This window comes from Candidatus Zixiibacteriota bacterium, assembly GCA_020853795.1.
In the GTDB taxonomy this organism is placed as follows: Bacteria; Zixibacteria; MSB-5A5; order CAIYYT01; family CAIYYT01; genus JADJGC01.
On record JADYYF010000109.1, the window covers coordinates 57672 to 115342 of the forward strand.

At 58.3% G+C, this 57671-nt stretch carries 46 protein-coding genes (2 of these 46 cut by a window edge); 3 read left to right on the forward strand and 43 right to left on the reverse strand.

Annotated elements, in window-relative coordinates:
* A protein-coding gene (locus IT585_08695) for an aminotransferase class I/II-fold pyridoxal phosphate-dependent enzyme (GenBank protein MCC6963315.1) crosses the window boundary here: on the reverse strand, positions 1–916 show its 5' portion. The gene continues 302 nt to the left of window position 1, outside the view; 916 of the gene's 1218 nt are visible here — the first part of the coding sequence; the start codon lies at positions 914–916; its stop codon lies beyond the left edge, outside the window.
* A 358-nt stretch (positions 917–1274) separates the two neighbouring features.
* Between IT585_08695 and IT585_08700 the strand changes: the two genes are divergently transcribed.
* From IT585_08700 to IT585_08710, 3 genes are all read left to right on the forward strand, one after another.
* Positions 1275–1724, forward strand: coding sequence for a hypothetical protein (locus tag IT585_08700; protein MCC6963316.1), 450 nt, complete (start codon positions 1275–1277; stop codon positions 1722–1724).
* Between the two features lie 361 nt (positions 1725–2085).
* Complete coding sequence (locus tag IT585_08705) at positions 2086–2721, forward strand: hypothetical protein (GenBank protein MCC6963317.1); 636 nt, start codon at positions 2086–2088, stop codon at positions 2719–2721.
* A gap of 72 nt (positions 2722–2793) precedes the next feature.
* Positions 2794–3423, forward strand: a complete 630-nt coding sequence (locus IT585_08710) for a hypothetical protein (protein MCC6963318.1) — start codon at positions 2794–2796, stop codon at positions 3421–3423.
* Between the two features lie 15 nt (positions 3424–3438).
* On the opposite strand, the gene IT585_08715 is transcribed toward IT585_08710, so the two are convergent.
* The 42 genes from IT585_08715 to IT585_08920 form a co-directional block, all read right to left on the reverse strand.
* On the reverse strand, positions 3439–3840 hold the full coding sequence (locus IT585_08715; protein MCC6963319.1) for a hypothetical protein: 402 nt from the start codon (positions 3838–3840) through the stop codon (positions 3439–3441).
* 544 nt (positions 3841–4384) lie between these two features.
* Positions 4385–5626 (reverse strand): hypothetical protein, encoded by a 1242-nt coding sequence (locus IT585_08720; GenBank protein MCC6963320.1) that lies wholly within the window; start codon positions 5624–5626, stop codon positions 4385–4387.
* Positions 5627–5846: 220 nt separating this feature from the next.
* Positions 5847–6794, reverse strand: a complete 948-nt coding sequence (locus IT585_08725) for a transketolase family protein (GenBank protein ID MCC6963321.1) — start codon at positions 6792–6794, stop codon at positions 5847–5849.
* Positions 6795–6817: 23 nt separating this feature from the next.
* Entirely contained in the window at positions 6818–7660 is an 843-nt protein-coding gene (locus IT585_08730) for a transketolase (protein MCC6963322.1), read from the reverse strand.
* A gap of 77 nt (positions 7661–7737) precedes the next feature.
* Positions 7738–8340: a dephospho-CoA kinase gene (locus IT585_08735; protein ID MCC6963323.1), complete on the reverse strand. Its 603-nt coding sequence runs from the start codon at positions 8338–8340 to the stop codon at positions 7738–7740.
* A 5-nt stretch (positions 8341–8345) separates the two neighbouring features.
* Positions 8346–9575, reverse strand: a complete 1230-nt coding sequence (locus IT585_08740) for a tetratricopeptide repeat protein (GenBank protein ID MCC6963324.1) — start codon at positions 9573–9575, stop codon at positions 8346–8348.
* Positions 9576–9578: 3 nt separating this feature from the next.
* On the reverse strand, positions 9579–12269 hold the full coding sequence (gene polA / locus IT585_08745) for a DNA polymerase I (GenBank protein MCC6963325.1): 2691 nt from the start codon (positions 12267–12269) through the stop codon (positions 9579–9581).
* Positions 12269–12844: a nicotinate (nicotinamide) nucleotide adenylyltransferase gene (gene nadD, locus IT585_08750; GenBank protein MCC6963326.1), complete on the reverse strand. Its 576-nt coding sequence runs from the start codon at positions 12842–12844 to the stop codon at positions 12269–12271. The genes polA and nadD overlap by 1 nt, the downstream gene beginning before the upstream one ends.
* On the reverse strand, positions 12837–13652 hold the full coding sequence (gene bamD, locus IT585_08755; GenBank protein MCC6963327.1) for an outer membrane protein assembly factor BamD: 816 nt from the start codon (positions 13650–13652) through the stop codon (positions 12837–12839). The genes nadD and bamD overlap by 8 nt, the downstream gene beginning before the upstream one ends.
* A gap of 16 nt (positions 13653–13668) precedes the next feature.
* Positions 13669–14283, reverse strand: coding sequence for a hypothetical protein (locus tag IT585_08760; protein MCC6963328.1), 615 nt, complete (start codon positions 14281–14283; stop codon positions 13669–13671).
* The gene (locus IT585_08765; protein MCC6963329.1) at positions 14249–14908 is read right to left on the reverse strand and encodes a lytic transglycosylase domain-containing protein; all 660 of its coding nucleotides are present in this window, start codon (positions 14906–14908) and stop codon (positions 14249–14251) included. Before IT585_08765 ends, IT585_08760 begins: the two co-directional genes overlap by 35 nt.
* A gap of 9 nt (positions 14909–14917) precedes the next feature.
* Positions 14918–16249, reverse strand: a complete 1332-nt coding sequence (rimO, locus tag IT585_08770; GenBank protein ID MCC6963330.1) for a 30S ribosomal protein S12 methylthiotransferase RimO — start codon at positions 16247–16249, stop codon at positions 14918–14920.
* Complete coding sequence (locus tag IT585_08775; GenBank protein ID MCC6963331.1) at positions 16246–16872, reverse strand: outer membrane lipoprotein carrier protein LolA; 627 nt, start codon at positions 16870–16872, stop codon at positions 16246–16248. The genes rimO and IT585_08775 overlap by 4 nt, the downstream gene beginning before the upstream one ends.
* Positions 16873–16890: 18 nt before the next feature.
* Positions 16891–19344, reverse strand: a complete 2454-nt coding sequence (locus IT585_08780; protein ID MCC6963332.1) for a DNA translocase FtsK 4TM domain-containing protein — start codon at positions 19342–19344, stop codon at positions 16891–16893.
* A gap of 121 nt (positions 19345–19465) precedes the next feature.
* The gene (gene lptD / locus IT585_08785) at positions 19466–22714 is read right to left on the reverse strand and encodes an LPS assembly protein LptD (protein ID MCC6963333.1); all 3249 of its coding nucleotides are present in this window, start codon (positions 22712–22714) and stop codon (positions 19466–19468) included.
* A 135-nt stretch (positions 22715–22849) separates the two neighbouring features.
* The gene (locus IT585_08790) at positions 22850–23620 is read right to left on the reverse strand and encodes a fumarylacetoacetate hydrolase family protein (GenBank protein ID MCC6963334.1); all 771 of its coding nucleotides are present in this window, start codon (positions 23618–23620) and stop codon (positions 22850–22852) included.
* Positions 23613–24551, reverse strand: a complete 939-nt coding sequence (locus tag IT585_08795) for a histone deacetylase (GenBank protein ID MCC6963335.1) — start codon at positions 24549–24551, stop codon at positions 23613–23615. Before IT585_08795 ends, IT585_08790 begins: the two co-directional genes overlap by 8 nt.
* A gap of 42 nt (positions 24552–24593) precedes the next feature.
* Complete coding sequence (locus tag IT585_08800) at positions 24594–25976, reverse strand: MATE family efflux transporter (protein ID MCC6963336.1); 1383 nt, start codon at positions 25974–25976, stop codon at positions 24594–24596.
* Positions 25977–26005: 29 nt separating this feature from the next.
* Entirely contained in the window at positions 26006–27325 is a 1320-nt protein-coding gene (locus tag IT585_08805) for a hypothetical protein (GenBank protein ID MCC6963337.1), read from the reverse strand.
* 1 nt (position 27326) lies between these two features.
* Positions 27327–29039, reverse strand: a complete 1713-nt coding sequence (gene argS / locus IT585_08810; GenBank protein MCC6963338.1) for an arginine--tRNA ligase — start codon at positions 29037–29039, stop codon at positions 27327–27329.
* 104 nt (positions 29040–29143) lie between these two features.
* A complete protein-coding gene (locus IT585_08815; protein MCC6963339.1) occupies positions 29144–30424 on the reverse strand; it encodes an MFS transporter in 1281 nt (426 codons plus the stop codon).
* Positions 30424–31287, reverse strand: coding sequence for a diaminopimelate epimerase (dapF, locus tag IT585_08820; GenBank protein MCC6963340.1), 864 nt, complete (start codon positions 31285–31287; stop codon positions 30424–30426). Before dapF ends, IT585_08815 begins: the two co-directional genes overlap by 1 nt.
* 56 nt (positions 31288–31343) lie before the next feature.
* Positions 31344–32561, reverse strand: a complete 1218-nt coding sequence (locus tag IT585_08825) for a PLP-dependent aminotransferase family protein (protein MCC6963341.1) — start codon at positions 32559–32561, stop codon at positions 31344–31346.
* 57 nt (positions 32562–32618) lie between these two features.
* Positions 32619–33770, reverse strand: a complete 1152-nt coding sequence (gene dinB / locus IT585_08830; GenBank protein ID MCC6963342.1) for a DNA polymerase IV — start codon at positions 33768–33770, stop codon at positions 32619–32621.
* A 224-nt stretch (positions 33771–33994) separates the two neighbouring features.
* Positions 33995–34765 carry a hypothetical protein gene (locus IT585_08835; GenBank protein ID MCC6963343.1) on the reverse strand — a complete coding sequence of 257 codons (771 nt, stop codon included), beginning with the start codon at positions 34763–34765 and terminating at the stop codon, positions 33995–33997.
* Positions 34753–36894 carry a hypothetical protein gene (locus tag IT585_08840; protein MCC6963344.1) on the reverse strand — a complete coding sequence of 714 codons (2142 nt, stop codon included), beginning with the start codon at positions 36892–36894 and terminating at the stop codon, positions 34753–34755. Before IT585_08840 ends, IT585_08835 begins: the two co-directional genes overlap by 13 nt.
* Before the next feature lie 203 nt (positions 36895–37097).
* Positions 37098–39950, reverse strand: a complete 2853-nt coding sequence (locus IT585_08845; GenBank protein ID MCC6963345.1) for a T9SS type A sorting domain-containing protein — start codon at positions 39948–39950, stop codon at positions 37098–37100.
* 228 nt (positions 39951–40178) lie between these two features.
* Entirely contained in the window at positions 40179–40805 is a 627-nt protein-coding gene (locus IT585_08850) for a hypothetical protein (GenBank protein ID MCC6963346.1), read from the reverse strand.
* Positions 40802–41026 (reverse strand): helix-turn-helix transcriptional regulator, encoded by a 225-nt coding sequence (locus IT585_08855; protein ID MCC6963347.1) that lies wholly within the window; start codon positions 41024–41026, stop codon positions 40802–40804. Before IT585_08855 ends, IT585_08850 begins: the two co-directional genes overlap by 4 nt.
* Positions 41027–41132: 106 nt before the next feature.
* Positions 41133–42011, reverse strand: a complete 879-nt coding sequence (locus tag IT585_08860) for a DUF429 domain-containing protein (GenBank protein ID MCC6963348.1) — start codon at positions 42009–42011, stop codon at positions 41133–41135.
* A gap of 242 nt (positions 42012–42253) precedes the next feature.
* Positions 42254–42547 (reverse strand): integration host factor subunit beta, encoded by a 294-nt coding sequence (locus tag IT585_08865; GenBank protein ID MCC6963349.1) that lies wholly within the window; start codon positions 42545–42547, stop codon positions 42254–42256.
* Positions 42548–42642: 95 nt separating this feature from the next.
* Entirely contained in the window at positions 42643–43551 is a 909-nt protein-coding gene (gene sppA, locus IT585_08870; protein MCC6963350.1) for a signal peptide peptidase SppA, read from the reverse strand.
* Positions 43552–43561: 10 nt separating this feature from the next.
* A complete protein-coding gene (locus IT585_08875; GenBank protein MCC6963351.1) occupies positions 43562–45637 on the reverse strand; it encodes a LysM peptidoglycan-binding domain-containing protein in 2076 nt (691 codons plus the stop codon).
* Between the two features lie 53 nt (positions 45638–45690).
* Positions 45691–46620 (reverse strand): tRNA (adenosine(37)-N6)-dimethylallyltransferase MiaA, encoded by a 930-nt coding sequence (gene miaA / locus IT585_08880; protein MCC6963352.1) that lies wholly within the window; start codon positions 46618–46620, stop codon positions 45691–45693.
* Positions 46613–48454 (reverse strand): DNA mismatch repair endonuclease MutL, encoded by a 1842-nt coding sequence (gene mutL, locus IT585_08885; protein ID MCC6963353.1) that lies wholly within the window; start codon positions 48452–48454, stop codon positions 46613–46615. Before mutL ends, miaA begins: the two co-directional genes overlap by 8 nt.
* Positions 48438–51050 (reverse strand): DNA mismatch repair protein MutS, encoded by a 2613-nt coding sequence (gene mutS, locus IT585_08890; protein MCC6963354.1) that lies wholly within the window; start codon positions 51048–51050, stop codon positions 48438–48440. The genes mutL and mutS overlap by 17 nt, the downstream gene beginning before the upstream one ends.
* On the reverse strand, positions 51051–52136 hold the full coding sequence (locus IT585_08895; protein ID MCC6963355.1) for an SPOR domain-containing protein: 1086 nt from the start codon (positions 52134–52136) through the stop codon (positions 51051–51053).
* Complete coding sequence (locus IT585_08900) at positions 52072–53142, reverse strand: tetratricopeptide repeat protein (GenBank protein MCC6963356.1); 1071 nt, start codon at positions 53140–53142, stop codon at positions 52072–52074. The genes IT585_08895 and IT585_08900 overlap by 65 nt, the downstream gene beginning before the upstream one ends.
* A 2-nt stretch (positions 53143–53144) precedes the next feature.
* Positions 53145–53459 carry a LapA family protein gene (locus IT585_08905; GenBank protein MCC6963357.1) on the reverse strand — a complete coding sequence of 105 codons (315 nt, stop codon included), beginning with the start codon at positions 53457–53459 and terminating at the stop codon, positions 53145–53147.
* A 50-nt stretch (positions 53460–53509) separates the two neighbouring features.
* Positions 53510–54232, reverse strand: coding sequence for a hypothetical protein (locus tag IT585_08910; protein MCC6963358.1), 723 nt, complete (start codon positions 54230–54232; stop codon positions 53510–53512).
* Positions 54233–54319: 87 nt separating this feature from the next.
* The gene (locus IT585_08915; protein MCC6963359.1) at positions 54320–56446 is read right to left on the reverse strand and encodes a T9SS type A sorting domain-containing protein; all 2127 of its coding nucleotides are present in this window, start codon (positions 56444–56446) and stop codon (positions 54320–54322) included.
* Positions 56443–57671: the 3' end of a S8 family serine peptidase gene (locus IT585_08920; GenBank protein ID MCC6963360.1), read on the reverse strand. 2503 nt of this gene lie beyond the right edge of the window; 1229 of the gene's 3732 nt are visible here — the last part of the coding sequence; the start codon falls outside the window, past its right edge — the gene reads right to left on this strand; its stop codon occupies positions 56443–56445. The genes IT585_08915 and IT585_08920 overlap by 4 nt, the downstream gene beginning before the upstream one ends.

A 57671-nucleotide genomic window follows, 5' to 3' on the forward strand; every position in this document is an offset into this window, starting at 1 on the left:
GCACCATCACCTTGCGGTTGTTCTCGAGCATCAGCCGCAAACTCTCGACACCGGTCTGAATTCCCGTTAAAGCTCCCACCGCCGCCACTTGCGAGAGTAGCGCCGGACACGAGGTCGTCTGCGCCTGTACGTTGATCATCGTCTCGATGATTTGCGAGTTGGCGATTGTCCAGCCGATCCGATAGCCCGTCATTGCGTACAGCTTCGATACGCCGTTGATTACGATCAACCGCGAATTGTCCGACTGATCCTTGGCATACTTGTAGCAGGACGTCCACTTCTTGCCGGAGAAGACCAACTTGTGGTAAATGTCGTCCATGATCAGGTAAATCCCCTTCTTTTCGCAGTATTCGACCACCTCGGCGATGAACTGCTCGGAGTAGACGACACCGGACGGATTGTTCGGGCTGTTGATGATCACCGCCTTGGTGTACGAGCTGGACATGTCGATGATGTCTTTCAGACGCGGCTCGAAACGCCCGTCACCCGGCATCACGATCACCGGCTTGCCGTAAACCATCTTTACCATTTCCGGGTAGCTCACCCAGTACGGCGCCAGGATGATCACCTCATCCATCGGGTTGATCAGCGTCGTCAACAGCACCGACAACGCCTGCTTGGCACCGCCGGACACCAACACGTTGTCCTTGCCGATCACCTTGCCGTAGTTCTCTTCCGTATAGCGAATGATCGCCTTACGCAACGGCGAGATGCCTTCGGTCGGAGTGTAGCGCACTTCTGCGGTCGAAAGCTGGGCCGCACAGTTGAGCAGCGCTTCAAATGGTACCTTACTTTTCGGCTCCCCTGCACCCAGATGGATCACCGCTTCGCCGCGATCGCGCAAGTCCTGGGCTTCCTCGTTGAGCTTTAGCGTTGGCGACTCTGCAATCTCTCTCGCCAGGGTGCTGATACTCATGGATTACCTGCCTAAGATTAAGTTGACTAATTCTCTATCTTCATCCCTCATCGAGGGTCTCACTTCCAGTCCATCCGGTCGATTATCCCATCCGGTGCCCCACCGCCTGCGCAGCGTCCCGAGGAACGAGGGATTGCGGTGGGATTCCTGCCGAGGGCCGATTCAACTCCTCCCAAAGCAAAAAGCCGTTACTGACACGCCACATATCTGGCCAATCCGCGCGCCGTAACGACGGTTAATATTATCGCCTTTTATGCCTCGCCGCACAAGGAAAAAATGTGAAATTTTTCACGAGACCGTCTTTTGACCACCAGCTCACGCTCAAACAAGACGACACAAGTGCCGATAATATTACATAGTGGGCACCAGTCTGTTACAGCGCAGAATCTCCCCTCCTCCCGCCGACGGGGAAAGCAACTTCACCCGCGCCATTCTATCCAATTCCGGGATTCGCTACATTCTGGTACCATTCATTTGCTCATTCATGATCATGCTGTATGTCGGCTTCCGCGACGCCGCTTCCGGTGGCATCATTCTCTGCACGCTTCTGGAAATCTCCGCTCTACTCCTGCTGGCGGCGATGTTCCTGCCTCCGCCTATGCGCAAACCTTCGCTACGCGCACTCTGCCTCGTGGTCGGTTTGACATTCGTTTGGTACGTGGTGGCCGCTCCGAGCGTGCTGTCAGTCTTTGGCATCGTGTTAGTTGGTCTGCCCAGTCTCAGTTACGCCATCAAGGGAAGCACAAAGTACCTGCCAACACGGCGTACTGCACCTGGAACCACCGACCAGGATCCCCTTAGCTCCTAAAATTTAGCACTTTCCTCCGCCGCGTCAAAACCTTCCGCACGCCCTGCAGACCGGAAGATGAACCGCTTCTTTTGCGCAAGGCGACTTGTCACGGTCAAGGTGGGTTAGACTTTTCTGCCTGATTCTCCACCTGACCGCCACGCACCGACAGACCGGAATGCCGATCCCACGCAGACAATTCTGAATTGCAATCGCCGCGGAATGGACGCGATTCGCCCCTCTCCTCCTGGGAGAGGGGTCGGGGGTGAGGGCTTGTCGCAACTCACTTCACGCATACGAACAACACCCCGCGAGCTTACCTTGACTGTTTCACAATTTCGAGCTATCTTCGTCTTTCCAACGAAAAGACAATGGAGGCTCCATGACTCTCAAAGGACTGCTGTGGCTCTTGGCACTGACTGCCCTGCTTCCCGCTGTTTCTCGTGCTGACCAGCAATTCGCCCTCTACGGCCTGCAAAGCCTGACCAATCACAGTGATCTTCCCCACCCGGCCGGAGTCGGCGCCTTTCTGCAGACATCTCTCTCCCAGGATATCCGCCTGCGATTCAGCGCCTCGGTCGCCTTCGATCGCGACAGCTATGTCGCGACGATTCGCCGAGGTTGGGGTCTGCCTTTTCCGGGTGACACTCTGCGCGACTTTTGGAGCGAATCGACGCACATGGAAGTCTTTGAGGTTTCTTTCCTTGCCCGTCCCTTTGACTCGCGTATCATCAACGTTTTTGTCGGCGGCGGTTTGGGACTGACATCTTTCAGTTGGAAAATCAGCGGCCAGAATACTGGTTATGTCAAGTCCACTGACGCCGGTCCACGGCTTGCTTTCAGTCTGATCGGCGATTTCGAAATTGCCCACCCAAGCCTACGTCCGCTCGTTCTGCATCTCTGGCTCCGAGAACGCATCACCATGGCTACCATGTTTCAGTGCGACGATTGCGGAACCCTGTTCGACGACTCCATCTCTTCCACCGAAGTCTCCCTCGCTCTGGCCCTGCGGCTTTGACGGCATCCAGCGGATTCGTACTGGACAAATCTGCCCTCTTTCGCGTCTTTACAATATCAGGAGGTTACTATCATGACTCTAAAGGGCATCATTATCACAATATTCGTGTTTGGCGTTGCTGCCAGCGCATCAGCGCAACTTCAATTTGCTGGCGGCGCTAGTCTGGCTGCCACCAACGTCAAATATCTTTCCCTTCCCGTGGGCTATGCCTTCTACATCCAGCAATCCACCGGCGACCACACGGCTCTTCGCTTCAGCTATACCTGCGGAATTGATTCGAAAGCCGACACTCGTCGCATCCCCGGAATCGGATTCGACCGCGCCACGCGCAATCCCTTTTACTTCGGCTATGTAGACTCCAAATTGCACACCTTTGAACTGGCACTGCTATTCCGCGTCGCCCACCTCGGACGGATCGCATTAGCCGCAGCGCCCGGAATCGATTTCGTTCTGTTCACTTCCGACTTCGAGTCCGACTATTCCCTGCCCGGCCCTCACAATTATTCACACTACACGGTCGGCGGCTCCGCCCTCCTTGACTCCGAGGTTCGTATCGGCTCAGGGGATGAGCTCCGCGTGCACGTCGGTCTGCGAACGATATTCGTCCCGAGAATCGCAGACTCGGAACGCGCGTTCCTGGGAAACATCGATTCCGCCTGGTTGATCGAAGCCACCGTCAGCCTCGCCTCGGTCTACATGTGATTGACCGCCACTCGCTCACGCCCAGTCGACCGCGAAATCCTCCCCGTTGCGTTTGGGTCTCTGCACCGGCGCCAACTGCCGCGTCTTCTCGATCAGTTCGTTCAGGTCCCCCGAACTGGTCACACAGGCGTCCGCCAGCCAGGTGAAGAAATCGTCCCAGTAGCTGAAGTAGTCGCAGGAGATGATTACTGAGATCCGCGGCCGATGTTGGTTGAGATAGTCGAGCAGTTGGTGGCACTCGTCCGACTTTCCCGGCGAGTTCACGATCACCAGATCCACCCGCTCATTGCGGCCCAAGAACTCGCGCACTTCCGACTCCCTTTCGCAAATGTGCGGCGTAAATCCCTCCGCCAGCAGCGACGCTGAACACCGCTCCTGAAAACGCGCGTCGCGACTGACGACCAGTACTTGTCCCATGGTGTCCCTCCCAGGACCAAGCCGTTTCTCGATTCTATGCCGATGACGCGGGCCTACTATCCTCTCGCCCGCGAAACGAACTCTCGATCATTCGTAGGTCAGGATCCCTGCGATCCTGACACCTCGTTACCACACTCAACAGGCCAAATCCTGACTCCGCAGCCAGATTCTTCACCCCCCTCTCCCTTTGGGAGAGCGGTCGGGGGTGAGGGCACGTTCGCTGTCGAGAATACGATCGCGCCGCGATCAGCAATCCTTGCCGATCGCGTGCCCAGGAATTCGTGTCCTTCGAAGCAGCCCTCTCAACGTGCGGAATTCGTGTCTCGAAACGATGTCTCAGCCGGAAGTGCGGATATCTGTCAGATTAAGGCATCTATCCTAAATACGCCAATGCCCCTTTTCGGTTCAAGCAATTTTCACTGCAGCTACCATTTTTCGAGGAAGCAATCTCCTCTTCCCACAGCAGGACGGCGGGCAGCAATGAAAACCCCGTCCCGCTTGCGCGGAACGGGGCTGACGGTGAAACCAGTGAGGGGTTGTGCCTCTATTTCATTGCGGCCTTCGCAAAGTCGTACCAGTCAATCTCTTCGGCGTCGCCCTTATCGCGAAACACGATCACGCCCTTGTTCTCTTCGTTGACATCGTTTGAGCCGCTCAACAGGTAGGTCGTGCCGTTTTTCAATGTGACCTCTGCGGTCCGCTGCGAGCTCTTGGCGATCGTCATGATCACCGCAAACGGAATCGCCATCTCGACACCCTTGTACTCACCGTTGAGATGCTCCCAGGTGTATTGCTCGTCGTTGTCCCAGGCCAACTCGCCGGTAAAGTCTTCACCGTCCTCGGTCGTCACCACGCCGCGAATCTTGCGCCCGCCGTCAAAATCGCGGTAGCGCGGCAGTTCGTTCTTCGGCACCGGCAGAAACTCGACCTTTTCAAAATCACTCCAGCCGATCTTGACCCGCCCGAACTCCGCCGATTTTACCACGATGCCCCGATTCTCCGAGTTGACGTCGTTGGAATTGCGCAGCACCAGCTCTTTGCCGTCCTTGGTGGTGATCCGCGCCGAGGAGGAGGAATTGCGCTCAATCGCGGCAATCCGTCCGAACGTGATCTTGCGCGTACGGCCGCCATCCTCGTCGCCGTCGAGATCGTCTTTGTTGAAGACCTCGTCAACGTCCCACTCGATCCAGCCGATAAATTCGCCCGCGCGCCGCGTCGACACCCGGCCGTACAACCGTTCCAAACCGTCGGTCGGCTCGCTCTTCTCTTCTATGAAATCGATCGACTCAATGTCATCCCAGTCGAAGTAAATCTCCCCTTCGTTGATATCCAGCAAAGCGATCTCGCGAATCGCCGGACCCAGGTCCGAACTCGACTCGAAGATCACTTCATTGCCATTCTTGAGAATCACCGTGGCGCCGTCACCGTCGCGTTTTAACCGCGAGACATGGCCAAATTGTAATTGGCTTTCCGACGAGGTGCCCAGGCCGCCCCAGCTCATCCCTTCACCAAACGTCAGCCCCAGTACTTCCACGTATTTTTTCTTCGATTCCTTGTAGTGCCGCCCCCGTTTCTCGCGCCCCTCATAGCGATCCTTCTCAACCACGCCGTCGATGATGTCGTCCCAGAACGCCTCGTTCTTGTCCCAGCGGATCCAGCCTTCAAAGACGTCATCGTCCGTTGTAGTCAATTTTCCATAGATCCGACCCGATTCCGCCAGCGCGATTCCCGCCCACAGGCAGGCGCAACAGCCCGCAAGAATAGCCAAGTGCGTCAGTCGCGACATTCAACCTCCGTTCAGTTCAATATTTCGCCGCAGTTACTTACGAGCAAGACGAAGAAAGGTTTCGCAACTGAATGCAGAATTAAGATTTGCGGGGATTTGACCGAACCGTTGGCGTGGCTGACCACACCGTCTAATCAGCTCGTCGTTAACGCAAGTACCACTTAAGCTGATCGGGGTTAGCTATTGATTTACAAGTGATTACAAACCAATGAATGAGACTTCAGCGTTTGCGCTTGAGTACACGCTTGACGGCCATCTTGATGTCGCTTGCTTTCAATCCAAAGGCCGCCATCAGCTCATCGGGTTTGCCGGACTGCCCGAAACGGTCCATCACGGCGACAAACTCCATCGGCACCGGCACAGTGTTCACGACGACCTCGGCGACAGCACCGCCCAAGCCGCCGTGCACCTGGTGTTCCTCGGCCGTTACAATCGCGCCGCACTCCCGCGCCGCCTTGACTATCGCCTCGCGATCAATCGGCTTGATCGTGTGCATATCGACCACGCGGCACTCAATCCCTTCGGCAGCTAACTGCTCCGCAGCCACCAGTGCCTCATAGACCATCACGCCGCAGGCGATGATCGCAGCATCTCCGCCTTCACGATAGGTATTCGCCTTGCCGACGACAAAAGGCGTCGACTCATCCGTCACGACCGGCACCGGTTCGCGGCCGAAGCGAATGTAGTAGGGGCCGTAATCCTCGCCCGCCGCTACTGTGGCTTTGCGGGTCTCCCAGTAGTCGCACGGCACGATCATGCGCATGTTCGGGATCGAGCGCATGATGGCGATCTCCTCCAGCGCCTGATGAGTGGCACCGTCGGGGCCGACGGAGATCCCACCATGGGCGCCGCCGATCTTGACGTTGACATTCGAATAGCAGATCGTAATGCGCACTTGGTCAAGACAACGATACGAGGCAAACGCACCATAGGTCGAAAAGAACGGTATCTTGCCGATCAACGATAGGCCCGCCGACACTGCCGCCAGGTTCTGCTCGGCGACGCCGACTTGAATAAACCGATCAGGAAACTTCTCAGCGAAAACGTGGGAATTGGTTGATTCGACAAGGTCGGCGCTCAGTACCACTACGCGTTCATCGCGGCTGCCCAGATCGACCAAACCCTGCCCCCAGCCGGCGCGCGTTTTCTCCAGTTTCACTTCCGTCATTTGTTCCAGCATCATTCTCTCGGTTATCCGGCCAGTAGCCGTGACGACCACTCCTGATATGTCGTTCCCAATTCGGCCAGCGCCTTCTCCCCTTCGTCCGGTTTCGGCGGCTTGCCGTGCCACTGATACTTGCCATTCATAAACGACACCCCTTTCCCCATCCGCGTATGCGCGATGATCACCGTCGGCCGGCCCTTGGTGGCCAGCATCTCTTCGAATGCCGCGATGATCTGCTCCATGTCATGGCCATTGATTTCAATCACGTGCCAGTTGAATGCCCGCCATTTGTCCGCCAGCGGCGCGATATCCATGATGTCCACCACGCGCCCGTCGATCTGGGCGTTGTTGTAGTCGACAATCACGCCGAGGTTGTCGAGCCGGTAGTGTCCGGCAAACATCGCACTTTCCCAGCAGGAACCCTCCTGCAGTTCGCCGTCTCCCATGATGCAGTACACGCGCCGTGGGTGCTTATCCATCTTTGAGCCCTTGGCCACGCCGCTTGCCACGCCCAATCCGTGCCCGAGCGAGCCGGAGGAGATTTCAATCCCGGGCGTATCCAGCCGGTGCGGATGTCCCTGCAAATGGCTGTCAAGCTTGCGAAATCTCATCAGGTCCTTCTTCGGGAAGTAGCCGCATTCCGCCAGCACCGAATAATTGACCGGCGTGACGTGGCCGATCGAGTAGAAGGCAAAATCGCGGTCGGGCCAGGTCGGCTCCGCCGGGCGATGATTCAGAAAACGGAAGTACAGCGCTGTGGCAAAATCGGTGCACGACAGCGGTCCGCCGGTGTGGCCCGACTTGGCTTCGATCAACATCGTGATGATGTCGCGCCGGATTTCCAGCGCCTTGGCCCTGAGCTGGTCTATCGAGTAATTGAATGGATTCAAATCACCTCCGCCGTCTCCATTGGCAAAGCGGGAAGATACACCCGGCGCTGATAAAATCAACTGCTTTTAGACCGCAAGCGCGCTATCAATGCCCGCGCCTGGCGCTGCAAGTCGGTCAGCGAGCCGTTGTTGCGTAACACAAAGTCCGCCTTCTGCCGCTGCCGATACTTCGGCACCTGCCGCCGCATGCGTTTGGCCGCCTCGCGGCGATCGACTCCGAGTCGCTGCAGCCGCGCAAACTGCAGTGTGCGCGGCGCTTCGACCACCACCACGTAATCCAGCTCACGCTCCAGTCCCCAGTCGAAAATCAACGCCGCGTCAACTACGATCATCTTGGCCCGCCCGATCCGCTTCACCCGTCGGATTTGGGCGCGCAATTTCTTGAGTAGCTCCGGATGAACGATCTGATTGAGGCGGCGCGTGGAGTCCTCGCTGCCAAAGGCGAGCTTTCCCAGTTCGCTGCGGCGCAATCTTCCCTTTCCGTCGAGGATCTGCGATCCAAACGCCGTGGTCAACTTCCTGAGCGCCGGCGAGCCGGGGGCAACGACTTCACGGCCGATCAGGTCGCCGGAGATAATTGCGGCGCCGTAACGCCGCCACTCCTTGGCGACTTCCGACTTGCCGCTGGCAATTTGCCCGGTCAGACCGACGGTCAGCATCGCCGTTATTGTACCAGCAGTTGCCGTGCCAAGGCGATCCCTTCCTCGCCGGCGCGGCGGTACTCGTCCGGTTTCAGATTCTTCAGGAAAAGCACATTGAGATCGGCGGTGTATAAGTCGCGCCGGGGAAGCTTCTGGTCCTTGGCCAGATTTCCGGCGGCCATGTAGTACTTGCGCGCGTCGAGGTAATCTTCCTTCAGCCGGTAGACCTGCGCCAGATCATTGAGACACTCGATCACATCCGGTATTGCCCGTAGGTTGCGCCACATTTCCAGCGAGCGCGCCAGATATTCGATCGCCTCGTCGTACTTCTGTTCGTCGCGCAAAACCCGCCCGTAGATGCGGGTGGCGTACGCCGTGGTGCCGTCGATGACGTTGTTGTCCATCGAACTGCGCAGCGGCTCCAGATAGACGCGCGCCGAGTCGCGGACGCCGCGCCGCTCAAAGTAGTCGGCCAGACCGGCGCTGCCGATGTCGTTGAAATCGCTGCCATTGCGGCCGCGGTACGCCAGCAAGTCGCGGAAAACGCGCTGCGCGTAGTCGAGGCTGTCGATCTGCAGCGCGGCGAAGCCGAGCCCCGCCTTCGTAAACGCCACCTGGAAATCATCACTCAGCGCCGTCGCCGCCGCCAGGGCGTCCTCGCAGTAGGCAAAGGCCGAATCCTGAGCATCGAGCGTACGGTGATGCGTCGCGAGGACAAGGTCGGCCGCCAACTGCGCGGAGGCATCCCCCGTTGCCCGCCCGCGCTCCAGCGCCTGTCCGGCATAGTACAGCATCGAGTCCGCCTGCCCCCGCAGTTCGAACAATTGCGCCAGGCTGACTCGGCCAATAATCGACGCCGGATCGTCCGCAAGCACCTGGTACGACGATGCCAGCGCCAGCTCGAAACCGCCGCCGCGATTGAGATTATCGCGCGACCGTGCCAGGAACATCTCGCGTTTGACCAGCTGGTCCTCGGGCGCCGCGTTGGATGCCTTGTGATAATTCAGGATCGCCACGTCGAAGTAGCCGCAATTGAACGCCTGCCGCGCCAGGGTCATATATTCGTCTTTGGTCAGTTTTTCTTCGCGGTTCGACAGGGCGAAATACGCCCACCACCCGAAGGCAAACAGCACGACCACGCCGATGCCATACAACAGTCCCCGGTGGACCGCGCTCTTGTTGTGCCGATACCAGCGCCCGGGGTTGAAGGAGCTTTCCGGTGCGGGCTGTGTCTGTGGTCTCTTCTTCGTCATCGCTTACTTGCTCTCCAGCCAGTTGTCGCCGACGCCCATTTCCACCGTCACCGGCACCTTGAGCGTCACACAGTGTTCCATCCGGTCGCGTACGATGCCGCCGAGCTTTTCGACCTCGCTCGCCGCGGCGTCGAACACCAATTCGTCGTGTACCTGCATAATCATCATCGACTTCATCCCGACCAGCGCCCGGTCGATTTCGATCATGGCGATTTTGATCATATCCGCCGCTGTGCCCTGGATGATCGTGTTCACCGCCGTTCGCTCGGCGAATTGCCGCAACGAAACGTTTTTGGACTCGATCTCCGGCAAATAGCGCCGCCGTCCGAACAACGTCGTCACATACCCGTCCCGGCGCGCCGCAGCAATCGTGCTGTCAATGAACTTGCGAATCATCGGATAACGCGCGAAGTAGATGTCGATAAATTCTTTCGCTTCGGCCACGCTCATGTCCGACTGCTGCGACAGCCCAAAGGCCGTCACGCCATAGATCACCGCAAAATTCGCCGTCTTCGCCATCCGCCGTTGCTGCGGAGTCACATCCTTGAGCGCAACACCGTACACCTCGGAAGCCGTGCGCGCGTGGATGTCCTCGCCGTGCATAAACGACTCGACCAACGCCCCTTCGTCGGCAAAATGCGCCAGCACGCGCAATTCGATCTGCGAGTAGTCGGCCGTCAGAATCTTGTGCTGGCCGTCGGCGGGGATAAACGCCTTCCGAATCTGACTGCCTTCCTCCGTCTTGATCGGAATGTTCTGCAGATTCGGATCGGTCGAGGACAATCGCCCGGTGGTGGCCACGGCCTGATTGTACGATGTGTGCACGCGTCCGGTCGTCGGATTGACCAGCGCCGGCAGCGCATCGATGTAGGTCGATTTCAGCTTCTGCAGCTTCCGGAATTCAAGAATCTTGCGCGGCAGATCGTGGACCTTTGCCAGCTCCGTCAGTACGCCGACGTCGGTGGAGTACGCGGTCTTCTTGGCAGTCTTGCGCATTGGCTTGAGCTTGAGCTGGTTGAAGAGGATATCGCCCAACTGCGCCGTCGAATTGATGTTGAATTCGCGGCCCGCCAGCGTATAGATGTCGAAGGTGATCTTCTCCATTTCCCCTGCCAGCTCGCCCGACATCTTCTGCAAGAACGGCACGTCGATCCGCACGCCGTGCTCTTCCACCTTCGCCAGCACCTGGCACAGCGGCAGCTCGATGTCGTGAAGCAATTTCTGCGCGCCGATGGCCGCCACCTTTGGCTCCAGTGCTTTCACCAGCCGCAACGTGAAATCAGCGTCCTCCGCCGAGTAGAACGTTGCCTTGTCAATTGGCACCAAATCGAAGGTAATCTGCTTCTTCCCGGTCCCGATCAATTCCGTGATCGGCTGCATCTGATAATCGAAGTGTTTGAGCGCCAGCGCGTCCAATCCGTGCTGCCCGGCCGGATCGACCACATAAGACGCCAGCATTGGATCGTAATCGAAAGCGGGGATCTCGTAACCGTGCTGATGCAACACATGGTAGTCAAACTTGAAGTTCTGTGCGATCTTGCGAAGCTTAGGATTGAGAAAGAGCGGCTGCAACAGTTTGCGGCAAACCTCCGCGTCCAGATTCTTTCCCACGCGATGCGCCAGCGGCAGGTACCAGGCCCGGCCGTCCGCTACTGCCAGTGAGATGCCGACCAGTCTGCAAGTCAGCCAATCCAGGCCCGTAGTCTCGGTGTCGAATGCGAACTGGCCGGCGCGCTCGATTTCAGCGACGACCTTTTCGAGCGCCGCCGGGTTGTCGATGGTAAGGTAGTTTTGCGCCGTCGCTTCCCTCTGCTCCTCGGTCGGCTGGCCCAATTGCCTGATCAGTGAGGTAAACTCGAATTCCAGAAACAGCCCGCGCAAGTCCGCATTGTCGAGAGTCGGCACGCGCAACGCTTCCAGGTCGCAGTCGACTTTGGCGTCATATTCCAGCGCCACCAGTTGCTTCGTTAGCGCGGCGCGGTCGCGGAAGGCGATCAGCGACTCGCGCAGCTTCGGCTTGGTGATCTCTTCGGCGTTGGCCAGCACCGCCTCAAACGACCCGTATTCCTCCAACAGCTTGACCGCGGTCTTCGGCCCGACGCCGTCAACACCGGGCACGTTGTCCGAGGCATCGCCGACCAGAGCGAGATAATCGAGAATCTGTTCCGGGTAGACGCCCATCTTCGCTTTGACTGCCTCGCGATCGTACCATTCGCCGGCGTCGGACACCTTCTTCAAATTGAAAATCTTCGTCTTATCGTTGACCAGCTGCATCAGGTCCTTGTCGCCGGTGACCACGACCACCTCCCAGCCGGCAGCTTCGGCGCGCTTGGTCAACGTGGCGATGATGTCATCCGCTTCGTATCCCGGTTTGCGTAGAATCGGAATCTTCATCGTATTGAGCAGATGGTCGAGCCGGGGTAGCTGTTCTGCCATTTCGTCCGGCATCTGCACTCGATTGGCCTTGTATTCGGCGTACAGCTCGTGGCGGAAGCTCTTTTCCTTGGTGTCCTGGACGACCGCCAGATGCGTGGGGTTCTCCTTGGTCAGGATGCGCAGGATCGTGGCGGCAAAGCCAAAGACGACTGAGGTGTTTTCGCCCCGCCGCGTGCGCAACGGGTTTTGAGCGAAGGCGAAATAGGAACGGTAGGCGACAGCGGTGCCGTCGATGAGAAACAAGCGCTTGATCGACATCAATCCTCGCGATACAGACGATTGGCGTCAATATACGCGATTACCGATTCAGGCACAAGATAGCGGAGACTGAAACCGTCGCGGACGCGCTGACGCAACTGCGTGGCGGAAATTTCAATCAACGGCATGTCGAGACGCGCAAACGGAAAGGTCGATTGCAGATTACTGCCGGATCGCGGCGCCGCCACCAATTTGGCCAGCTTGATCAGTCGCTCCGGATCGTGCCACGTACCGACTTGTTCCAGACTGTCGGCACCCATCAGGAAATAGAACTCGGCGTCCGGAATCTCTTTGTGCAGCCGCTCCATCAAGGTCACAGTGTAGGATGGCGGCTTGAGAACTTCCTCGATGGCGGAAGCGCGGAAGCGATCGTTGCCGGCAATCGCCAGCCGGGTCATCTCCAGTCGATGCGCAAAGCCGGTGGGAATTACCTTGTGCGCGACCGCCGGCGCAAAGGATGGCACAAACAAGACCCGGCTGAGCTTCAACTCATCCAGCGCCGATTGCGCCAAAATCAGATGCCCGATGTGAATGGGATCAAACGCGCCCCCGAGTACGCCAATCTTTTCAGTCACCCTTCTCACCGTTAAGTTGCGCGGCAGCGGTGGAGTCTTTCGCCGCCCGCGCCGCGATTTTACTCTCCAGCTTGGCTTTCATCGCGGTCGCCTTGGCCGCTGCCGGCGCCTTGGGGAAGGCATTGAGCAGGTTGTTGAGCTTGTCGCGCGCGTCGGTAAGTTTGTTGTCCTTCTCGTCGAGCTTCGCCAACAGCAGCAGCGCTTCCGGCGCAAACGGCGATTCGGGGTACTCGGTCACCAGGTCTTCCAGGTACAGCCGCGCTGACACGCGATTGCCCATGCGATAATACTGCCGACCCGCCAAGTACTGCTTGCTGACCAGCTTCTCAATCGCCCGCGACAAGAGCTGTTCTCCCTCGCTGCGGCGGTCCGAGGCCGGGTAATCCTCCAGGAACGCTTTCAGTTCGCGGATCGCATCGTCATTATCGGACTGATCGAGACCAACGTGATTCGGCGCCGCTTCGAAGTACGACTTGCCGATCATCAGCGCGGCGTCATCCAACAACTCCGAGCGCGGGAAGGAATTGATCAAGCGGCGGAATTCGGCCACGGCCAGATGATAGTCCTCGTTGCCGAAGAACGTCATCGCGAAGTTATACTGGACGCTATCGATATAGCTCAGCCCCGGTGCGCTCAGCACCAGCCGCTGTAGCAGGGTCTGCGCCTTCTGGTACTTGCCCGCCTCCAGCTGCCGGAGTGCCTCGTCGTAGAGTACCCGCGGGTCCTGGCTCGATACCTGTGATTGCGAAGCGCATCCTGCCAGCAGCGCGGCCGTCAGCAGGAGCAATCCGATTGTGCGAAACTTCATCGTTCCCTTCCCAACTTCACCGTGAGGCGAAGAACAAATAGACCAGCGCCCCGGTGATGCTTACGACAATCCCCGGTTCGACGACGCGTTGAAACAATGTCGGCGGCAACTCGGGCGATAACAGACTCCCGGGAGCGCGCGCCGCCCGCGCCTGCTCGAAGCTGAGCGTGTCGCGCACGGCGACAAGAGTCACTCCCGCCGCTCGCTGCACTTCGCCGCCAGGCTGGATGGTGCGGCCGTAACCCGCCAGAGCAAAGACGCGCTCAACCTGTCCCTGTCGAAACAGGCCGGCGTCCGCATTGCGATAAGTAAGACTATAATCATTCACGTAGATCTGCAACAACAACTTCCCATCCCGTTCCTCACTCCCCAGATAGCCGGCAACTCCCTGGGCGTTCAGACGGCGCGCCAGGCCTTGGCGCAACGCTTCACCCAACGGGCCGGCGACGCTGTCGATGGCCACGGCATCACGAGAGCCGACCAGCAAAGTCAAGATCAGACTGTCGGAGAACGTATCGATGCCCCGCTCGACAAATTGGCGATTGTCGATCGTCCCGGCCGCCGCGACGGCGACCAACAGAACGATCAGTAGCAGGCTAAATAGTAGGATCCTCGAAATCGTACTTTGCACAGAGCTCCTGGTAGCGCGCCATCACCTTCCGCAGATACTCCGAGGGGATTTGCTCCCCGGCCTTCAGGCGCGTGCGCAAATTGGTCTCACCCCAATTATATGCAACCAGAGCCTTGCGAACATCACCGAATTTGAGGATCAATTCGAATAAGTAGCGGCTGCCCAGCCGGACGTTGTAGGCCGGGTCAAACAGCGAATCATTGCCGCGCCAGCCCAGGCCTGTGCGCCCCGCCACGTCGGCGGCCGTGGCCGGACGAATCTGCATCAAACCATGCGCCCCCTGATACGAAACCTGGCCGTTCTTCATCGAACTCTCGGTCAAGATCACCGCCAGCAGCAGGCGCGGATCATAAAGGTAACGCTTGCTCTCCGAGTCGATCACCGCCGCCAGTGTCCCGATCTGCTCGGTCGTCAGCCCGACCTGGAAGTCCTCAATCACTTTGAGAATCTGCAGCTTCTCTTCCAGCTCCGTAATCCGCTTCTGCTGGAAGTGAATCGTCTGGCGATTGTCGTAGTACTCGTAAACGAAATAGATGAGCACGCACGATTGGGCCAGATAAATCAGGAAGAACAGATAGGCGACGGGGCGCGAGAGTACGACTCCCAGTTTGCGTTCAAAACTCATCTCAACCTCCTAACGGGGGGTGACGACATACTCGCCGACGAAACCCTCCGGGGTGAAGTCAGCGACGCGCACCGGATGGAAGCCAAGCGGTTGCGGCTTGCCCGCCGGCACGCGGATCGTGAAGTCGATCTCGGGGGCATCGCAGTAAAGGCGGCCCGTCAACGACATCGACGACGCGTCAAACTCCTCGATCAGCACCGGCAACTCCCGGCCGATCAGCGAAGCGTTGAACTCCTCAGCGTTCTCATTGATCAGCCGCGTCAGCTCTTCCTGGCGCTGGCGAATGATACGCTGCGAATGTACGGTTTTGTAACGATAAGAAGCGGTTCCCTCTTCGTGGCTGTAGCCGAATACCCCGGCGCGATGAATCTTGTGCTCGACGACGAAATCGCAAAGCTCGTCAAAGTCCTTGGCGGTTTCGCCCGGGAAGCCGACGATGAACGTCGTGCGCCAGACCGTGTGCGGCAGCTTGGCGCGCAGCCGTTCAACCAGCTTCTCGATATGCTCGCGGTCGTAGCCGCGGTTCATCTTCTTCAGCAGTTTTGACGAGATGTGCTGAATCGGGCATTCGAGATATTGACAGAACTTCTCCGAAGACGCAAAGAAGTCAAGGATTTCATCGGTCAGGAAACGCGGGTGCAGGTAGAACGGCCGCAGCCAGAACCGGCCCGGCTTGTTCTCAATCATGGTCAACAGATCGAGCGGACGCCTGCCAAGGTCGAAACCGTAATAGGCCACGTCCTGCGCGATCAGATTCAGCTCGGCAACGCCGTGATCGAGCAGTCGATCAACGTCGGATTCAATCGCCTCCAGCTTGCGCGAGCGAAAATCGCCGCGCATCATCGGAATCGCGCAGTAGGAACAACGGCAGTCGCAGCCGTCGGCAATTTTCAGGTAGGCAAATGGCCGGTCGCGCAGCACCTGCACGGCATGCATCTCTTTATAGCGGCTCGGCGGCCGCGTGATGTAAGCCGAGTCGGCGTCCAGCACTTCGCCGATTTTCTCGAACTGGTCGATCCCGACCATTCCGTCGATTTCGGGGATTTCGGTCAGCAACTCGTTCGGGTAGCGCTGTGAGAGACAGCCGGAGACGATCAATCGCTGCTTCTTGCCGTTGGCACTCTTGACCGCCGCCAGCTTGAGAATCTCGTCAATTGACTCAGCCTTCGCCGACTGGATGAAGGCGCAGGTGTTGACCAGCAGATAATCCGCGTGCTCTGCCTCAGCGGTCACTTCGACGCCGCGCTGCTGCAAATGACCCAATATGACATCACCGTCTACCTCGTTCTTGGGACAGCCCAGACCCTTGAAGTAGACGCGTTTCTTACCATTAGATTTCAAGGAATACGGACCTCTTCTACGCCGGCTGGGGTTTTGAAACGAAAGTCTTCCGGCTTCAGAGTTGCGCCCAGCTTCCAGTCGTGGAAGTCCAGGCTGATCTTGTTGTCGTTGATGTCCCGATACATGACTCTTCTAATCAAGTAAGTCTCTGGGTCAATCAATACCTTCATCGATCGAACGTACTGGTCGTCCTTGAGCGAACGCAGGGACAGCCGATGGTACGGTTTCTTCTCGATCACTTCCGTGGAATCATAAGAAAGCTCGTAATGCTCCCTGAGTCTAAACAGATAATCAGCAGGAGTAACGAAATCGTCAAGTCTATTTGTGGGTTCCACGGTAACCTGACGATTTTCATCCGAATACGTCCACAACGTATCGCCATCGGAGACAAAGACTTGTTCTGGAGTTTCGATCCTGTACTTTTTTGGGTATGCCAGCTTCATCGACCCCGTTGTACGCTCGTCATCGAAGAACTCGCCAGTCGAAACCACCTGTTCAAACTTAACAGAAAAGGTCTTCTTTTCTGAATAGACTGCCTCAGACTTATCAGCGATTTCCTTGGCAGTGATTGCCATTAACAGCGCCGGCAGCAAAGCCCACCAGACCAATATCCGAATCAACATCGTGGTTTATACCGTCGTTCAGACTGAAGGTTTGTCTTTTTTGAGCTGGTCGAGATAGCTCCGATCGACCAGGATCTCACGTGCCTTGGAGCCATCGTAGGGACCGACGACTCCCGCAGCCTCAAGTTGATCCATAATGCGGGCGGCTCTCTGATATCCGATCCCCAGGCGGCGTTGCAGCAGCGACACCGATCCTTGTTTATGCCGGATCACTAATTCAGCGGCTTCGGGAAGCAGGACATCGTTATTATTGCGCTCGACGATCGCTTTCTCGGCATCCTCGGAGAAGGCGTCCATCGGTTTGGAATCGCCGGCATTCTCCTTGAGGAATCCTACAATCGCCTCGGTCTCCTCTGAGGAGACATAAGCCCCGTGAACCCGCAGCGGTTCCGGCTCACCCGCCAGAAGTAAGAGCATGTCTCCCTGCCCCAAGAGCTTCTCCGCGCCGTTGGCATCGAGGATGGTGCGGCTATCAACCTTGGACGCCACCTGGAACGCGATGCGGGAGCTGAAGTTAGCCTTGATCAGTCCGGTGATGACATCCACCGATGGCCGCTGGGTAGCCAGAATCAAATGGATCCCCACCGCCCGCGCCATCTGAGCCAGACGAGTTATCAGAAGTTCGATTTTTGACGCTGACGGCGACATCATCATGTCCGCCAGCTCGTCGACGACGATCAACAGGTATGGCAACTTCTCTGCGTCCTCGACCTTCGCGTTGTAATCGTCGAGCGAGCGCACCGACTGAGTCGCCAAACGACGATAGCGCTCCTCCATCTCATTGACAGCTCCGGCCAGCACCGATTCGGCCATTTTGGGCTTGGTAACAACCGGCCGCGCCAAAAATGGGATATCCGCATAAATCGACAGCTCCAGAATCTTGGGATCGATGAAGATGAACCGGAGCGTCTTGGGTGTGTGCCTGTACAGCAGGCTCGTGATAACCGCGTTCAGGCAGACCGACTTTCCTGAACCGGTGGCACCGGCAATCAGCAAATGCGGCATCCGGGCCAGATCAACCACATAGGGTGCCCCCATCGTGGTCTTGCCCAGCGCCAGAGGCAGTTTGTATTTCGATCGTTGGAAGGCGTCGGAGTTGATTATCTCCCGCAAATAGACCTTCTGGGCTTTGCGATTGGGGATTTCAACTCCCACCGCCGATTTCCCCGGTACTGGAGCGATAATGCGAATCCGCGAAGCTTTGAGTGCCAAAGCCAGGTCATCGGCAAGGTTGACGATCTGATTAATCTTGATGCCGGGGGCGGGCTTGAACTCGAAGCGCGTGATGATCGGCCCGGGGAATTTCTCGAGGCTGTTCGGAACGTACTCGACCCCGAAGGTCGTCAAAGTCTGGAGCAATGCGGCGCCGGTATCATAGAGGTCCATCACCGACTCAGATGGCTCGCCCAACGGCGGCATCTGCAGCAAATCGAGCGGCGGCATCAGGAAGCCGTCCTTGGAGACCCGCGTGGCGCGGACAATCTTGATCTTGCGCTTTTCCGCCTGATCCTCCAGCCGCAACGGCAACTGCTCCGGTTCCTTCCGCGGTGGGGGTGGTGTAACGGGCACTTCGTACACCGGTATCGCCTCCTCAGCGACTGGCTGAGCAGGATGCACCTCCGGTTCAAGCTCCGGTTCGATTGCCTTGGGAGGTCGCTTGATAAGCTCCCTCAGGCTCCCCATCCAAGTCTTCGACTGCTCCTTGAGATGAAACACTGCCGTCTTGGAGGAGCGCCCCGCAACCGATACTCCCGTGTCAAGACCCTTACGGATCGTTCCCGGCCGGAAGGGGACGATGGCAAAGAACAGAAAGATCAAGGTTGCGCCGAGAATTGCGAATCCGCCGGCGACGGCAAAAAGCGATTTGATCACCTGGGCGATCGACAGACCCAGCGCTCCGGACAGGCTGACCGTCAACGTCTCGGCAATGTGGGTGTTACTCAAGTCAAGCAGGTGGAGCAGCGTGCCCAAAACGAACACGAATGCAAAAACCACCAGCATCTTATTGCGAATCCACGAAGTCTGGTAGCCGAAGAGCATCTTCCAGCCGATCAGTATCAATACGAAGGTCAGAATAAAGGCGGAGCGGCCGACGCCGCGCAGAGTGTATTCTGCCACGAACGCACCGACGATTCCGGCAGCGTTTTCAACCCGCACATCAAGAAGCTCTGAGAAAGACAGTGAGCGTGGCTCGGGAAGTTCTTCATTGACGAGACTCTGCTCGCCTTGAGCCTGTGCCTGCTCCTGTTGGGCGGCGATTTCCAGCTCATCGCGATAGTCCCCCTCGCTGATGAGATAATCGGGGTCTTCACCGATGGTGGCCGGTGCGGCGGGCTCGGCGGGCGTAAACTGCTCAATGTCGCCCTGATGGTAGCTGGCGAGCGAGAGGAGCAGGAAGATCGCCAGGACAATCAACAGGAACCCGGTGATTTCGGGACGATTGCCGGCGTGGAAAAAGGACTTTACACCCATAGCGCCAAATCTACCCGCTGTTTATGCGGGCGTCAACAAGAACAAAAAAATTGCGGATGGCAGGAGAACAGCTGCCGCCTTGGACCCGACGTTTGTGGTCCCGACTGATGAAGCTTGGCGATTATTGCTGGAAAGCGCCGATCCCGCCGAAGAGGGCGTCGCGGATGCCTGATTCCGACTTCTCGAACTTGATGTCAGGAAGCAGCTTGACGTTGATCTTGAAGTAGTAGCCTTGGCGCGAGCCATCTGGAATCCAGGTGAAGCTCCCCTCCCAGCAATGGAGATCGCGATAAAGCTCGACGACGCGCTCCGTGCTTTCCTTGCCCCGGACATTATAATTCTGACGATACTGCAAGCGCCAATTCTTTGACGGCGAAAACGAGACCGCGAAGTCGATCCAGTGCGAAATCGAGGTGCGGCCGTCGATGAAGCGGTTTTCGCTGTAGCGCTCGGAGATCGAGTACTGCACCCGTGATTTCCCTGCCGCGGCCTCGGGGTCAAGCGGATTGGCCGCGATCGCCTCTCCCCGTCCGATCGGGAACATAAACGCCCCCGCGTAGCCGGTGCTGATACTGACCGTGCGCAGATAAGGACTCCACCAGCGCAGATCGCCGGTGCTCGGATTATACAGATCGTGGGTCATCGTCACCTGCATCGTCAGATTACGGATGCTCGGAGACCGCAGACTTGAAGTCACATTCGACCACTTGCGCGTCGACGCCTCGAGGTTGTAGTTGGCGGAAATGTCGTAGTTCAGGAGACCGACTTTGATCTCTTTGTCGCCCTTCATATACTTCAACTGGAAGGTATTGCTGACGCTCAGGCTGAGCGACCGCGAGCGTGAACCGCCGCCGCCGTAACCGGTGAAGCGGGCATACTCCTGGTTGCGCGTAATCGCCGGCTGGTAGTTGAAGGACACGTTGGGCGTGATGACATGCCGCAAGCCCACAATGCCGAAGACATTGGGCGCAACCGTGCCGTAGAGATTGGTCTGCAGGCTGACCGACGACGACCAGCTTTGGCGGCTGTGCAACGAATTGGTCTGCAGGTCGGCACTGTCGGCCTGGTCCGAATACGGCAAGTAGTACCAGTCGTCGCGGAACGAGATCGACGGCGACAAGGTCAGCACGCCGGCAGCTTTGAGCGGCGCATTCAGGCGCACCCCCTGGTCGAAGACGGCGTACTTCTTGCGCGAAGCCAGGCCATTGACCTCGAACTTGCTCCGCGAATTCTGCAGTCGGTTGTCGTAGGCGAAGTAGATGTCGTGATACCAGCGTTTGTCGGCCGTTTCCTTGGGTGAACCGAATAACTGGCGTTGCGGCAGGCTGAAGCTTACAGTGGGCAGGCGCTCGGAATGCGAATTGCGGTCGAGGTCGCGGGTCTGATCGACCGCCGCCGATAGCGAAGCCCGTTCCCAACTCTTGGAAATACTCATGTTCGAGGTGATCTGGCGCTGGAGACGATTGCTCAGGTCGGTAGAGTAATCAGTGAAATAGCGACTATCGGAAACGAATGTGCCGGAACCGGAAATCTTCACCGTTGGATCGAGCGTCTGATTGTGCGAAAACGTCAACTGCCCGCGCGTGCGCCGGGCGCGGTTAGTCCCGGAAAACTCGGTCTCGCGCGTGTATGAGCCGGAGATCGCGCCGCTGAGTTTGTAACGCACCGCGTAGCGCGCGCCGGCATTGAATTTCAGACCGAAGTCGGAGACATCCACCGAAGTCTTCAGGTCCCAGTAGTCGCTCATCGCCCAGTAGTAGCCGATATTGTTGACGAACCGCGAGCCGCGCTCAAAGTTGCCGATCTGGAACGGCAGGAAGCCGGAGTGGCGATCCTTCTTGATCGAAAAGACAAAATACGGCAACGCCAGCACCGGCAGCGTCTCGACGTAAAGCACCACCGGCCGCGCAAAGACTTTGTCGTCGGTCTTCAGCTTCATGCTCTTCGACGCGAAATGAAAATGCGGGTTGGAATCGTCGCAGGTCGTGTACCAGCCGTCTTTCACCAGGAATTCCCCTTCTTCCTCCTTGCGCAAGTCCTGACTCGAATAGTACGCCTGCTCCAGCTTGGTGCGGCTCTCCTTGATTTTGCCGCGGCGCGTGTTGAGATCGAAGACAAGCTGATCGCCCGTGATCGCCTCCGGACCGTCGCGTAACGTGAGCGGAACATACCTGTGCGCGGCGGTGTCATCCTCGGCGTAGGCGTAAACAATCTTGCTGTTGAGATGATAGTCGATGCGATCCGCCTGTAGATTCATGCGCTTCTGCGTGACCTCGGCGGCCGTGTACAGTTTGATGATATTGTCGGCAATCTTGAACTTGATGCGGTCGGCCTTGTACGCAATCGTATCGACCGCCGTGACCTTGCCCAGCGAATCGCGGGCAGCGTCAGTCATGTAGTCGCCCTCCGCCGAAGTCACCACGGAGACTTCACTGAGTTGCCCGTTGATGAAGAGCAGCATCGTGGAATCGCCGGAGGCGACATTGCTGCTGCGCGCGGTGGTGTCCTCCGGCGCCGGCGTGTAGTAGGTGAAGCTGTTCCCCTGCGCCTTGATGACGTGGAGGAGGTCATCGGCAAAGAAGAAGTCGATCCGGTCAGCCGTAAGACGGCTCTGGTTGTACACGATCGTGTCGAGATCGGCCGCGGCCGGCTGGCGGAAAATCGCTTCGCCCTTTTCGTAGACTTCAATTTTCTCCAGATTCTTCTCGCGCGACTGGATGATCATCCGGCGGCCCGATAGTTCGCTGGCACGCTGCGAGGCGTGCACCCTGCCGGTTAGCGTGATCTCTTCCCCGTCGATGCTCATGCTCGCCGTGTCGGCGGTCGCCTTCAGCGAACCCTGGAGAATCTTCACGGCTCCGGTGGCGTCGACGCGCTCCTCTCTGGAAAACATGCGGATCGTGTCGGCGGTGACTTCCGTCGGCACCCGCGGCTGGTCGAAGTCAACCACCAATTGGGGCTGGTCGGTGATAAGCATCGCCTGTTCGCGATCCTGGAAGATCGCTTTGCCGCCGGCAACGCGGACGTGGCGACGACGGTCTTCCACCACGACGCGACCCCAGGCGCGGGCGATTTCGGTGCGCTGATCATAGTACAGGCTATCGGCGCCCAAAATGCGCCCCGGCTGCTCGATCCGGACATTGCCGATTAGCCGGACATACTCCTGCGCCTCGTAAAGCACGGCATAGTCGGAGCGCAGATCGCTGGAATCCTTGACGAAGTGCACGTTGCCGATGAATTCCACCACATTGCCGATGGCCGTTTGCGTCGAGCGTAACTGGTCGGAGCCTTCGATACGGATCTTGCCGGCATGAGTGGTGCTCGGAATCGCAAGCAGCAAAAGGAGGGCAAGAGACGGCAGTCGATGCATGAACGTAAGTAAGGTGTTGTCAAAGGATTATACAATTCAGAAATGGGATAGCGGCGGCCAAGTTGATAGCACAGTGGCTTTGGCTTGCCTGCCCAATTGGAGATGTCTGCCAGATGCGGAAGGGCTGCCCGGCGCTCACTCGGCGCGAACGTGATTGCGCAGAATCCCGACGCCTTCCACCTCGACCTCGACAATGTCACCATCCTTCATCGGGCCGACCCCCTCCGGCGTGCCGGTAACGATCAGGTCGCCGGGGTTGAGCGTCATGACATGGCACATAAACGAGACCAAGCGCGGGATCGGGAAGATCATGTGCCGGCTGTTGGAGGATTGTCTCGTTTCACCGTTCAGGCGCGACGTGACATTCAACTCGGTATAGTCGAGATCGGTGACCAAATACGGCCCGACCGGGCAGAAGGTGTTGAAGCCTTTGCCGCGCGTCCACTGCACGTCCCTCTTCTGCAGGTCGCGGGCAGTCACATCATTGACACAGGTAACGCCGAAGATATTGCCGCGGACTTCGTCGGGATCGAGTTTGTGGCAGGTGCGCGCAATGACGATGCCGATTTCGCCTTCGTAGTCAACGCGTTTGCTCGCCGCCGGCATCAGGATCGTCTCCTCCGGACCGATCAATGCCGTCAACGGCTTCATAAACGTGACCGGTTCTTCCGGCACCGCATTCGCCGACTGGCTTTCCTTCACATGATCGGCGTAGTTCAACCCGACACACACGATTTTGGTCGGCGTAACCGGCGGCAAGAGCTTGGCTTTAGCCCGCGGGATGCGTTCGTCGGTCAGCTTGTGTTCAGCAAAGAGATCGCCGGTGATGATCCGGACAGTGTCGTTCTCGACCAGACCCCAGGTTGCGGCGCCATGGAAGTGAAAACGGCAGTACTTCTTACTCATCGAGCAGTCCTTTCACATGTTGAACGACGGAGCGGCCCAAGGCATCACGATCATAGCCGCCTTCAAGAAACGAGATAACCTTGCCGCCGCAATACTGATTCGCAACCGAGCAGATCATCTTCGTGAAATGGTAGAAATCGAGATCATCAAAGCGCAACGCCGCCAACGGGTCGTCTTTGTGCGCGTCAAAGCCGGCGGAAACCAGGATCAACTCCGGTCGAAACGCGGTCATCGCTTCGCGCCACACCGGTTCGACCAGCTTCAGCGCGCTGTGGCCTTCGGTGCCGGCATCGAGCGGAAAATTCAAATTCAGACCGCTCCCCTTGCCCTTCCCGGTTTCATGCGCGCCGCCAGAACCGGGATAGAAGGGCCATTGGTGCAGGCTGGTGACATGAACCCGATCATCCTCATAGAAGGTCGACTGCGTCCCGTTGCCGTGATGGACGTCGAAGTCGAAAATGGCGATGCGGGAAAAATTCAGTTTCTCCAGTGCGAAGACCGCAGCCCCGGCAACGTTATTGAGCAGGCAGAAACCCATCGCGCGATTGTGCTCGGCGTGATGTCCGGGCGGTCGAACGGCACAGAACGCGCGGTCGATGTCCCGATGGGCGACCCTCTGCAGCGCCAACAGGCCAGAGCCGAAAGCGAGCAAGGCGGCGCGCGCCGAGTGCGGATTGACGTAAGTATCGGGGTCGATCAGGCGCAAGCCCACCGGCTTGAGATTCACCATGGCGTGAGCATAATCGCGGTCGTGACAGAGGCTGATCTCCTCGATCGTCGCCGGGCGCCCTTCCAACCTGACCATCTGGTCCATGACACCGGTATCGACGAGGGCACTTTCCACGGCACGCAAGCGGTCCGCGTTTTCCGGGTGGCCGTCGCAGTCATGGAGGAGACAATCGGGATGGGAGATATAAGCGACGCGCTTCATGATTGACAAGATCGACAAAACCGGCGGGGTTGCGCAAGCCGATTAAGCAAGCGAGGCCTCGGCCGCGCCGCCATGAATTTCCTTGTGCTTCCACGTGCCGCGGCTGAACCAGATCAGCAGGACAATGCCTTTGACGATGGTGGTCAGCGTAATCGACCAGAAGACACCGCTGACACCCGCGTCCAGTCCGAAGCTGAAGTAATACGCCAACGGTACGCGGGCAACCGAGCCAACCACCGACACCAGCATCGCCGGCCAGGTGTAGCCGGCGCCGCTGAAGGCGCCCTCCATGACAATCTCGATCGCCATGAAACTCTGCGACAGCGCGAGGATCATCAGGTAGCTGGCCGCGATGTCGATCACTTCCGGTTCCGGTACAAATCCCGAAGCGATCAAGCGCGGGATCGTCAAGAAGGCGATCGAAATGACGGCCGTGAAGACACCGGTATACAGCAACGCGTACCAGACCGATTTGGCCGCGCGATCCGGCTTCCCGGCGCCGAGATTCTGCCCCACCAACGTTGAGACCGCGATCGAGAAGCCGAAGCAGACCAGATACGAAATCGATTCGCAGCGGTTGCCGATGCCGAGCGCCGCGTTGGCCTCGGTACCGAAGCTCGACACGATCTTGTTCATGAATAGGTAGGCGACCGAAAACACCACGCCGGCAGTAGCGAGCGGTGAACCGATCTTGATCATTTGCCACATCATGCGCAAATCGGGTCCGGTGTACTTCGGCCAGCTGAACTTGAACGTCAGCCGGCCGCGCTTGATCGCGATCAAATACAGCGTAAAGGCGAGCAAGTAGGCAATCGCCGTTGCCAACGCCGCGCCGGCCACGCCCAGCTTCGGAAACGGCCCCACGCCGAAAATCAACATCGGGTCAAGCACGATATTGAACACTGTCGCCGACGCACTGATCATCAATGGCGTGCGGGTGTCACCGGACGCCCGGAACATCGCCGAGAATAATTCCCCCAGCACGAGCGGGATGGTGACGGCAAAGACGATCCGCAGGTACATCGTGCCCATGTCAGTGACGTTGGCCGCGGTCTCCATGACGTGGAACAGCCAGCGCACGGTGATGTAGCCGACGATCATCATAACCACGGCCGCGGCACTGCCGAGCACGATTGCCTGGCGCGCGGAATGCCCGACCAGATCGAAATTGCGGGCGCCATAGAAGCGCGCAATCACTGCGACCGAACCGATCCAGACAATATCGAAGATGCTGAAGAAGGTCCAGAGGACGAACATCGAAGAGATGACGGCAGCCATCTCCGCCTTGCCGACGTGCCCGACCCAGAATGCGTCGGTGATCGTCAGCGCCGTGCGCAGCAGCATCGCCAACACCGCCGGCCAAGCCAGGCGCACAACTTGGCGCGGAATCGAGCCTTCAGTGATGTTGTGAAATCGGTCAGCCATTGGCAGGTGGTTCTCGAGGAGTGCCAACCTCAGGCGCCGCTAAGCAGATCAAGCAGTTTCTGGAAATTCGTTCCCCAGCGCGCCCGTGCGGCGTCGACGCGGTCGACCTCGATCGCCGACACCGTTCCGAGAGCAGCCGCGGCAGCCATCAGAGCGCAAACCGGATCATCGCCGGTCGTGACGTTGTCCGCCCCTATTTCGCTGCGGCCTTCGAGCACGACGCCATCGGAGATTTCGGCAACCTTGACACCGAAGGCGCGAATTAGATTCGAGACGCTGCGCCGGCGCGCTTCCTCGCGGTCGGTGTTGAAGGGCGAGGAGCGAATCACCGCCGTGCCGTCGGCGCGGGCGTTGGCCAGGGCGATGGCGCCGATCGCATCGGGGAACTCGTGCATCTGGTCGTAATGGACGCTGCGCGATTTGACCTGCGAGCGCGTAACCACAAGGCTCGGTCCCTCCGGCCCGCGTTCCGAGGCGACCTCGACCCCCATGCGCTTGAGTTGCGACAGCGGTGTCGCCGTGATATCGTCGGCGCGCACACTGCGCAGGATCAGCCGACCGCGGCCGTGATTGACCACGGCGGCGGCCAGATATGCGGCAAATTCGGCATCGGGGCGCAGGGAAATCTGTGCCGCGCCGGTCCGGACACCGCCGGCAATGGTAACGCGCGACCTGAATTCGAGCACTCGGGGAGCACGCTTCTGTAGACGGCGCTCCAATTCATCGGCGGCTTCCACCGTCGTCAGATCAGCGCGCGCAAATTCGGAAACAAATTGTTCGAAGAAATAGTCGAGGCGGCTGCTTTCAAAGAGGTCGTTAATTTCCGAGTGCCCGCCTTGCGCGGTCATGGCCAGCACCAACTGCGGCACCAGCTTGGCGCTCTCGCGCTTCAAGTAGTATTTGACTTCCTTCGCCAACGCGTGCCGCACCACCACCTGCGGTTCCTTGCCGCCCGTGAACTCGAGTTCGGCACCCATGCGGCGAAACGCCAGCACCAGATTTTGCAGCGTCTCGTCGAAATCGTCGATCACTGCCAGGCGCGACCCGGCGCGCGTCGCCGCGAGTGTTAACGCATAGCGAAACAGCTCGTAATCTGGCAGCTTGGTCAGGTAGGTGAACGGCATCGATGTGCGCGGTACGGCGGTGACGGAATTGCCGTCCCAGGTCAATTCAATACCACCCGAGTTCAGGAACGGCTCAAAGGCGGCGAGCAATTCAGTTCGTTCGACGTTGGTGATCGTCGTCGGCTCGGTCCGGAGGGCGGCAAACGACAGCGCCGCGAGCGTGGACACGTAGTCGGCGACCGGCTCGATGACCAGTGCGTATTCTTTGGGTCGAATGAATTTCATCTTACATCCGCTCCAGCGGCTCAATGCCAAGCAAGCGCAAGCCGTCGCCGATAATCGTGCGCACGGCAAACGCCATCTGCATCCGGGCGCAGGTCAGCTCGGTGTTGTCGGTGATGATCCTGATGCGTTGCCAATAGCTGTTGAAGGCAGCCGCCAGATCGATCAAGTAGTCGGCGAGGATGTTGGTTTCGTAGACTTCCGTGATCAGTTGCAGGCGCTGCCCGTATAGCTCGAACTTCTTGATGATCTGCTTCTCTTCGTCGGCCAGCAGCGAGAAATCGGCACTTAAGTCGGGCAGCGGGTGGCCGAATTTTTGGATCAGGGACGAGAGACGCGCGTGCGTGTACTGCAGATATGGACCGGTCTCGCCCTTGAACGACAGCGCCTCCTCCCAGACGAAATTCACGTCCTTGTTACGACGGACCCGCAATTGTGTGAAAATAATCGCGGCCACGGCCACGCGCTCGGCCGTCCAATCGACTTCGGCCACCTCCTGGTTTTCGCGCAGGATGATTTCCCGCGCCAGTTCCTTGGCCTGCTGCAGGACATCATCAAAGAAGATTAGCGTGCCCGCCCGCGTCGACATCGCACGATCGCCGAACTTAACCCAGCCGAAATCGACATGCACGGCGTCCGTGACCCAGGTGTTCCCCATCAACTCGGCGACCTTGAAGAACTGCTGGAAGTGCAGTTTCTGCGCGGTGCCGACGACATATAGCATCTTGTCGAAATTGAATTTCGCTTTGCGGTAAATCAGTGCCGCCAGATCGCGCGTGGCGTAAAGCGACGCATCGTCGGAACGCTTCATCAAACAGGCCGGCAGGTTGTACTGCTCCAGATCAACAATCCAGGCGCCCTCGCTCTGCTTGAGCAAACCCAATTCGTTCAAGCGTGCGACGACCGGCTCCATCTTGTCCCGGTAGTACGACTCGCCGGTGTTATAGTCGAAATGGACATGGAGCATCTCATAGATGCGATTGAAATCCGCCATGCTGTAGTCGATGAATCGCTGCCAAACTTGTGTGTTCTCAGCGTCGCCCTGTTCAAGTTTGCGAAATTCGGCGCGACCGCGTTCTTCGAGCGCCGGATCGGACTTGGCGGCATCATGAAACCGGACATACAGCTTGTACAGGTCGGCGATCGGATTCGGCGCGAACGTGTAGTCCCCACCCCAGAGCTTGTAAGCTGCGATCAGATTGCCAAATTGCGTGCCCCAGTCGCCGAGGTGATTGATACGAATCACTTCGTATCCGCGCTTGGCGTAGACGCGCGCCAACGTCGCGCCGATAATGGTTGAGCGCAGATGGCCGATGCCGAATGGTTTGGCAATGTTGACGGAAGAATACTCTACCACTACGCGCCGGCCCGCACCCTCGCGCTTGGAACCGTACTCGTCGCCGGATTTCAGGACCTCGACCAAGGCGCTCGCGACTACCGCGTCGGTGGCAATGTAGAAGTTCAAGTACCCGCCCAGAGGGACGACCTTGGTTATGCCGGCGGGCAGGTTCTCTGAGAAGAAGTTCTTGAAGAGTTCCGCTGCGATCGCCGGCGGTGCTTTGCGCAACTGCTTGGCGAAACGAAAACACGGTAGCGCCAGATCGCCATGCTCGGGATCCTTGGGAAGCTCGAACATCGCGACGATGTCTTCGGCGGAAACGCCTACAGCGTCGACAATTGCGCTCGCAATTTGATGTTTTAGTTCAACCGTGCTCATTATCTTCCGCTACCACCATCGGAAGCCCCTTCCTCGCGGTGAGAAGAGACCGCCCACAATCAGAGTGTCATATATACCGGTTTTTGGCGCGCAGACAAACGCTTTTAGCGGGCGCAGGAAATATCCAGTATCCAGCGATTGGCGCTCTTACGCTCGGCACAGGCAAAGAAGTAATAGTACGATCCCGCCGAGAGGATATAGAGCCCGATCGCAACGAGGAACACCGGTACATAGCCCCCCTTCTCGATCATCGATCCGCCGATCTGCGCAGTAAGCGCCCAACTGACCGCCCAGGCGATCGAGGCCAGCGAATTGACCAGGCCGTGCTGTTCCTCCGGCACCGATTCCATCATGAAAGCCGTCGAGACGGGGCTGCCCATGTTCATTAAGGCCCCACGCAGCATGAACGCCCAAAAAGCCAGGTCGAGATTCTCAGTGAAGCACAAAATCAGCATGAACGGGATCGACAGCACCTCGGTCAGCACGACGGTGCGGACAAAGCCGAGCTTGCGCTTGATGACTGGCACGGCCATAACGGCGACAATCATAGCAATCGACAGCAACGAGAAGTAGACACCGATGCGGGCGGCATCGAGCCCGAAACGATCGCGAAAATAGAGATTCAGGAACGGTATGATCAGCCCGGCGCCGGTACCCAGCAGAAAATACGGCGTCATCAGTTTAGCCAGCAATCGCCAGTTGTTCCGGATTGAGTTCCAGTTGAAGGCGCGGGCGACCTCATCCGGCGCGGGCGCCTTGGCTTTGATGAATGAATACGCGACGATTGACAGCAGTCCGACCAGGCAAGTTATCAAGACCGCGGTGCGATAGGCCTGCAAATTGGCCTCAAGCGACGGCATGGAGACGGCGAAAGCCCGTTGCAGGACCTCGTGCAGGTAGCCGCCGCCGATCGAGCCGATAATAGCCGCGGTCATCCAGGTCGAGTAGTTGACGCTGAAGACCAGCGTTCGCTCCTGCTCGGTCGTGTTCCGCATGATAAACGGCGCGGCGGCGATGCCGCGAATCTGGTTTGCAAATCCGAATACAAAAGCCGAAGTCAGGATCAGCCATTGCATGCCGGTATGGCACATCATGAAAAACGACGCGGCAACAACGACAGCAGATGCGATCAAAATCGGCTTGATCTTGTACCGCGCCGCCAAATAGGCCGCCGGCAACGCCGCCGCGACGCCGCCAAACGAATTGAACGCCAGCGTGCGGCCGATAAAGGTCTCCCGAAAGCCGGCGTCCTTGAGATAGAGATTCAACAACAACGACATCGACGCCTGGACGATGCCGATCATCAGCCCGCCTAATACGAAGAGGTGGATGTTGTGGGTGATCAGCTTAAGATCAGCGATGTATTCCGAAACGAGCTTTCTCATCACCGCGTGAAAACAAACTCACCGGCGGCGACGAACTGCGACGGGCCGCTCAGCTGCACGGGCTGATCGAGCGATGGAATCGCGACCTGCAACCTCCCCGCGGGCGAGACTACCGTCACACTGTGATTGAGCCAACCATTGGCAATTCCGGCCGCGACGACTGCCGAGGCGCCTGTACCGGAGGCTGAGGTCTCGCCGACGCCGCGTTCCCAGATGCGAATTTCAACGCGGCGACGGTTGATGATGCGGGCAAACTCGACGTTAACGCGCTTCGGAAAGCGCCGGTCCCATTCAACTTCCCTGCCAAAGCTCCGCCAGTCAAAATCAAAGCGATCGACGAAAAACACGATATGAGGATTACCGACGCTGACCGCGGTCCCGAGCAGCGCGCCGGCAGCGACCTTGAACTCCTGCGATATGAAGAACCGCGAGCGAGTCCGCAGCGGGATCAGCCGCGCGCGAAATTCCGGCACGGCCATCGCGGCACGGATCTGCATCAGCGGCGACTTGCGCCCCCGGGCATAAACATGATTTTCGGCGGTCGCGGATCTGATGACAAACTCTCGCTCTTTCGCCAGACCGAAGCAGTAGAGATGATGCGCCAGAATCCGCAAACCATTACCGGAAATCTCGGCCTCGCTACCGTCGGCGTTGAAAATGCGCATTCGGTGTCGGCCGCGCGGACTGTCGTGCAGTATAACGCCGTCGGCACCGACAGCATGGTGGCGGTCACAGATCGCGCGAACGAAAGCAGCGAGTGATTTGCGGACGCGAGTCAGATGACTGGCGTCGAGGACGAGGAAGTCATTGCCGAGCGCATGGTATTTGGCAAAGGGAATGCCGAGTGCAGGTGACGGGCTCATAGGCAACTGATACAAATCTGATTGGCTGCGGGCAAGCGCTTTGTCGCGTGGCGCAATCAGCAGTAGCGCTCGAAGACGCGGCCAAGACGCCGGATGCCTTCAACGATGTTCTCCGCCGTCGAACTGGCAAAATTGAGCCGCATCGTGTTGTCGCCGGAGCCGTCCGGATGGAACGGCCGACCCGGCACGAACGCAACCCCCTCATTAACGGCCTGCTGGAAGATCATCGTCGAGGAGACATGCTCAGGCAACTGCACCCACAAGAACAGCCCACCATCGGGGAACGGCCAGGTGACATTGGCCGGGAAGTGCTCTTTCATGGCATTGATCATGATCTCCCGGCGCGCCGCATACGAGGCACGAATAATCTCGATGTGCGGCTCGAGAAATCCACGCTTGAGAAACTCGGCGACGACAAATTGCGTGAAGGTGGCGGAGTGCAGATCGACCGCCTGCTTCGCCTTCTCGATGATCTTGATCGCCGACACCGGCGCGCAAATCCAGCCCACGCGCAGACCCGGAGAAATCAACTTCGAAAACGTGCCCAACTGGATCACGGCGTCACCGCCCAGCCCGCGCAGCGACGGCTGCGGCGTGCCGGAATAGCGCAGCTCGCCGTAGGGGTTGTCGTCGATCAAAGCCACCTGGTGGCGGAAGACGAGACTCATCAGGGCCTTGCGGCGCTGGTACGACAGCGTTATGCCGGACGGATTCTGGAAGTTGGGGACGACGTAGATCAACTTCGGATTGAAAAGCCGAATCTTCTCTTCGAGTTGGTCAATGATCATACCGTCATTGTCCATCTGGACGGGCGCATACCGGCATTGATAAAAATTGAAAGCTTGCAGAGCACCCAGGTAGGTCGGCAATTCGGTGATGACATAGTCGCCGGGCTCAATAAAAACGCGGCCGATCAGGTCCAGACCCTGCTGCGAGCCGGTGGTGATCAGGATATTTTCCGCCGTGACCGGTAGTCCCTGTTTGGAGATGCGCTCGGCCAGCAGTTCGCGCAGCAACGGCACACCTTGCGACAGCGAATACTGCAGAGCCGGCGCGGCATGATCGGTCATGACGGCATCGATACACTCGTAGATCGCATCAACCGGAAAGAGTTCCGCCGCCGGCAAACCGCCGGCAAAATTGATGATACCGGGCTTGTTGGACAACTTCAGCGTTTCGCGGATGACCGAAGCCTCAAGCGAGGTCGCCAGTTTTGAAAAGGGCCAGTTGAACACGGTACTTGTACTCTCCTTTGTAGCATCGGCGAGTGTCATACCATCAATTAACGCAAAAATCGATTTAAGTCAAATACATTGAGTATGTTGTCGACATCAGTCGTCCTCGGGAAAACCGCCGGCGCGCTTGATGATCCCGTTACCAAATTTGGTGCGGAGGTCGTGAATGGTAGCATTTAACCTCTCTTCCTTTGCGCGACCATCGTCAAATAGCTCCAACTGGCGCAGCTCCTCGCGTTGAATCAGGCGGCTGGAGCGGACGCCAATCAACCTAACTCCTTTGCTGACAACCCTATCAACGGGCACAAGCTTGGCAACGGTAGATAGGATCTCGCCGTAGCTGTCAGTGGGAGCGGCCAAAGTTTGTTCGCGTGTAATGGTCTTGAAACTGGGATAACGCATCCTGATGCCGACCGTGCGCGCCAACCAACCGCCCCGGTACAGCCGTATGACTACTTTCTCGGTCAGACCGGCGATCAGCGCGTGAAGAAAATCCGGGTCAAAGGTATTCTTCGCCAGCGTCGTTTCGTGCGAGATCGACTTCTCGATATGCTCTTCGTCGATCAGCGCAACATGGCGGTCATCAACGCCGCGAGCGCGCTCTGCGAGCGAGAATCCGAATTCACCGAGCGCGAGCTTGAGCGTCGCGGCATTCAGATTCGCCAGATCCCCGATCGTGCGCACGCCATGACGCAACAGCCGCTCGTAGGTCACGGGCCCGACACCCCACACTTTGTCGACACTTAGCGGAAACACCTGCGTCTCGATTGTTTCCGGCTCGATGATCGTGAGTCCATCCGGCTTGTTCAAGCCACTGGCGAGTTTGGCCAACAGCTTGTTCGGTCCGATTCCAACCGTACAGGTAATCCCGACGCGCTCGAAAATCGCGGCCTTGATCTGCAGAGCGACCTCGCGCGGCGCACCCAGCAGGCGTTCCGTGCCGGACAGGTCAAGGAAGGCCTCATCCACCGAGATCATCTCCACGGCGGGTGAAAACTGCGCCAGCGTGTCGTGTATCAGATTGGAAGCATAATGGTAAGCGCCGAAGTCGCCGTGCAGGAAGATCGCCTCGCGGCAGTGGCGATAGGCTTCTGCGGCGGGCATGGCCGAATGGATGCCGAAGACGCGCGCCTCATACGAAGCCGTCGACACCACACCGCGGCCCGTGGGACTCCCGCCGACGATGACCGGCTTGCCCTTGAGGCCGGGATTGTTCCGCTGCTCGATGGCAGCAAAGAAAGCGTCCATGTCGACGTGCAGGACAGTGCGGTGATCGAGCGGCATAAGTACAAGGAATAGGAATCGGCGAAGATGTCAATCACAGAAGGGTTTCGTGGACTGGCTCGGTAGCGGGGAAAGGCATGAACTTCATGAACATTGTCGCTCGGGTCTCAAGTGCTGCTGCCAGTCGACCCTCGCGAACACTCTCGGAAGCGCGAAACCCGACACCCTCCCGACAGATTCAAGTCCGGTTACAACTTCAATCGCAGGCTGATAAAATACGAATCGAGCGCCTTGACCTCTTCGGCAAACTTCGGGGAAACGAGTCGGATCAGATCGTACGCGGTCGTGCCGGCGCCAAGGTAGTACTCCGATTCGACGCGGCCTTGCGCGTTGTGAGATATCGAATAGCCCACACCAACGTGGCCGTAGTAGATGCGGTAGGTCCCCCACCAGATGAAATTGGCGAACTCCTCGTTCTCGTTGGCGAGGAATTTGTTCTCAAAATCCCACGGCGGACGTTTGACGCAGAACTTCATGTCGAAGTTGTTCGGGTAGCGCTGCCTCAAGAGCGCCCAGCCGATGCCGCCGTAGTCGAACAGCAGATCGCTGACGCCGAGTCCCTGGTCGGGGTTGAAGGCATCCATCGGAAACTCGACCAACGTCACCACCAGTCCCGCCTGCAGTGCCGAGTACTTGGTGATCTGGTCCTCCGGCATCTTGAGAATACGAAACAGCCAGCCGAAGCCCTCGGTCAGTTTGTAGCCGGCGTAGAAGTGGCTGACCTCGTCGGTCAGTGCGATGTTATCATGAAATTCGTTCTTGAAGTGAAACCTGCCGTTTGGCGCGCCCCACGTCTCTTCGAAATAGAAGTATGCCGCCGTTCCAAACACCACGTTGCCAACGATCAAGTTGCGCTGGAAATGCGACGGCGGGTTGACGCGCAGACTATCGAGCTTCTGACCGCGGGCAACGGCGACCAGCAAGAGCGCCAACAGCGCGCATCGGGCTACGGCTCGCACGGCAGCGGCGCGCCCTCAAAGAGATGGTTTACGAACAGGATCAGGTCGACCAGATTGAAGCGGCTGTCGCAGTTTGGATCGACGACGCGCAGCGGGACATTGATCGGCGCGCCGCGATAAAGCACGCGCACCATCTCGATCAGGTCGGCGATCGACAGCATTTCGTCCATGGTGATGTCGCCCGATTCATACCCGGCGGTGGTGCCGTAAGTAACCACAAAACGTTCGGCGCGCTGCGTCAGCCCGCTTGCGAATACCGACACACCCACCGGCGTGGTCTCGCGGCGCCGGCCGCTGATCGTCAGAAACGAGATCCTGGTTTCGCCGACCCCGAGCACCAACTGCGGTGGCGACGCGGTGACATAGAGCGGCTCGTCGGTGACGATATTGATTTCGGTGGCAAAATCAGTGGTGTTCGTGAACGAGAGCGTGCGTTCCGCAAAGGCGTCGGCTAATGGCTCAACAGTCACCGCGAGCGTGTCCTTGTAAATCGCCTCGGGCATATCTCCGAGACTGCCAACCTGGATCCTTCCTCCGACCAACTCGCCCTGTGGCTGATCGAGATCGACAACCAGGTAGAGCGGATCGGTCAACTGCGAGAGTTTCTGATTGACCCAGGTAATCGGCTCTTCGCCATACTCCTTGTAGGAAGTGATGATCGGGTCAATGCCGCCATCAACGCTGCTTAACGTTCCGTCGCCGTCCTTGTCAAGGTAGATCCCTTCGTAGTAAATGCTCGTGCCGACTGCGCCAATAACGATGGGGCACGCCAATTTGTCCCTGAACACATAATCGTCGCCGTCGGGCACGAAGCGGTTAATCTTCTGGGTGCTGTCCAGGGTAAATGAGATTGATGTGAACCAATAACCCGGAGCGACATACGGAATGCGCAGGTAGCGCCCGGCATAATCCATCGAGCCTCCGAGATATCGGCCACCCCAATTGCGGCCGGGGCGAATGCGCCCGCTGTTGATCGCCCATCCCGCAGAGTAGGCTTCCGTCTCAACCCGCATCGTGTCTGACTGATACGCCTCCCGCAACCGCCCGACAAATTCCAACAGCTTCCCGACCCCGTCGCGGTTGGAGTTGCCCCGCGCCACAATCAGCGCGGTTGTCAACGTCATGCTCTCCCCCGGGCGCAGCGTATCCGGGATCGTGTTCAGCAAAAAACGATAGTCGCGCGAGAGATCGGCGACCCAACCGGTCGAATCCACCGGATTACCGCCAAAAGGGTAGAGCGTCGGCAGCGATGTGTTTGGATCAAAGTATGGCTGCCCATCGGGGCGCAGGCCCTTGATCACGTTGATCACATCGGGCAGCGTGTCGACCGCAATGCACTCCGGATACTGGCTGCGACAGCCGTAGTAATAGTTCGCCGACAGCGCGCGGTTGCGCAGCATCGTCATGCCGACCACAGGCGTAAAATCGCCGTAGTCCGAGTCGTAGTCGGCCTCGTCGTAAACATAGGCGCATTGCAAGGCTTGATTGGTTCCCAGCCGGTCATTGGTCGAAAAACCGATATCGGGATCAGCGTAGATCGAAATGATGCAGGAATCGATGATAGAATCACTGACATTCGTAATCGTGTAGTCGAAGAAAATCACCTGCGCCATCAGTGTGTCGTAGAGCTGATAGGTGTTATCCCAGGTGTACGCATGCAACCGTACGTCCACGCCGAGCGACTGAACGCTTGAGAACCCCTGAAAAATATGCGATGCCGAATCCCCGTCGTGGAACATCGTCCAGAGCCCCTGCCCGCCCAATTGCAGCGGCTGGCCGAGGGCGTTAATCGGCGCACCGAGCGCGACCGGCCAATTGCGGTAGTCGTCGTTGAGTTCGTAGTTCTCACCGCGGGTGATTTTGTAGATCGGAAAAGCCGAGTCGGCGTCGGTTCCTGCCGGCTGCCACGGCCCCGGTTTGAATTCGCTTTCATCGCCGGAGATTGTAATCCGCCACTCGTTGTTGACCTTCCCCGCTACCCAGATGCCGCCACCTGCCATCAGGGCGCGGCGACTGCTGCCCGGATAATAGAGCCCGGCGGGATTGTTGCGCGTCAGGTAGGGATCGTAGCCGAACGTGCCGTTGTTATGCACGAAGAGCGTCATGGCGCCGTCATCTAGCGTACGCACAACCTGCCCCAAGGCTGCGCTGCAAAGTGCGCATACAAGCATGAGTAGACGAAATCGCATGTCTGCCGAATATACGCATTCGATTGCGCGGCGCAAAATGGTGACTTCAGGAAGTTGTGGGGCAGGCCTCCTAACGGAAATACTGTGAATGACGGCTCATCTTTGAGGAGACCTGCCATTCGTCCAAGTCGCCGGCCCCGGCCCTACTTAAGCAGCAAGACCTTGATCGTGCGGGATTGGTCGTCCGCCTGCAGGCGAACGAAATAGATTCCGGTCGGCAGCGTCTCGCCGGTATCGGCGTCGCCATCCCACGTGGCGTAGTAGCCGCCGATCCGCTGTTCGCCGGTGAAGATCGTCTTCACCTGCTGCCCGAGAATGTTGAGCACGCGCAGGTCGACCAACGATGATTGGCTCAGTGTGTACGGAATGATCGTTGCGGCATTGAAGGGGTTTGGATAATTCGGACCAAGAGTGAAATCCGTCGGCATAATCGGGCTTTCGACCGGATACACCGGCGTCGAGGAGGTAATCGCGGCACTTCCTGCCAGAGCGACCGGTGCTGAAATCGCGCCGGAAGTGTCGCGAACGACGCCGCTCAATTCAATCGGGTATTCTCCGTCGGCGACATCGCTGCCCGCGGTGAAGTGCAGAATCGCAATCGCACTGGAGCCTTCAGCCAGCGGATCGCTCATCGGCGATGAGGCAACAGCCACCGACGTGATTCCCAGCATCGTGGGCGCACTCGACTGCCAGGTCAGAACGCCGCCGCTGCGCAGCGTAGTACTCACCGAGTCGAGAGTCATCGCTGCATCATCAAACGTGAGATCGAAAGCAACGCTATCGACCGCCAGGTAATTTCGCAGACTGAGCGCCACCTCAAACGGCTGACCAACCGCAGCATTAATCGCCTCCAAAGCGAGCGTGTCAGGTGGACGCAGAACTGTGGCGTGAACCACTGCCATTAACGGAGAATTCACAGCCGCCGGATCGCTGATCGTCAGATGCGCATAGTGCTCACCAACCTGAAGCAGCGCGGTATTAATCGACACGGAAACTACGCCGTCGCCAAGCATCGCCTCCGGCGTGGTCGCCACCCAGGTGGCATCGGGAACAATCATCCAATCGATCGTGCCGGTACCGGAATTGTAGATCACCAGTTCCTGCGCCGGCACGGATGTACCCGCAAGAAAGCCAAAATGCAGCGTATCGGGATCGATTGTCAGGATCGGCGCATTGACGATGTAGTTCAAGTTGACCGTGAACTGCTGCGGAGAATTGGCCGCCTGCGACGAGGTCACGGTGATCGCCGCACTGTATTCACCTGGCCCGGGCAAGGAGTCGGTTTCAAAAATCAGATCAACTGCGCTCGGCGCCGTTCCGGACACCTGCGACAATTTCAGCCAATTCGGCGCGCCACTGGCGGACCAGTCTAATGTTCCGGTTCCGGAATTTTCAATCATTACGTACCGGTCGTCCGGTGGCGCTGAACCGAATTGGGTTTGGACATCTATTGAGGAGGGGGTAATGCTCAAGACCGGCGCGGTGATGCTGAGCGCAACCACCACGGTGCGTGACGAGTCTTTGCCGGAGGCATCGCTGATGGTGATGCGCCCCGCATGGTCGCCATAGGCCAGGCCGGCAATGTTGACCGCGACGGCAAGCGTGGCCGGCGCTGCGCCGGCAGTCGGCGTTACGGTCAGCCATGGCTGGTTGTCGGTCACGCTGTAGTTGAGTATACCGTAGCCCTGATTATTCACGAGCAATTGCTGGCTCGGCGGATTGGAGCCGCCCTGCTGCGCGGAAAATGTCAGCGAAGTCGGCGTCACAACGATTGCCGGCGCGCCGTACTCGGTGATCTTGGCGTAGACATCGAAGCTGCCGTTACGATCGTCGGTCCAGGTGTAGTAGATATTGATCCCGTCCATAGTGACGTTCGGGAACGACTGCGTCGCGGTGCCGGCGTCACTGTTGACGCGATAGTTGCCGGCGAGCGAACTGCCCTCGGCGCGATAGTACTGTGCATAAATGTCGTTGTTGCCGAGGCGGTCGTCGCGCCAGGCGATGATGAAGTTACCGAAGTAGTCCATCGCGACCGAGGCTTCGGCCTGATTCACCGCCCCGCCATCGACGTTGACCCGGTAGTTGTCGGACCGCGCCGTGCCGTTCGCCCAGTAGTTGCGGGCGTAAACATCGGGGTTGTTCGGATAGACGCCGTTGCGATAGTCGATCCAGGCGATCGTGAAATTGCCGTTGTAGTCGCAAGCGACATCGGCAAAGACGCACTTGTTGTTCGTGATATTGTCGTTGACGAGAAAATTCGTGCCCTGCGCGACCCCGGAGACATTGAAGCGCTGCGCCATGATGTTGTCGCGGCCGGAGCGGTTGTCATACCAGGTGACGATGAAATCGCCATCCCCGTCAACCGCGATCTTGGGATTGTGCTGGTAGGCCGCGCCGGCGTCGTCGTTGACGCGGAAGTTGGCGCCCAGCTTGGTGCCCGACTTGTGATAGCGCTGGGCGTAGATGTCGTAATTGCCGTTGCGGTTGTCCTCCCAGACCACCACGTAATTGCCGAAATCATCACAGTCGATATCCTGCCAGCCCTGCGTCTCGACTCCAAAATCGTCGTTGACTTTGGTGTTGGTCGAAACCAGCGAGCCGTCGGCGTTGAAGCGCTGTCCGTAGATATCGCCGTTGAATGGATAGCCTGTGATGCGGAAATCCTGCCAGACGACGATGAACTTACCCAGTTGATCTTTCATCAACGAGGGCCGCAGTTGCTCATTGCCCACGGGATCGTCATTGACACGACGATTTGAGCCGGAGCGATTGCCGAGGTGGTCGAAGGCTTGGAGGTAAATGTCGTTATCGCCATTGCGCTTGTCGTACCAGGAGACGACGAAGTTGCCGTCGAGGTCGACCGCGATATGCGAGTATCCCTGATAGGCGGTACCGAAATCGTCATTAACGCGGAAATCGGCGACGTCGCAGCGTCCATCTGCGAACCAGAGGATGCAGACCAAAAAGAAGCAAATCAGGGCAAAACGTGCTTTCATGCCCCTGATGCAAGATCAAACAGCGTGCCGAAGTGAAAGCCGGGCTAAGTCGTTGGGGAAGAGACAGTCAGAGTTTAACCGGGCGACGTTGGGTGGAAGAGATTTCCTCATTGGTAGGAACTGCCCTCTTATTTGGCACGCTCCTGCTGTCGGTTGTGGACCGCCGTTGCGAGAGATCGCCAACAGCTTTGAGCAATCAGTGGGCAGCCGAGTTGAGGCGGCTGCGCGTTAGACGAACTCGGCTTCCTCCTTTTCGCGAAGGAAGACTACTCCGAGAATGATTGACGTGATCGGAACGAGAATCAGTGCCAGCGGCGAGAGCAGAATTGTCACTTCGAGTATTCCCGCCGCGAGGGTTAAATACACGTATGCCGCTAACAAGTCACTCATCTGCTCTCTGAGTTTGAGCAGGCGCACTGCAATCATGATATCGACAATCCCCACCGTCACCATCGCTACCGAGAAGAGGCCGAGCATCATGACGATCTGCATCAGCTCCGGCAGATTCGTCAGCAGCAGCATCGTCTTGAGCATCAACCCCAATACCTGAAATCCTATCAACCACCAGATCGAGATTGTAATGAGGAGATCAACACCGTGGTAGCGGAAGCGTTCATGCAGCAACTGCCGGAACATGATGATGACATACACCGCCAGGGCTGTCGAAATGAGTCCAAGGAAGTCAGCCGGACCGACAATGGGACCTTTGATGTGAAAGGTCCGTGCTCCGATGATACCCTGCACGATTCCGACGATGAACTGCAGTGGAAACAACACCGCCGCAATGATCGACATCCAGCCCGCGAGCAAATAGCGGTTGCTCGTGCTGACGACCATCTCTTCTGCCTGCATCATTTTGAACCTCCGTCTTGATCCGCTGTGTACTCGAGGAGGTCGCCGGGCTGACATTCCAGCACGCGACAGATGGCATTCAACGATGAGAAGCGGATTCCTTTAGATTTCTCAGTCTTAAAAAGTGATAGCGCGGTTAACGTAAGACCAACCCGGTCCGCCAACTCGGTCAGCGACATCTTGCGCTTGGCAAGCATTACGTCAAGATTTATTCGTATCGCCATGACAGGAGATAATACGAAGATCTTAACTAAAAGTTAAAACATTCTTAGTTTCACTTATAATATTTCAATTTATACTAAAATGGCCTGGATTTGGGGAGCTTCTCGTTCAGTGCGATCGCCGCGACACTGTGGCAAGGTGATGCTCGACCTCGTCGAGCTGATCAAAGATCACCGCATCGGCGATCCAGCCCTCGCACGGATCGACGTCTTCAGGGATATAGAAGCGACCGGTCGAATCCAGTGACGCGGAAGCCACCTGGATGCAGGCCAGAATGGCATCGAGTGTGTCGCCAGACGGGTCGCTGATCGCAGCACCTACGACAACCGGGTCAATTGACACCGAGATGTGATAAGAGTGCTCGAATTGAGGAGTGCTTATCCCACGCAAAATTGCCTGGCGTGCCTCAAGCTGAGAGATAGTCTGTTTCTTCTTGGAATCGTTCTTGTAAGTCGTCTGGCCGATCAGAAGTCGAGCCGGCACCGCCGGATATGATTCGCAGATGACGCAATCAGATTCCGAGGGTCGACACGGCAAGACGGACGCTTCCGAGTTAAGCAGCAGCCTGACACCTTCAAAGTACATCTTGCCTACGGGGGGATTGTTCAGCTTGAGCGGGCTCTTGGCTCTTGTGGGCCGGTCGGTACGCCGAAGGAGCTCCTTCTGGCCGTCCGGTTGGCCCGCCTTGAAAGCCACTAACACCGATTCGAATTCGCCCTTACTCATCTTCGAGACGCGTTCTGCCTGGTCCGCCCATGAACCGCTCCACCCGACCGCCTCGAGAAAATTGCGCGGCAAGCCAAAAGGAAAATCGAGCCCGGCGATCCAGGGGCCGCGCGAACTCAAGAGAGCTCGGACACCGTCAAAGTCGGGGATCGTGGCGAGTGATTCAATTACGAGCCGGTTACCGGTCAGAGCACCGTGCGCAACGGTAATCGGTTTGGACTTACGCGGAGCGCTGGTGAAGTCGAGGCCCAGGATCTGCATACTGACAGCATCGGAGAATGCACCGGTCATGACACCCCCAAAAAAGAAAGGGCTGCTTGATGCAGCCCTAACGACCTAATTTCTTTTTATGACGATCGCGTCTTCTTCTCTTCTTACGCTTATGCGTCTTGATCTTCTGACGTTTCCGTTTTTTGCCGCTCGGCATTAAACCTCCGTAATAGTACTCTTAAGCAAACAGACCGCCAATATAGGAGTCTGCGCCCGCAACGCAAGCAGAATTCTTACTGACCCGCCAGCGGCAATTTGGTGATCAGATCCTTGAATTCGTTCGACGGCTTGAACACCGGCACCTTGCGGTCCGGCACTGGCACTTCCTCGCCCGTCCGCGGATTCCGGGCTTTGCGCGCCTTTCTCAACTTAATCTTGAAGGTGCCAAAGCCGCGAATTTCAATATTCTGCATTTCTTCCATGGATTTCTTAATCGTGTCCAGGAACGAATCCACCACGACAGCCACGTCGGTACGGGTCAGTCCGGTGCGTTCGGCGACACGCTCGACAAGATCAGCTTTGGTCATTTCGGGTCACTCTCCTCCGACATCATATCCGTTAAACTTCTTTCTTCCTTGCTCCACTTCTGCCGTTTACTGCCGTTGCCCTGCCCTAATCAAGATTAGTTGAAAATATAGCGCAACTGCGGATAAATCAGGTTATCGCCGCGGGCCAGCAGACCCGACAAGTCCAAATTCAACAGCCCCTCCACCAGATCCCACAGCGAGGCCCGCCGACGCGGAATTTCACGGACACTGTCGGGGTCCTTCCCCAACCCGCACATCTCGCCGGCGATGTCAAGGGCATCCTCAAACGTGCCCAGCGTATCGACCAACCCAAGCCGGTACGCCTGCCGCCCCGAATACACCGAGCCGTCCGCCAGGCTGATCACCTCGTCGCGACCCATGTCGCGGTTATCGACGATCGCCTGCACAAACTGGTCGTACGTGTCGTCCACCACCGCCTGTAGCATGGTCGAGTCCGCCTCCGTTGGCGCCCGGAACGGCGAACCGACGTCCTTGCGTCCTCCCGACTTGATCGTCTGGTACTTGATCCCCACCTTGTTGAACATCTCTTCAATGACGGGATATTGAAAAATCACTCCGATCGATCCGGTAATCGTCCCCTGATTGGCGACAATCCGGTCGGCTGCGCAGGCGATATAGTAACCGCCGGAAGCGCACACTGAACTCATCGACGCCACAATCGGCTTCTTCGTCTCGGCTTTGACCTTGAGAATCTTTTCGTAGATCTCCTGCGAGGGCGTCACGCCGCCGCCGGGGGAATTGATATGCAGGAGGATCGCTTGAACGCTGTTGTCGTCCGCCCAGCGGTCAAGCTGGCGGACGATATCGGTAGAGGACTCGATAACACCGTAGATATTGATGATGGCGACCTTCTTACCGAATGACGGCAAACCGTCGCTGGAGCCGCCCCGACCCAGCATGACAAATGCAATGATCATTCCAAAGAAGAGCAGGAAGCTCCCCCCGATCACGACTCCGATTATGATGTCCCGCGCCTTTGCCATTCCTGAGCGTTTAACCTCGCTTGACTTTGAGTCGATCTCCGACTTTCACGCGCTTGGATGAAAGCCCGTTCAACGTCACAATGTCTTCCACTGTCGTTCCAAACGATTTGGCAATGTCCCAAAGGGTGTCGCCGGCCTTGACCACGTAAACGAGCACACCGCCCGAACGCGATTTCTTGCCGGCCGAGGCTGTCGACTTACTCGCGGACTTGCTGCTCGCGCTGGCACCCGATGCCGGAACATTGATCAACTGCCCGACCCGAAGATAGTCGATGGTATGCATACCGTTGATCGACGCGATGTCCTGCACGGAAGTTCCGTACTTCTGAGCGATTTTGTCCAGCGTATCCCCCTTGCGAACTTTGTAGGTCATGATCTTGCCGGAGGACGCCTTGCTGCCCGCCGCCTTCGTTCCCGACGCGTTGACTTTGAGCTTCTGCCCGGGATGAAGCTCAGAATAGGGTCCCAACCCGTTCAGGGAGCGCAAATCGTTCACCGTCGTGCCGTGCGCTTCCGCGATCTGCCAGAGGTTATCGCCCTTGCGCACCGTGTAGGTGCCGTTGGCCGCCAGCGCCGACGACTTCGAGCCGGAGCCGGATTTCTTGCCGCTGCTCGATCCGCCCGATCGCGCCAGCTCCGGATTCTGAATCGGGACCAGCAAGTGGCGACCCGCGATCAGCTTGCTCTTGGTCGAAGCGTTATTCGCGGCTGCCAGGCTCTTGGCCGAAACTCCGTATTTCTTGGCGATACTGGCCCACGTCTCGCCGCGACGAATCGTATGCTGCTCCATGCCGGAGGCCTTCGGTTTCTCAAAACCGTCATAGGCCGCCCAAAACGCCGTCTCCATGTTGGTCGGAATTCGCAGCCGATATGAGCCGGCATTCGGCGGTGTGACATTGCGCAGCAACTCGGGGTTCAGGTGTTGAAGATACTCAAGGCTCGTCCCGAGCGAACGTGCAACGTCACGAAGATCGACGCACTTGTCGATGGTCACCGTCTCGTAGTCAATCGGCTCTTCGAAGTACGACGCAAAACCGTATTTCTCAGGATTCTTGGCGATGATCGTCGCCGCCAGGAACAACGGAACATAGTCCTTGGTTTCACGCGCCAGACTCCGGAGACGGAAATAGTCGGTGGTGTTCTCGCGCTTGACCGCACGATCGACCCGACCCTCGCCGGCATTGTACGCCGCCAGAGCCAAGTACCAGTCACCATAACGATTGTAAAGGAAAGTCAGGTAGCGTGCGGCGGCCCGCGTCGACTTCTCGAAATCGCGCCGCTCATCATACCACCAATTACGATAAAGTCCGTATTGTTTTCCGGTTCCAGAGATGAACTGCCACGGTCCAACCGCGGCTGCCCAGGAGTAGGCATTGGTCTTGTATCCAGATTCGATCAGAGGCAGGTATACCAAATCGCGCGGCAGGCCTTCTTCCTCAAGGATCCGGATCATGGTCGAAGAATACTTGCCCGAACGCGTCAAAGCCGCTTGGAAGAAATCGCGCGCCAGCGTCTGGAAGTATATGATACAATTCTCGACCTTTTCGTTGACTATCACCGGAACATCGAATACTGCGGTCTTGTCAACGTCAGTAACTACCGGCTCTTCCCGAAGTTTGCTGAAGTCATCGATTTCCAAAAACCGATCGACAAAAGCGGAGCTGGAGGTCTCTCCGGGAAGAGTTGCGAGGTAAAGCAAGGTCAGCTTGTATTCCGAGCGAATGTCGCCCAACAACTTAAAGTAGCGTTGGCCGATTTCACTTTCGTCCGTCGGATCAACGTCGAGGTCGGAAAGAATCGTCAGGGCGCGTTCAAAATTGTACTGGGCTTCCTGCCACTGTTCCTGCGAGTTAGCCTGAACTCCGTATTGAAAATACTCTTCGGCGAGGTTCAATTCGTTCTGCGCGGCGACTACCGCCTCGTTATTCGCTGGAATCGATTCACTGACATTCGCTTGAGAGGATGGAGACTCGGCCTCAGTAGATATATTTGTCGCAACGGCCAAAGTGCGATTTTCCCGCACTGCCGACGAACACCCCGCCACCACCAACATCACCACCGCGACAAAATATAACAAACGAGGCATTAAAGACTTCCTCCCTGAAAGCATGGAGACTGTAAGCTGTTGGAAGATATGACTTAGCATAATTTCCTGTCAAGTTTAAATTTGTCGAACCAGCCGAACATTTTTTGCCGCCAACCGGAAGACTCCAATTCGATTGTTTCGGCTCGAACCTGATGACGAAACCAGGTCAACTGTCGTTTAGCATAGTTGCGGGTCCGTTGCTTGATCAATTCGATACATCGATCATGACCAAACTGACCGTCCCAGAAGTCGAGAACTTCACGATATCCAACTGTTCGTCGCAAAACCGGCGAGTCGGCAAGACCCGCCGCGCAGAGTTGATCGACTTCTGCGATCAATCCGTCCCGTATCATATTATCGACCCGCAAATTGATAATTTGATAAAGTTTTTCCCTTGAACGGCTTAAGAGAAATAAGAGAAATTCATACCGACTCGGAGGATACGTACCGGACTTTGCAAGTTCGCTTTTGGTCAAGCCGGTTAAGTTATGGATTTCCAATGCCCTAACCAGGCGCGGCCGATTTCCCGCCGGAATTACCCTCGCTGCCTCCGAATCGATCCCGGCGAGCTGGCTATGAAGCTCTGCTGCCGAAAACGCTTCCAAACGCGCCCGAAAATCCGGGTCGGCCGGTGGTGTTTCAAAAAGCCCCACCACCAGAGCCCTGAGATACAGCCCGGATCCGCCAACAACCAGGGGGACCCGACCTTTCGAAAAGACCTCGGTAAATGCGGCGTCAGCATCCTCGCGATAACGCGCTGCCGAGTAGACTGCATCAGGTTCGACGTAATCGATCAGGTGATAAGGTCGGCCGGCGAGTTCAGTCCGGGTCGGCTTGGCTGTACCGATGTTGAGTCGGCGGTAAATCTGGCGGGAATCGCAAGAGACGACTTCCAAATTGAAACGGTCGACGAGTTCCAGCGCAACGGCGGTCTTGCCGACGGCGGTCGGTCCGACCAGCACCGGGATGATCGGCTTAACCAAGGCGCCCGAATCTGACATCAAGATCGTGTCGCGACAGGCGAATCATCGTGGGCCGGCCATGGGGACAAACGTACGGATTCTCGGCAGTCATCAAGTTCTCAAATAGCGCACGCATCGCAACCTCGGTGAGTCTATCGCCAGACATGATTGCACCCCGGCAGGCAAACGAGGCGGCCCGCTTCTGGAAACGCTTCTGTTCATCACCTTTCAACTCGGAGAAATCATCCAGCAGTTCGCGGAAGAGTGTCTCAGGATTCTTGCCGCCGAGGACCGACGGGACGGCTTCAAGCTGCACCTGGCGAGGCCCGAAAGCGCTAACGACAAAACCAAGCGCCGCAAACGACTCCTGTTCGCGATTGAAGGTGAAGTAATCTTCCGGTTCAAGATGTACCGGAATCGGGAAAAGCAGGCGCTGGCTGGCAATAGCATGATGGCCGAGCGACTTGAGTGCCAGCTCGTAGAGAATGCGCTCATGAGCGGCGTGCTGGTCGATGATTAGCACCGCGTCGGCTGTAATCGCAATGATGTAGAGCAGATTGAATTGATGCAGACGCGCGTCGCCTTTCATCGTGGCCGCTAAGTGGGTGCGCTCGGTCGGCTGTCCAGGTGGAATCGTGACAACGGCCGGCACAGCTTCCCCTTGCGGCGAAGGCAGTTCCGCTTGCCCGGCCTGCCCGGTCGGTATCGGCGTAAAAATCGCCGCCAACGCATGTTCCCCACGTTCCGAGCCGAGTTCCTTCTCGAAGAAACTTCCCAGCGAGCGGCGCAGGTCAACTTCACGCGCATAGCCGGAGTAATCCTCGCCCCTGCGGCCGGACGCTGCACCAAATCCGGGAACGATGTTCCCCTGCAGGAGCGACTCGCGCACCAAGCTGTAAAGCGCATGAAAAATGGCGCGCTCATCGGCAAAGCGAACTTCCGACTTGGCCGGATGCACGTTGACGTCAACCAGCGCCGGATCGATCGCGATGAAGACGGCACCCTGCGGATACAACCCGCCCGCGAGAAATTCTCCATAGGCGGAAGTGATTGCGGCAAAGAGCGACTTGGAATCGATACGGCGGCCATTGACAAGTATCATAATCCGCGAGCGGCTGCGCCGACAGGCCTCCGGTTTTGAAAGATAAATCTCGACGCGCAGTGCATCCGCGGCGCGCTCACCGCGAACGAATTTTGCAGCGTTGGCGACGCCGAACAACTGCCCGGCGCGGGCGAATCTATCGGCGGTTGCCGCCAGATCGACGAGACGCTGGCCGTCGGAGTCGAGGATGAATTCGCACTGCGGATTGCCGAGCGCAATCGACTCGACCACTTCAATCACCCGGCGCACTTCTGCCGAAGCCGACTTGAGGAATTTCCGGCGCGCGGGCGTGTTGAAGAACAAATTGCGCACGGTAATCGTCGTGCCATAGTCGCATCCGACCTCCGACTCGCCGACCACTTCCCCGCCGTCGATCTCCAGCCGGTAGCCGGAGGCGGCGCCACGATTGCGCGATTTGACCGCGAACTGCGACACCGAGGTGATCGACGGCAGCGCTTCGCCGCGGAATCCGAACGACTTGATATTGAAGAGGTCTTCCGGCTTATCGATCTTGCTGGTGGCGTGGCGGCAGACGGCAAGGCGAAGATCTTCCGGGGTCATGCCGTAACCATTGTCGTTGACCTCGATCCGGCCCAGCCCGCCCTCGGCGATGTCGATCCGCACCGAGGTGGCCTCGGCATCAAGGCTATTCTCGATCAACTCCTTGACCACGGAGGCCGGCCGCTCAATCACTTCGCCGGCGGCGATCTTGTTGATCAGCACGTTGGGCAGCAGCTTAATCCGCGTGGCCATTATCCTTCTCCGCAAGTTTCTTCAGCTCGTTGACCAGGTTCAGCGCTTCGATCGGCGTCAGGCTGTCGACGTCGACGGAGCGCAGTCGCTTCAAGGTCTCCGGCTCGGTCGATTCGAACAGCCGCATCTGGTTTGGGTTGACATAGTGATAGCGACTGCGAGTCTTGAGCGGCGCAAATGTGCCCGACTCCAATTCCGCCAAAATCTCCTTGGCGCGGGCTGTCAATGTGCCGGGAATTCCCGCCAGCTTGGCCACCTCAATCCCGAAGCTGTCATCACAACCGCCCGGTACGACCTTCCTGAGGAATACGATGCGATCGCGGTGGCGACGCACCTGTACCTGGAAATTGCGAATACGCGCGCAGAGATTCGCAAGTTCTGTTAGTTCGTGAAAGTGGGTGGCGAAAATCGTGCGCGACTTGAGCCGCGTATCGTTGTGCAGCGCCTCGCACAACGCCCAGGCAATCGCCAGACCGTCATAGGTCGAAGTGCCGCGCCCGACCTCATCGAGCAGGATCAGACTCTGCGGCGTGGCATTGTTGAGGATTCGCGCCGTCTCGTTCATCTCCACCAGAAAGGTCGATTCGCCCATCGTCAGACGGTCCGAAGCGCCGACGCGCGTGAAGACGCGATCGACAATCCCGATCGTGGCCTTTTCGGCAGGCACGAAACCGCCCGCCTGGGCCATGATTACGATCAGCCCGACTTGCCGCAGATATGTGGACTTCCCCGCCATGTTCGGTCCGGTGAGAAGTTGAATTTGCGCGTCCCGGGCATCGAGCCGGGTATCATTGCCCACAAAATCGCCGCGCGGCAGAATCTGCTCGATCACCGGATGGCGCCCCTCGATGATTTCCAGGATCGGCTCGGTCGTCAACTGCGGACGCACGTACCCATAGCGCCGTGCCGCCAGCGCAAAAGCCAGCAGCGTCTCCAGCTCGCCGACGATTTGGCCGGCGCGACTGATCTGCTCGCCGTGGGCGGCGACGCGATCGCGCAGCTCGAGGAACAACTCCTCCTCCAGGCGATTGATGCCGTCTTCGGCGGCAAGAATCAACTCTTCCTTCTTCTTCAGTTCATCCGTGATATACCGCTCGGCGTTGACCAACGTCTGCTTGCGGATGAAGTGTGGCGGGACTGCTGCCAACTGACCCTTCGAGACTTCAATGTAATAACCGAACACCTGATTGAAGCCGACCTTGAGATTGCCGATTCCGGTCTCGGTGCGCAGCTTCTCCTGCAGGCCGGAGATGTAATCGACCGCGTCCTTAATTGACGACTTGAGGCGGTCCAACTTCTCGCTGCTCCCGGTACGAATTAAGCCGCCGGAGTTGGCCAGGATCGGCGGCTCATCGACGAGTGCCAAGGCAATATCGCCGACCACCGCCTGCAATTCCGGCAGCCGCTTCGCCAATGACGCCAGAAGCGGAACACCACAACTCGCCAACAAGCCGGAGATCTCCGGCAGTCGCCGCAAGCTGCCCGCCAGCGCAACAAGGTCGCGCGGGTTCGCCTTGCGATTGCCGAGCTTGCCCGCCATCCGTTCCAGATCGATCAGGTCGGCAAGCGCGCGTGCCATACCTTCGCGTAATTCGTCTTCGCGATAAAACCGTTCGACCGCCTGTTGACGCGCGAGGATGCGTTCGATGTTCTTCAGCGGCGCCACGAGCCAGCGCGCCAGCGTGCGTTTGCCCATTCCCGTGCGACAGAAATCGAGCAGCCCGAACAGCGTGTGCTCGCGTTTGTCGCTGGAATTGGATTGCAGCAGTTCCAAATTGCGAACGGTGGCAGCATCGAGATAGACGTGATCGGGATCATCTGCCAGCCGTGGCGGCGATAGATGCCCCGGCGCCGCGAATTTCATCTCTTCGATATACGAGAAAAGCGCACCCAGCGCGGCGGTCGCCCGCGGCGCATGGTTGAGTTCGAACGCCTCGAGCGAAGCGACCTCATAGAAGTTCTTGAGCTTCTCCGTCGCGAAGTCGACTTGGAAGCGCCACGACTCCAGCTTTGTCGGCGCCGCCGCCAATCGCGCCAAATGTCGGACCAGGCTCACGGTGTCCTCATCGGAGATCAGGACTTCCGACGGTGCCAGCGATTCAATCCGGTCCAACGTTCCGGCCAGATCACCTTCATAAAACGTTACCGCGCCGGTGGTGATGTCTACGGCGCCGAAGCCGAGCCGGTCGGGCTGGTTGGTATGAATCGCCAGCAATAGACTGTCGCGTTCGGCGGGCAGTGCGCTGTCGATCGTGATCGTGCCGGGCGTAATAATCTCGATTACTTTCCGCTTGACGAGTCCCTTCGCCAATTTGGGATCCTCCACCTGCTCGCAGATAACGACCTTGAGGCCGGCACGGATCAACTGCGTCAGATACTTCTCGGCCGAGTGATACGGCACACCGGCCAACGGCAGGCGCGTCGTCTGGCCGTGCGCGCGCGAGGTCAGCGCAATACCGAGAATCGGCGCGGCAATCTCGGCGTCGCGGCCAAACATCTCGTAGAAATCCCCCATGCGGAAAAAGAGGATCTTGTCGGGGTGTTGTTTCTTGATGGCAAAGTACTGCTCAAGCAGCGGCGTGGTCTTGTCGGACATTTACAGCGCGACGACCGTGACGGTCTGTTGGGTGACGCGCTCAAAGCGCTGTTTGAAGCGGGCGGCGGCATCAGCCGAATTAAAGCGACCGACATCCACTACGAAATGCGGGCGATCGCCGGATTCCAGTTCCGTCATCCGCGCGGTATAGCCCTGCGCAAGCAGCCGCTGGTGGACGCGGCGCGCATCAGCCTCGCGGTCAAATTCACCAACGCGCACGGCAAATAGCTGTGCCAGCGATCGTGGTGTGCGATTGGCCGGCATCGTGAACGCAACCGTCACTGCAGCTGGGTCATCTGTCGGTGCGGCGCCGGTAAGAGCGGCAAATTGCGGCGCCTCACCGATCAAGCGCTCACGCATCGATTTTGCCGATGGGGCTTCGTCCGTGACTTCGAGCAGCTCCGCCAATCGCGCCACCGCCGGCGCAAAATAGGGATTCTCCGGGCGTGTCGCAAAGCGCGCCAGCAACTCCTTGGCGGCACCGAGTTTCTTGCGTGCGGCGAATGATTCGGCAAGCAACCAGAGCGCCTGCGAATTCACATCGGGATCGGAAGACTCTTTCAGCAAACGTCGCAATTGACCCTCCGCCGCGCGATCTTCCCCGCGGGCGAGGTCGAGACGAGCAGTCAGAAGCTGCAACGGCTCACAGCGCTGCACGTGAACGCACGAACGCAAAGCACGGTGGGCCGCCACAGCACCGGCATTGCAATTGCCGGCCAGCAGACAATACTGCGCATAGAACTCCGCCATGCGGCACCGCAACTCAGCGGGCGGATCATTATCGAGCAGCGCGCGCACGCGCGCGGCCGCTTGATCGCCGTCCGGATTCAACAGCGCGTGGCGAAACTCCCAGCCGTAGTGATCCGGCGTAAACGCTGCCTCCCGCAACGCCAGGCGGGCGGCAGTGAGTTCGCCGGCCTGCAGGCACTCGTCGACGCGCGCCAACTGGTCGGAAGCCATAGCGCCGACCGCGGCGGACACAGTCAACCAGAGCCCGGCCGCCAAAGTGCGCAGCGCGCGATCAGGTGCGCTGACGGGCCGCCTCTTGGCTGAAGTAGAGGTTCTCCAGTATTTCGAATGCTTCATTGATCCGTCCTTGCCCGCGATAGATGCGCGCGACACCGATATGAGCCGGCGCGTACGCGGGATGGGCGTTAATGATCTGCCGGAAGTAGTCCAGCGCCTGGGCGCGATCGCCCTTCTTCTCGTAAAGCTCGGCCAGCGCCATGGCGGCGCTGATATTGTTGGGATCGCGCTCGAGGATGCCCTCAAAGACGCTCGAGATCATGTTGAATTGCCCGAGATCGAAAAACGAGCGGCGCAGTCGATCAAAGACGACATGCGCCTGATCTGGATTCTTCTCCACGAACGTCATCCACGCCTTGACGGCGTCTTCGACCCGCTCCTCGGTAATGTACGAATCACCGACTTTGACCCAGACGTCATGGCGGGTGGGGTCGAGATGATAAGCGGTCTTGTACAGCGTGCGCGCTTTGCGGCCCTTGCCGCGCTGCGCCAGCAAATCAGCCAGACGACTCTTGACATCGGCGAGACGGTTACGAAAGAGCGTCGGCTCCCGCTTGAACAGCTTCTCAGCGACCGCCTCCGAGTCCTCCCACTTCTCCGTCTTGCCAAGCAGATCGAGCAGTTGGACACCCGACTTGAGATTGGCCGGGTCGCGATCGTATTCCTTCTTCAGCAGCGCAACGGCCTTCTCCAACTGGCCGTCGGCGACAAAGTCGTCTATCAAATGATGCTGCACCGCCTGGCGCTGCGCCGGCGTAATATCGCCGCGCATCAGCAGGTCGGAATGAACCTGAATCGCCTGCTTGGCCTTGCCACGGTCAGCGAGAATCCGCCCCAGACGCAAATAGGCGTCGATATTGTGCGTGTCTTGCGCGACCACATCCTTGAGCTTGTGGAACGCCGCCACCTGGTCGCCTTCCAAAAGCGACTGCAGCGCGGATACGTACAGGCTGGCGTCCTTGGCGCGCTCGCGGCGGCGCCGGCGCACCTGCAACGAAAACAGCGCAATCAGCAACAGGACGAGGGCAACGCCGATGATGTAGTAGTACATGTTAAAATCGAACATGGCTAAATCGAGTCGATCTGATCAATTTGTCGGTTTCGCAACGACGTGATTTCCGCTTCCAGCCGCTTGACCAAGCGTCGATTGGCGGCCGATTCCGAGGAAATCCGGAAGAAATACGTAACCGCGAGCAAAAAGCTGGCGATCATTCCCGCGCCGAACGCCACCAGCAACACCCCCCAGAGCGGCGCGTCCAGATGGCGGTAATGAATGAACATCAGGTCGAAGGCGATATCGACGCGCTGATTCGCGTTGGCAATGAAGAAGGCGATCGCGAAAATCAGAAACACGATCATGAGGAACATTCTAACGGCCCACATAGTCCTCCTCCATAGCCTGACTCAAGCGCGACACTGCGCCGCAGCGAACGTTACTCGCCACTCTCCAGCGGCGCCGCGGTCGAATCACCGGCGGCTTGATCAAAGGTCACCGAATTGATAAACGCCTCAAACTCGGGCTGCAACTCGTTTTCAAACTGCCGCTCGCAGACCAACTCCATGTACACCAGGGCGCCCTCCAGCGGAATCAGATAAACCCAGCCGGAACGAAATTCGCGCACCAGTTCCGGCACCGACCGGCCTTCCGGCTGCACCTGCACCGCATACTCGCGGCGCATCTGGTATTGCACGGCGTCACGGCCGCCAATCTTGACGTTCTGCACCCGCAACTGCTCTGCCGGATTCGGCGCTCCCCGCTGGAAGAAAACCGACTTATTCAGAATCTTGTCGCGAAACGAGTCCTTGGTAAGGCCGCTGCGCAGCGAATCGACGAAGGCCGTGGTCGGCAGCGTATTGGAATCGGCAAAAACCATGACGATGGGGCGCAGCGCCTCTTCCGGATTGTCGCGCAAGCGCGCCGGGACCCGCGTCCGCTTGTACAGGAAGCTGATGCGCTCCGGCGAATATTCGTCGCGCAAACCGCCGTCGCGCCATTCCTTGGGCATCGTGATCGAAAAACCAAAGCGATTGTCCGTGAAGACGCCTTTGTTCAAGACGCCAACCTTTTCCTTCTTGGCCTGCGCCGTGAGCCCCATCCCCAATACGAGGATCGCCGTCAGCGCGAGCCCGGCAATTCTTGCCATTCGTATCTTCACAGCAAACTCCCACCGGTTATAAGACTCATCAATTTATACCCTTAACGCTGATCAGGTCAAGCATTTAAATGTTCACGCGGTCGCAAGCTACTTGAGCAAGACAACCTTGCGCGTGACCACTTGCCCTGCCCCAGCGACGCGCACAAAATAGATGCCGGAAGCAACCGCATGGCCGCTTTGATCAACACCGTCCCAGGTCACGGTACTGCCGGTGGCGAGCGCCAACGTCTGGCGGCAAATCGTCTGACCGAGCGAATTGACCACCATGAGGTCAACCGCAACGGGCGCGATCGCAGTAATCTGCGCGGTCGTAGTGGAGTTGAAGGGATTTGGGTAGAACGGCGTGAGATCGATGCGCGCGCGCTGACTCCCGGGAGCAGGCGCATGGCGTTCGCTACCGTCATAGACCGATAGGCGCGACGATGAGAGCACCAGCAGTCGATCTCCCCCGGCCGCCAGCCGATAAGCTCCGTGGCTGTTCTCGATCGTGTACACGGGTCCCGGCGCATACGGATCGGCAAAATCCAGATAGCGCACGCCACCGACGGCATCGGCGATCAGCAGAATCTGCGCAACGGAATCGTAGCGAAGATCAAATGCCGAGGTCATGACCAAGGGCAGCTGTATCGGAGTTACCGCGCCGGTCGCAGCATCGAATTCCAGAACGCTGACTCCTGATGGGGCTGCGACCACGATGATTCGATCTCCGGCGATCGCAAACGCCCGCGGCCGCTCGGGCAGATCAACGGTGGCCGGCGTTGCCGCAGGATCATCCAGGGATATGATGGCGCCTTCCCCGCGTTCCGACGCAAGCAACAGCAACGACTCGCCCATCTGACTGCCCGAAACCGCAAAGTCGACGGAGTGACTGCTTAAGAATTCCACCGCCAGCGATTGGCGATCGAAAGCGTAACTCATCGAACCGCGCGCATGAACGACGACGAGTTCCAGCTTGTCGACGCCCGCTTCACGCAGATAGACTGCTGAGACTGGCTCCGCGGTGTAGACAACTGCCGAAGGTCGCAGGTCGTTGCCGCGGTCAAATTCGAAAAGATAGACTTGTTCGGAACCGGCTTGAGCTGCGACGATCACATCACCCGCCGCCGTCAGCCGATTGAAGAATCCACCAACTCCAACCGTCTTCGCCTCCCTCTCACTATTGCCAAGCAATCGCAAGCGACCACCGGAGTCGGCATACAGCAATCCGCGATCGGTTGCGGCAAACGCCAATGGCGTTTCCGGCGGGACAAATCGGGAGGCTTCGCCGACCGACTCGCCGCCAACCGTGATCACAGCGATCTGTCCCGACTCATCGCGAATGTAGAATCTGGTCTTGCCGTCAACGCTCAGCCCTTCGCACTGTGCCACCGGATAACCAACCGCAATTGTCGCTGCCTCTGTTGGATTATCGAAATCGACGATGCGGCACAGACCGTCGGGACCGCCGGCAATCAAGAATCTGGAAACGGCGGCAAGCTGAGTGACGGCGAAATCGCAAACAACTGAATCGACTCCGTTGACGCGGCCATCTTGCAGATGGAACAAGTCGACACTCTGACCGCCGTCGCAAATCGCAAAGCCATCCGCGATCGGCGCCACGGCCGTCGGCGGCGTCTCGCGCAGAATACGTTCTACCGGCGACATCTCTGAAGATCTGAGGTCGTAAACATCGATTCCGTTGAGGCGATCAAGGGCAAGCAGAAAGCGGCCGTGAAGCGCCAACCCGATGTAGTAGGCGCCACCCGTGAATCGCGCCATCTCGCGCAGGCGACCCGGCATCGAGGCATCGTACAGGGCGATTCCCGCCACGCCCAATGCCGCAAAGAGCGTGTCATGGCGCGCCGTGGCGGCATGAATCGTGTCGGCCAGAAGGTACTCGACCGGCGCCGTCAGGGCCGACTCTCGCCAATTGAGCACGGCAAGACGACGCTGACGCGAGTAAACGTAGGCTCGGTCGCCGGCGGCGGTGATGCCGGCAAATTCGCTGGCCAGCGTGATGGCCGCATCTGGTACGAGGCGGGGTTGCGCGTTCAGCGGCAGCCGCAGCACCTGACGATCGCCGAGAGCCAGCACAAAGTCGGGCGCTACGGCAAACGACCGCGCCCCGCCGAGCGGAATTGTCGTCACCGGCTCGAACATCTCCGGACCGACGTCCGCCCAAACCGGCATTGACAACCATTGGAGCAGGACCAGGACCAATCGCAGCCACTTCATTTCAACAACACCATTCTGCGCGTCTCGTTGACGTTGTTCATGCGCAAGCGGTAGAAGTAGACACCCGATGCCACCTCTCGGCCGTGGAAATCGCGGCCGTTCCAGTCGAAACGGTGAAACCCCGCCGGCAGGAACCTGTCAACGAGTGTGGCAACGGTCTGGCCCAGGAGATTGATGATCTCAATCTTGACCGGTGCGGCGGTGACAACGTCGACTTCAATGACCGTCGTCTGATTGAACGGATTCGGATAGTTTTGCGCCAGACGAAACGTGGTCGGCAACGGTGGCGGTTGCGGCGTGCGCGGACGCGCCAGGCTCGGCAACATCCCGGTGTTGCGAGTATCACCGAGGAATGTCCCCCATGCTACCGCCGAATCAGACGCGACCGTCGGCAAGTCCCAACTGTAGATGCGCCCATCGGAAGATCCAATGTAGATTTCCAGCAATGAGTCGCCGTCGAAATCGCCCACCACCGGCGTATGCGGCGCATATGTGACGACCCCGGGATTGGCGAAGGTGTAAACCGGCCAGCCGGGCGTCGTCGTGCCGTCGGTCTCCCAGCACAGCAGTCGTTCCGGCTTGCCGATGAGCAAGGCGCCGCCGCGCGAGACGATCTCGAACTGGCCGTCATTGTCGACGTCGAGCACGAGCGGGTTGGACAGCGAGTTGATCGTGCCGGCCAGGAAGCCATCGTTACGGCCAAATTCATTGGCCAGCAGCGGCCGGCCGTCGCCGTGCCACACGAACACCTCGCCGCCGTCGAGCGCGCTGAATGCGCAGATCAATTCTGGAATCGAGTCGTTGTCCAGGTCGGCCGCCGCCGGATATGAGGTCAGCCACTGGATCTTCTCCGGAAACAACTTGGGCCAGCCGGGCAGGTCGGAACCGTCGGCTTCGATAATTCGCACCGCCATCGCCAGGTTGCTCGAATACCAGTGCGCGAAAGCAATCTCGGGAACGGCATCGTTGTCAAAGTCTGCAAGTACGCCGCCGAAGATACCGTCCGAGGAAAAGATGCGCGCACCAAGGTCGGCATTGTACGGCGCGCCGTTCTTGCCGGAATACAGGTAGACACCACCATCGGCGCCGGCGGCGGTATAGAGCGTGCCAACATCGCGGTAGCCGTCACCGTCAAAGTCGTAAGCAAACAAGAATGCCGCGGTTGAACCGCCGTAATCCTTAAAGCGGCCCGATTCGCTCAGCCGTGCAAAGAGCCCGCGCGTGG

Excerpts from the sequence above, each read along its gene's own strand:
- IT585_08705 (MCC6963317.1), top strand. The coding sequence starts at position 2,086 with ATGACTCTCAAAGGACTGCTGTGGCTCTTGGCACTGACTGCCCTGCTT.
- IT585_08710 (MCC6963318.1), top strand. The coding sequence starts at position 2,794 with ATGACTCTAAAGGGCATCATTATCACAATATTCGTGTTTGGCGTTGCT.
- IT585_08715 (MCC6963319.1), bottom strand. The coding sequence starts at position 3,840 with ATGGGACAAGTACTGGTCGTCAGTCGCGACGCGCGTTTTCAGGAGCGG.
- IT585_08720 (MCC6963320.1), bottom strand. The coding sequence starts at position 5,626 with ATGTCGCGACTGACGCACTTGGCTATTCTTGCGGGCTGTTGCGCCTGC.
- IT585_08725 (MCC6963321.1), bottom strand. The coding sequence starts at position 6,794 with ATGACGGAAGTGAAACTGGAGAAAACGCGCGCCGGCTGGGGGCAGGGT.
- IT585_08735 (MCC6963323.1), bottom strand. The coding sequence starts at position 8,340 with ATGCTGACCGTCGGTCTGACCGGGCAAATTGCCAGCGGCAAGTCGGAA.
- IT585_08740 (MCC6963324.1), bottom strand. The coding sequence starts at position 9,575 with ATGACGAAGAAGAGACCACAGACACAGCCCGCACCGGAAAGCTCCTTC.
- polA (MCC6963325.1), bottom strand. The coding sequence starts at position 12,269 with ATGTCGATCAAGCGCTTGTTTCTCATCGACGGCACCGCTGTCGCCTAC.
- bamD (MCC6963327.1), bottom strand. The coding sequence starts at position 13,652 with ATGAAGTTTCGCACAATCGGATTGCTCCTGCTGACGGCCGCGCTGCTG.
- IT585_08765 (MCC6963329.1), bottom strand. The coding sequence starts at position 14,908 with ATGAGTTTTGAACGCAAACTGGGAGTCGTACTCTCGCGCCCCGTCGCC.
- IT585_08775 (MCC6963331.1), bottom strand. The coding sequence starts at position 16,872 with ATGTTGATTCGGATATTGGTCTGGTGGGCTTTGCTGCCGGCGCTGTTA.
- IT585_08780 (MCC6963332.1), bottom strand. The coding sequence starts at position 19,344 with ATGGGTGTAAAGTCCTTTTTCCACGCCGGCAATCGTCCCGAAATCACC.
- lptD (MCC6963333.1), bottom strand. The coding sequence starts at position 22,714 with ATGCATCGACTGCCGTCTCTTGCCCTCCTTTTGCTGCTTGCGATTCCG.
- IT585_08790 (MCC6963334.1), bottom strand. The coding sequence starts at position 23,620 with ATGAGTAAGAAGTACTGCCGTTTTCACTTCCATGGCGCCGCAACCTGG.
- IT585_08795 (MCC6963335.1), bottom strand. The coding sequence starts at position 24,551 with ATGAAGCGCGTCGCTTATATCTCCCATCCCGATTGTCTCCTCCATGAC.
- IT585_08800 (MCC6963336.1), bottom strand. The coding sequence starts at position 25,976 with ATGGCTGACCGATTTCACAACATCACTGAAGGCTCGATTCCGCGCCAA.
- IT585_08805 (MCC6963337.1), bottom strand. The coding sequence starts at position 27,325 with ATGAAATTCATTCGACCCAAAGAATACGCACTGGTCATCGAGCCGGTC.
- argS (MCC6963338.1), bottom strand. The coding sequence starts at position 29,039 with ATGAGCACGGTTGAACTAAAACATCAAATTGCGAGCGCAATTGTCGAC.
- IT585_08815 (MCC6963339.1), bottom strand. The coding sequence starts at position 30,424 with ATGAGAAAGCTCGTTTCGGAATACATCGCTGATCTTAAGCTGATCACC.
- dapF (MCC6963340.1), bottom strand. The coding sequence starts at position 31,287 with ATGAGCCCGTCACCTGCACTCGGCATTCCCTTTGCCAAATACCATGCG.
- IT585_08825 (MCC6963341.1), bottom strand. The coding sequence starts at position 32,561 with ATGACACTCGCCGATGCTACAAAGGAGAGTACAAGTACCGTGTTCAAC.
- dinB (MCC6963342.1), bottom strand. The coding sequence starts at position 33,770 with ATGGACGCTTTCTTTGCTGCCATCGAGCAGCGGAACAATCCCGGCCTC.
- IT585_08845 (MCC6963345.1), bottom strand. The coding sequence starts at position 39,950 with ATGAAAGCACGTTTTGCCCTGATTTGCTTCTTTTTGGTCTGCATCCTC.
- IT585_08850 (MCC6963346.1), bottom strand. The coding sequence starts at position 40,805 with ATGATGCAGGCAGAAGAGATGGTCGTCAGCACGAGCAACCGCTATTTG.
- IT585_08855 (MCC6963347.1), bottom strand. The coding sequence starts at position 41,026 with ATGGCGATACGAATAAATCTTGACGTAATGCTTGCCAAGCGCAAGATG.
- IT585_08860 (MCC6963348.1), bottom strand. The coding sequence starts at position 42,011 with ATGCAGATCCTGGGCCTCGACTTCACCAGCGCTCCGCGTAAGTCCAAA.
- IT585_08865 (MCC6963349.1), bottom strand. The coding sequence starts at position 42,547 with ATGACCAAAGCTGATCTTGTCGAGCGTGTCGCCGAACGCACCGGACTG.
- sppA (MCC6963350.1), bottom strand. The coding sequence starts at position 43,551 with ATGGCAAAGGCGCGGGACATCATAATCGGAGTCGTGATCGGGGGGAGC.
- IT585_08875 (MCC6963351.1), bottom strand. The coding sequence starts at position 45,637 with ATGCCTCGTTTGTTATATTTTGTCGCGGTGGTGATGTTGGTGGTGGCG.
- mutL (MCC6963353.1), bottom strand. The coding sequence starts at position 48,454 with ATGGCCACGCGGATTAAGCTGCTGCCCAACGTGCTGATCAACAAGATC.
- mutS (MCC6963354.1), bottom strand. The coding sequence starts at position 51,050 with ATGTCCGACAAGACCACGCCGCTGCTTGAGCAGTACTTTGCCATCAAG.
- IT585_08895 (MCC6963355.1), bottom strand. The coding sequence starts at position 52,136 with ATGAAGCATTCGAAATACTGGAGAACCTCTACTTCAGCCAAGAGGCGG.
- IT585_08900 (MCC6963356.1), bottom strand. The coding sequence starts at position 53,142 with ATGTTCGATTTTAACATGTACTACTACATCATCGGCGTTGCCCTCGTC.
- IT585_08905 (MCC6963357.1), bottom strand. The coding sequence starts at position 53,459 with ATGTGGGCCGTTAGAATGTTCCTCATGATCGTGTTTCTGATTTTCGCG.
- IT585_08915 (MCC6963359.1), bottom strand. The coding sequence starts at position 56,446 with ATGAAGTGGCTGCGATTGGTCCTGGTCCTGCTCCAATGGTTGTCAATG.